The following is a 57,671-nucleotide window of genomic DNA, read 5'->3' on the forward strand; positions in this document are numbered from 1 at the left end:
TTGATGATAGGTTTCTTTTTAGGAGCAGTAGCAGTAGGATTATCAACAGCTAATGCGTTCTTATTAGTATCTGGATCTATTATTTCACAAGATTTCTTAGGAGAATTATTAAAGGTAAACATGTCTGAAAAGGGAAAAATGCTAGTAGCTCGTATAGTTATAGTGTTCATTGGAGTAGCAAGTATGATACTAGCACTTAATCCACCTGAGCTAATATGGACATTAATAATGTTTGCCATAGCCATAGTAATGCCGCTATTTCCAATACTTGTTGCGGCCTTATACTGGAGAGGAGCTACAGCTCACGGTGCTATAGTAGCCGCTCTTGCAGGAACAATTACGGTATTATTGTCATACTTCCAGTGGAATATTGGCTGGAAATGGTACGGAGCTGTCGGTATGTTAGTATCAGCAGTTTTGATGATTGTTATAAGTCTTGTTACCAAGAAAACTGAAGAAAAGGTTCTTGATGAGTTTTACGGGGCTTTGAAGGCTGGCGAAAACAAGTTCTACGTTAACTAGTGAACTTGTAATAAGAGAATATAATCCAGTTGTGGCCAAGGTTTTATTTAAACCTTGGCGCAGCTATTTAAAAACCATAACTAAGCTAGGAAAAGGCATTTCATAAATGAAATGTTATTGCAGAGTTGAAATGAGCAGCTATTTCAACTCTGCAATAACACTTCGCTTCAATAGAATAAGTTTAGAATAGAGGATGCTAGCTTCCTAATAGCCTTTTTGGCATGGAATTTGCAAATATATAATTAAGAAAGTAGATAATAATAGCTAAGAACAATATTAAATAATATTTTAGTCTGATTGGTGGTGTAGATATTGATTAATGTAGGTAGTTATTTTAGGCCACAAACAATTGAGGAAATATATGAGCTTTTATCCAACAGCAAGCAACCTACAAAGGTTTTAGCTGGGGGAACGGATTTAATACTACATTTACACAAAGCACCAGAACCTGTAAATATAGTAGATATTCGGGGCATTGACCAACTAAGAAGTATCGAAGAAGATGAAGATAAGGTTAGCTTTGGCAGTATGGTAACATTTAATCAAATCCAAATGTCTAAAATTATTTTAGATAATTATAAGGCTCTAGCTAAAGCTGCTTCCTTGGTTGGATCACCTCAAATACGTAATCAGGGAACTATTGTTGGAAATATTGCCAATGCATCCCCGGCTGCAGATTCGGTTCCGGCTTTGGTGGCAATGGACGCAGAAGTTTTAATAGCCAGCAAGTATGGACAGAGATGGGAAAGGATAGAAGATGTCTTAAAAGGTATTAATAATATTAGCTTAGCTAGTGATGAACTTATACTTGAAGTTTCATTTAAGAAAATACCAGGCCTAAGATCAGGCTTTGCAAAACTAGGAAGAAGAAATGCATTGGCTATATCAAGAATAAGCGGTGCAGTTGGAATTGTTACAAATAACAATTTTATTACAGAGGCACGAGTAGCTTTGGGAGCCGTTGCACCTAACCCTTTCCGCAGTCATCTAATTGAACAAGCATTAGTGGGAAGAAGCTTGGATGAAGTCATCTCAGATAGTGTTCTGGAAGTAGCATCGTTAGCAGTAGCAGAAAAATTAGGAAATAGAGCTTCCGCGCCTTATAAGCGTCAGGCAATTAAGGGTGTTGTACGTCAAGCTTTAGAGGATATATTGCATGTGTAAAAGTTTGCAAAAGGAGGTTTTAAGATGAGTTCTTTTACTTTTAAAGCAACAGTTAATGGGAAAAGTGTCGAATTAAATATAGCTACAAATCTAAGACTTTTGAATCTATTAAGAGATGTTTTAGAACTCACAGGGACTAAAGAAGGCTGTGGTGAAGGTGAGTGTGGAGCATGTACGGTGATAGTAGATGGTGAGATTGTTAATTCTTGTTTGCTTCTTGCTGCTCAGGTAAATGGTACTGAAATTATAACTATTGAAGGTGTGGCTAACGGTCATGAAATTCATCCAATTCAGCAATCATTTATTGATAAAGGAGCAGTCCAATGTGGCTACTGTATTCCTGGAATGGTCTTGGCAGCAAAAGCTTTGTTAGATAAAAATCCAAAGCCAACTAAAGAAGAGATTGCTTTATCTTTATCAGGAAATGTTTGTCGTTGTACTGGGTATGCGAAAATTGCGGAAGCTGTTGAGGATGCTGCTCACAAAATGTCATCATAGCAAACCACAAATGCGATTAGTGAGGTGAGACACTTATGAAAAAAGGCAATGTAGTTGGACACTCTGTTACCAGAGTGGATGCAGTAGATAAAGTATTAGGTAAAAGTATATTCGCAGCAGATTTAAGAATGCAGGACATGTTATGTGCAAAAGTGTTAAGAAGTGCTTATGCTCATGCAAATATAAAAGGAATTAATACAAAAAAGGCAGAAAAACTACCTGGCGTTGTTGCTGTTTTAACTTCTAAAGATGTCCCAGGTAAGAATGGGTATGGAATTATATTTAAAGATCAACCAGTATTAGCAGACGATAAAGTTAGGCACTTTGGTGATGCAGTAGCTGTGGTGGCAGCTGTAACAGAGGAAATTGCTGAAAAAGCCCTAAAGTTGATAGAAGTAGATTATGAAGAACTACCAGCAGTATTTTCATCCGTCGAAGCAATGGAGGAAAATGCGCCAAAGGTTCATGATAATAATATTTTATTATACAAGAAAATTAGAAAAGGCAATATTGATGAAGCATTAAAAAATAGTGCTATAGTCATAACAAATGAGTACAAAACTCAAAGCATTGAACACTGTTATATTGAACCTGAAGCTGGTATTGCTTACATGGATGGAGACACAATTGTAGTTAAAGTAGCAACACAAAATCCCCATTATGATAGAAAAGACGTTGCACTTAACCTAGGACTCCCCTTAAACAAAATTCGTATTATCCAGACAACCACTGGCGGTGGTTTTGGTGGGAAACTTGATATATCTGTTCAATGCCACTTAGCGCTTCTTACTCTTAAGACCAAGAGACCAGTAAAAATGGTTTATGACAGAGAAGAATCATTTATAGCTTCTGCAAAGAGACATCCATTTGTTATTTCTTATACTACGGGAGCAGACAAAGATGGTTCATTACTAGCTATAAAGGCAAAAATCATTTGTGACACAGGTGCCTACGCTTCATACGGTTCAGCAACAATGGGAAGAGCAATGGTACATGCTACAGGACCATACGAAGTGCCTAATGTAAGTATTGACTCCTATTGTGTATATACTAACAATCCTATTGCAGGAGCAATGAGGGGGTTTGGAGTTCCTCAAGTTGCTTTTGCACATGAATGCCAAATGGATATATTATCAGAAAAACTAGGAATGTCTCCTTTTGAAATCCGTTTAAAAAATGCATTAAGAGAGGGTTCATATACAGCTACTGGTCAGCAACTGTTATCTAGTGTTGGTTTTGTAGAAACCCTTAACCAAGCAAAAGGTAAAGGCCTTGCATTTTTGAATAAGGAGGGACCTCAAAGATGAAAAAAAAGGGAATAGGAGTTGGCTGCATGTGGTATGGGATAGGTAATACAGCAATGCCAAATCCGGCGGGTGCCTATGTTGATATATTAGATGATGGCTCAGTAATACTGCAAGCCGGTTGTGCAGATATAGGGCAGGGTTCTTCCACAATATTGTGTCAGATAGTTGCAGAAGAACTAGGCGTTCCCATGGACTATATTCGAATAGTTTCAGCAGACACAGGTGTAACACCAGATGGAGGAGCTACTTCAGCAAGCCGTCAAACCTACATTTCCGGTAATGCGGCACGTCTAGCAGCAATAGATGCAAAGAAGCATGTTCTTGAAGAAGCAGCTAAACAATTGGATTGCTCTATAGACGAAATGGCGATTAATGATGGTAATTATTTTCTAATAACAGATCCAGATCATACCGTATCCTTTACAAAAGCTGTTTTAGCTTGTCGAGCTAAAGGTCAGTTAACTTTTGGACGTGGATGGTTTAACCCAGAGACTACTTCGCTAGATTTAGAAACTGGGCAAGGAGAACCTTATGCAACATATGCTTTTGCAACACAAGTTGCTGAGGTAGAAGTGGATACTGAAACTGGTAAAGTGGAAGTCTTAAAAATAGCTGCAGCACATGATGTTGGTAGGGCTATTAATCCTATAAACGTCATTGGTCAAATTGAAGGTGGCTGTGCAATGGGAATTGGCTATGCATTATTAGAAGAGGTTGAAATTAATAATGGTAAGATTAAAAACCCAAATATGTCCCAATATTTAATTCCTACTATGTTAGATATGCCTGAGATATACTCTGTGATTGTTGAAGAAACTGAAATTACTGGCCCATTTGGGGCAAAGGGAGTTGGGGAGCCTGCTCTAATTCCTACTGCAGCTGCTATTGCAAATGCCGTTTATGATGCTATAGGAGTTAGGATTACAAGTCTGCCTATAACACCTGAAAAAGTGCTAGAAGCTTTAAACCAAAAAGAGGATTAAGATAACCAGGAGGATATATAAATGAAAATAGCTTTTATCGGTATAGGTGCCATGGGAAAACCTATGGCAAAAAACTTACTAACTGCAGGCTACCATGTTACTGTAAACGATGTGTACAAAGCCACTGTTGAAGAAATGGTTCACCTAGGTGCTAAAAGTGCAGACACGCCGGGAGAAACAGCAAAAGGTGCAGATGTTGTAATTACTATGCTTCCTAACTATGATATCGTTAATTCTTGTATGAATGGTAATGATGGTGTTTTTTCTACTGTTAAACCAGGAACCAAAATAATTGATATGAGTAGTGTTGCTCCGGGTCAAACAAAAAAAATTGCTGAGATAGCTGAGCAAAAAGGTTTAATATATATAGATGCCCCAGTAAGTGGAGGCGTAACAGGTGCTGAAAAAGGTGCACTAACAATAATGGTTGGTGGACCTGAAAAAGAAGTACAGGAGCTTATGCCCCTTTTTGAGAAACTAGGCAAAAAAATATACCATGTTGGTCCAGTAGGTAGTGGTGATGCAGTTAAAATAGTCAATAATCTTTTACTAGGTATTAATATGGCAGCACTTGCTGAAGCCTTAGTTTTAGGAACTAAGGCAGGTATAAAACCTGAAGTTTTATACGAAATTATCAGTTCTAGTTCTGGATCTAGCTATGCCTTAGAGGCAAAGGTTCCAAAATTTATATTAGAGGGTAATTTTGAACCTGGTTTTGCCATTGATTTGCAGTATAAAGATCTAGATTTAGCCATACAAACTGGTAAAGACCTAGGCGTGCCTATGTTTTTAACTAACCTAGCACAACAGATATATGAAAACTCTCGTGCAGGCGGAATGGGTAAAAAGGATATTTCTGCTGTAATTCAATATTTGGAAAAACTAACTGATGTAGAGGTCAGAAAAGGTTAGATAGAAGGAGGACTGGAATTGAAGGAAATAACGAAGTTTGCAGTATCTAATGGGTACTCACTAGGTGCTTTAACAGTTGGTGAAACAATAGAAATTGCAAAAGATTTAGGGCGTTCAGTTAGCGATGTAGTCATTGCTGAGGCAATGTTTGAAAAGGAATTAGAATACGATGAGGTTTTAAACGCGGTTGAAGCAGCCTTTAATCATAACTTACAAGCTATTGATGTTGGTATGAGTCACGGTAAAAGTTTTTTGATGGGTCAAACAGCGAAAGAACTAGCAGAAAATAATTTTGCAAATAAGATTATTGATGATGAATTTATTAATAAAGCACTTGTTTATACTTTAGCAGCTCAAGTTGGCAACCATTCTGTTGGACTAACACCTTGTGCAGGAACAGGGGATTCTTGCCCATATACTGGACTATTTAAAGCAATTAAGGAGTTTTATGGGCGAGAAAAGGCTGTAAAATCTGCCGCAGTTATGCTTAAGGTTGGTACAATTTTTAGAGAAGGCAAAGTAACAACTGGATGCAATATGGAAGGTTTCGGAGCTGGATCAGCAGCTACCGCAGCAGCTTTTGTAGAATTGTTGGGAGGAACACCAGAGGCCATGGATAAGGCTATAGTCTTATCGTTATCTCCAACTATTGCCAATCCTTGTACTACTCGGGTTATGGTGGCTGGTTTATGTGCAGCTCATATTTCTGGAGCTATTTTAAATGGAAATTTAGCGGCAAAACTAACTATGCATACTTCACTTCCAATTAACGTTCCTGTGGATGTTATGGTAGCGATGGCGGCAGCGGTGCATCCTGTATCTGCTAAACATGTAGTTCCTGTGGTAAATCAATATATGAGAGCTTTCTTTAAAACTAATAACGAAGTTGAAAGTTATATTGCTAATGAAATTAAAAAGAGTGAGCAAGAAGCTATTCATAATACCATAAAGGCAGCTAATGCTAGTGTTAAAAAACTTGCTAAAGCTTCTAATTCTATCATAAGTCCATTTGGCCAAGCAGTAGTAGGTGGAAGTAGCCAAGCGGTGGGATCTCCAACCAATACTGGAAGAATTGCCCACTACCTAACCAAAGGAAATATCAAAAAAGTAAAAATTGAATTGTATCCTGAGTTATTTGCTAGAAGGGGTATTAATGTGCCAGGTATTTTGATGGGTGCGGTTTATGGTTCTCATACTGGTGATGGGGATATGTATCATGATGTAATGGGTAAAGTATTATCCCAGGAAATTGAGGTAGAAATTATTGCCGTGGATGAAGCTCAAGTACAAAGGGTTACAATTGAAACGGATGATGTTTCATCTATGGTAGACGCTCTCAATCGTGGTGGTGGAAGGCTTGTTCTAAGGAATGCCTCACCTTCCTTAGAACAAGCAAGAAAAGTGGCACTAGAGCTTGGAATAGTTGTTGTGGAAGATGAAAGAGGTGAGGCTTAAGATGAATGAGATCGAAAAGTATTTGGCTAAGGCTGCTGGAAAGGATCAAGTGGCGGTAGGAGAGGATATTACAGTAAATGTAAATCTTGTTATTACTCACGATGTTACCGGACCAATGGCAGTAGAACAATTTCGAGAAATAGGAATTAAAAATGTTTTTGATCCGGGGAAGGTTGTTTTTGTTCTTGACCATATCATGCCAGCCGCTTCGCCAGAAGCAAGGGCATTTCATAATATTTTAAAAAAATTTCAAAAAGAATTTGGTGTTGTTCTTTATGATAAATCTGAAGGAGTTATCCATCAGGTCGTTGCTGAAAAACATAGACTAGATAGAGGATCTATAATTGTAGGGGCTGACTCTCACACCTGCACGGCAGGTGCCTACGGTGTATTAGCCTTTGGTGTTGGAGCAACAGAGTTAGCTGCAAGTATGGCTACAGGAACCATAGATATTGAAGTTCCCGAAACTTACGAATTACGATTAGATGGAGAAATGAAACCAGGTGTATATGCCAAAGACATTATCCTGCATTTAATAGGCAAATTTGGAACTGCTGGTTTTACGGATAAGGCAGTCATTTATACAGGATCTGCAGTAGAAAAAATGTCCTTAGAGGATAAGATGACTATCTCCAATATGGGAATCGAGATGGGCACTATGATTAGCTATTTCTCAGAAGAAAAAGGGGCAGAAGAGGTTAACGAAACATTTGTATTTAATATAGAAGAAATTTCTCCTTCAATTTCTTGTCCTCATTCACCAGGCAATGTGAAAAGGGTAGAGGAAACTCTAGGAGTAGAGATAAATCAAGTAGTTATAGGTAGTTGTACAAATGGTCGTTTAGTTGATATGAGAATAGCAGCTGGGATACTTGAAGGAAACAAGGTGCATGAGAATGTTACTTTAATAGTTGTTCCTGCGTCAAATACCATAGCTTCAGCTATGAATGAGGAAGGGATAACAAAAATTATGATGGATGCAGGTGCTATCATTACAAATCCTGGCTGTGGACCATGTTTCGGTGCTCATATGGGGTTAGCAGCTAAGGAAGATGTTGTTGTTTCAACAACAAATAGAAACTTTCCAGGTAGAATGGGTCACAAGGAAGCAAACATATATCTTGCTTCACCAAGAACTGCAGCGGAAAGTGCAGTTGCTGGCAAAATAGTGCTTCCTGGAACAGTTAAAGCACTAGGAGGTATAGCGTAGATGTCATCGAAGTTCAATTTTAGCGGAAGAGTTTGGCTATTCGGAGATAATGTAGATACTGATCAAATCTTACCAGGGTATGCAATGGCTGTTCCTAGGGAGAAACTGAAAAACTATGTTATGGCTGGTAGCAAGCAAGGAAATTTTGCGCAGTTGGTTAGGCCGGGGGATATTATAGTGGCTGGGGAGAATTTTGGTAGCGGATCAAGTAGAGAACAAGCACCTGTAGCTCTCAAAGAAGCTGGAGTTGCTTTAGTTATAGCCAAGTCGTTTGCAAGAATTTTTCGAAGAAACTCCATCAATATTGGTTTACCTGTAATGCTTTGCAATCTACTTTTAGATGTTCAAGAGGAAGATATAATAAATGTGGATCTAAAGGAAGCTAAAGTAGAAGTAACTAGAGATGGAGCTGTTGTTTATGGGGAAAAGCTTTCAGAGAGTTCTCTTGAAACATTAGATGCTGGTGGTCTCATAAATAAAGTTAGAAAACAATTTGGTATTGTCTAATAGGAGGCAGGAAAAATGACACAAGAAAAAACCATACGAATTATTAAAGAGGACTACGAGCGCGTACAAGCATATGCAAAAGTATTTGGCGTAGAAATGCCGCAGGTTCAAAGTGATGGATCTGTTACAGGACTACCTGCTCCTTATCCAAGGATTATTAATGGAGTGGAAAGGGGCGGCCATAGAATAGCACAGTTAGGTGAGAAGGCTGCTGAAACAAAAATTCCAGTATTAAATCCAATTTTAGGGCGTAATACTGCAGAAGAAACTATAGAAGAAGCTAATAGTATGTATAAGATGGCAGAGAATTTAGGGATAACAATGTTTCATTTTGTTCATGCAGAAGCTACACGCCATATAGATCCGTTAGATGGTGAAGAATTAATTATACAGTCCAGGGGAAAAGGCGGCATAACCCCCATGGGAGAACGGGAATTTGTGAAACTTGGAGGTGGAGCAGTACACCCTGTTAGAATAAATGCAACAGGTGATACTCCCCATCTTTCAATAATTAATGCACTTATAGCAGGTTTTGACGGTACAGATATCGGTCCTGTTATTCATGTTCACTTTGGAGGAAGAGGCATCCATGACTATAGAACAAAGGTTTTAAATGGCTATAAAGCTTTAGAGATATGTGGTGAAAATAATATATTTGTGCAAATAGATTCCCACAAGCATTTAAATAATATTGAAGGTACTGACGGTATGGCTTTAGCAATGTGTATTCTGTCAGAAGGGTTAGCAGTTCTAGCAGGTTTGCCAAAAGAGCTAGGAAGCATACAGATGAATGTGGGAGGAGTTAATCTTTTAGCGGACTTAGCAGTAATGAGGGCATTTAGGGAATGTATGTGGAGTAAGTACTTGATTGTTGTTCCGGAAACATTCCAGAATCCACCCCAAGATTTAATAGCCGAGCAGGCCCATTTTGCTAGAATGGCAATAAGTGCAAAACTGGGTGGTGCTAATTTTTATAGACCTAAGGCAGCTGAATCTGTTGGAATACCTACGGGTGGTTCCATGGCTAAGGCTATCCTAGGGAGCCAAAATCTCTTTGAAAGTGTAGCAAATATAGAAATCAATGATTCTGCAATTGAGTATAGAAAAAATGAGATTATAACTGAAGCAATGGCCATTCTTACTACAACACTTCAGATTTCTACTGAGCTAACACCTGGGGATATTATAGAGGGTTTTTGGAATAAATATGAAGCTAATCAATTAATTGACCTTATCGTAAATGCAGGAAAAGAGGGAGTTCTTGATTGCCCTAGAGCTGGCGGTTGGGATTTAAAAAGAGAAGTTAGAACACATCGATGTAGCGATGGTGCGCGGAGATATGTTCCAGGGTACGGTCCAAATAAGGTGGACAAAGAAAAAGTTTCATTCACTACAGAAAAGGTTAAGGTAAATGAGGGTCATAAGATTACTCAGAAAGAAAAGGTTTTGCTGGCAACAGTAGGAGCTGATGCCCATGTTGTAGGGATCAATACAATAAAAGAAGCATTTGAAACTTCAGGATATGAAGTGATTTTTCTAAGGGGCATGAACTTACCTGAAACTGTGGCTGAGGTAGCTGCTGAAGCAAAAGTAAAGGTTATTGGTATTAGTAATCTGTTGGGTCTAGGTATAGATTTATTCCCAAGAGTGAGACAGCGCCTATCAGAACTCGGCTTGGCTGATGAAACAATAGTGATTTCCGGAGGAAGAATTGCTGAAAAGGAAGAAGAACATTCAATGTATGAAGAAATGATTCGTAAGGATGGTACTGATTTTCTAGGAGTTGACGCTTTTTTTGGTCCTGAAACAAAACCAGATGATGTGATAAAATGGGTGGCTAGGAAATTGGGGGAGATGGAATAATGGAGCAAATTAGAATAAAATGTGCTGTTTTACGTGCTGGAACTAGTAAAGGAATATTTATACATGAGAATGATTTGCCGGCAGACAAAGAAAAGAGGAATCAACTTATCTTAAGGATTTTTGGAAGTCCTGACATTCGACAAATTGATGGATTAGCTGGAGCAGAACCGTTAGCAAGTAAGCTTGCCATAATTAGTTCAGCTAGTCATCCAGATGCAGATATAGACTATACATTTGGGCAAGTAAGCATAAACAAACCCCTTATAGATTATTCAGGTAACTGCGGAAATATTTCATCTGGGGTTGGACCCTTTGCAATTGATGAAGGATTAGTAAAAGCAGTTGAACCAATTACTAAAGTTAGAATTTATAATACAAATACACAAAAAATTCTCGTTGCTGAAGTTCCAGTAAAGGATGGCAAAGCAATGGTAACTGGTGACTACAAAATAGATGGTGTTCCTGGAACAGGAGCTAAGATAATGCTTGATTTTGCTGGCACAACTGGTTCAGCTACGGGGAAAATGCTCCCAACAGGTAATCCTATAGATACTATGGATGTCGATGGTTTGGGTGAAATAGAAGTATCATTAGTAGACGTTGCTAACCCGATGGTATTTGTTCGAGCAATTGATTTAGGACTTACTGGAATTGAAACTCCTGCTCAAATAGATGGTGACAAGAGAATTTTAGACATTTTGGAGAGTATCCGAGCAAAGTCTGCAGTAATGATGGGAGTAGCTCAGACAGAAAAAGAGGCTAGTGAAGAATCACCTGCATTTCCTATGGTTGCTTTTGTTGCTCCTCCCCAAAAATATCAAGCTTTTGCAACAAGTAATGAAATAAAGGCAGAAGAAGTAGATTTTGTTTCAAGACTTATGTTTATGCAAGTTGTGCATAAAACTTATGCGGGTACAGGAACTACATGTACAGGTGCAGCTGCAAAAATTCCAGGAACCATTGTAAATGAGGTTTCAAAAAGCATTAGTTCAATAGTACGGATAGGTCATCCATCTGGAGTTATTGACATTGAAGTAGAAACGGAAGCGGACATGGATAAGGTGAATTTGAGAAGAGCTGCCTTTGGTCGTACGGCTAGACGCATTATGGATGGCTATGTATATGTGCCTGAAAATATGGTATAGAACTGGAGTTAAAAAATGATAGACAAATGTGAAAAAACTATTTTGGTATATGATGTAGGTAGCACATACACCAAATTAACTGCATTTAAATGGACAGAAAACAAAATAACCTATGTTGGCCGGTCTCAAGCGCCTACTACTATAGATGACATAGTCATAGGACTGCAGAATGCGAAGTATAACTTGTTTGATAGCTTAGATGATATTTGCACCGATATTTTTGAGGAATTTGCTACTAGTAGTGCTGCAGGGGGATTGAGAATGGTAGCCATGGGCTATATGCCCAGGGTTACTGCTAAGGCGGCTAAGGAAGTAGCAATGAATGCAGGAGCAAGAGTTTTGGAGATTATTTCTTTCGAGGATGCACCTGATTATAAGGTGGAGGTTCTTCGTGAAATTAACCCGGACATAATTCTTTTGGCTGGGGGTACTGATGGCGGCGATGAAGAATCTGTTATTCAAAACGCCAACATTATATCTCAAAGCAAAATAAATACTGTAGTAATAATTGCAGGCAATGCAAATATTCAGCCTAGGGTTGAAACATTATTAGATGAATATGGCATAAAAAGTATCCGTGTTGCCAATGTGATGCCAACAATTCATCAACTCAAGGTGAAGCCTGCAAGAGAGGCTATACATGATCAGTTTATTAGGCAAATAACAAAGGCTAAGGGCTTAAGTAGAATGACGGATACACTATCGAATAAAAAAGTAATACCCACTCCCGGTGCAGTATTATTAGGAGCAGAGTTATTAGCAAATGGGACTTACAAGGTAGAAGGAATAGGTGACCTAATAATTGTGGATATTGGAGGAGCAACTACTGATATACATTCAATTTTGCCTTCATTAGATGATATTCCTAATGAGGAACGGGGTCTTATTATAACAAATGAGAAACAAGTATCATATAGAACTGTTGAGGGGAATCTTGGATTAAGAATAAGTGCTACTGGTATTATTGAAGCTGCAAGCGCTGAGGCTATTTTGAAAAAGGTTGGTATAAAGGGTCAGAATTATGAAGAAAAGTTAAGAAATTATGCTTTATATCTTGAAAAGAATCCTGATTATATTAGTAATAGTACAGAGGAAGAAATGTTTGATGAGGCATTGGCTATAACAGCTGTTGAAATAGCCTTAAAACGACATGCGGGTTATTTTTCCCAGAGTTATGATCCAATAATGGGGATTGCACCTGGTACGCCTGTGGGTAGAGATCTAAGAAGGGTAAAAAAAATAATTTGTGTTGGTGGAATTTTTACCCACTCATCTATAGAAAGGGTAGGTAGAATTGTAAGTAAAGCTACAGAAAATAGGGGGTTTTCGTTATTGCCAATAACCCCTGAAATTATAATTGACAAATTATATCTAACCTATGCCATAGGTGCAATCGGAGAGGTTTATCCAGATCAAATTCTAGATTTTGCCAAAGAATACTTTACACAACAGAGAGGAGAACTTAAAAATGAATCCTAGAAAAAAACTTAGACAACTACTTAATAATAATAAAATCTTGGTGGCGCCAGGTGCACATGATGCACTTTCGGCAAAAATAATTGAATATGTTGGATTTGATGCTGTATACATGACTGGTTATGGTCAATCTGCCAGTCATTTGGGGCAGCCAGATGTTGGACTTTTAACTATGACAGAAATGGTGTCAAGGGTTAGTGATTTGTCAAGTGCAGTAGATATACCTGTAATATGCGATGGTGATACTGGATTTGGAAATGTAATCAATGTAATACGTACTGTTCGAGAGTACGAAAAAGCTGGTGCAGCGGCCATACAGTTAGAGGATCAGGTTGCCCCCAAAAAATGTGGTCATATGATAGGTAGGCAGGTTGTTCCTGCAGATGAAATGGCTGAAAAAATAAAAGCAGCTGTAGAAGCTAGAAATGATGATGATTTTGTGATAATAGCGCGTACTGACGCTAGAACCATCCATGGAATTGATGAGGCAATTGAGCGTGGAAAGCTATATGAGAAAGCAGGAGCAGATGTTTTATTTATAGAATCCCCGGAATCTGTTGATGAAATGAAAACCATTGCAGGAAGCTTTAATGTTCCTGTATTAGCTAACATGGTAGAAGGTGGTCGAACACCCCTCTTGAAAAATGATGAGTTGGAGCAAGTAGGCTACGACTTAGTTATTTATCCTACTGCCTCGACCTATATTACGGCTGCTGCTGTACTTAATCTTATGAGAGAATTAAAAGAAAAGGGCACTACTGAACATTTAATAGACAATATGATTTCCTTTGAAGATTTCAATTCTTTAATAGGATTGAATACAATTAGAAAAATTGAAATGGAATATTCTATAAAAAAAGCATAGAGTAGTGGGTTAACTTAGGTAAGAGTTGATTGATGAAATTTGAAATAAAGAAAGCTACCCTTTTTTAGTTTAGAAAACTATGGGGGTGGCTTTTTTTGAGTTCTCTTTTTAATTTACTGGACTAGGGGGCCAGCTTAAGTAGAATATACTGAATATTCTAAATAATGCTACGGAAGCAGGTGCCTAAAAGGGAGAGGTAGAACTTAACCTAAAAAAGATAATGTAAGACAAAGCTAAGAGAGGCATGATAATTGTGAGACTCGAAATCGGGGGATTACTATTGAAAATAGAAAAGAAAATGGGAGGGTACATATGTCTAAAGATGTAAAAAAGGTCAGTTTTCTTAAGAGGAAAAACATTGAGTTCTCATTAAAACGTTATGGTGTTGAAGCATTAGGTGCTATGGCACTGGGATTATTTGCTTCATTGATTGTTGGATTAATCCTTAAAGTTTTAGGTGAAAGAACGGGTCTTGGGTTTTTGGTTGACTATGGTGTAGGTGCCATGGCTATGGCTGGTCCAGCCATAGGTGTTGCGGTTGCCTTTGGTTTAAAAGCTCCCCCACTAGTATTGTTTGCTTCTACCGTTACCGGTATGGCTGGTTATCAATTAGGTGGCCCAGCAGGTAGTTTTGTCGCTGCAGTTATTGGTGCTGAATTTGGAAAGCTTGTTTCCAAAGAAACAAAGGTGGACATTATCGTTACTCCAATAGTGACAATTATAGCCGGTGTTGCAACAGGATCACTTGTTGGACCTGTAATTGGTCAATTTATGACTTCTCTAGGCGTTCTTATTATGAAAGCAACTGAATTACAGCCTATCCCTATGGGTGTCTTTGTATCTGTATTGATGGGTATGGCACTTACGTTGCCTATTTCTAGTGCTGCTTTAGCTATTATGCTAGATTTGGGGGGAATAGCTGCAGGAGCTGCTACAGTCGGATGTGCAGCTCAGATGGTTGGTTTTGCTGTTGCTAGTTTTCGTGAGAATGGATGGGGTGGTATAGTTTCTCAAGGGCTAGGAACCTCAATGCTACAGATCCCTAATATTGTAAAAAATCCATTGATTTGGATACCGCCCACTATAGCTGGTGCGATTATTGGTCCTTTGGCTACCACACTTTTCCGTATGGAAAATGTTGCTGCTGGAGCTGGAATGGGGACTAGTGGACTTGTGGGTCAATTTGGGACTCTGGATGCCATGGGATTTAGTTCGGTGGTACTTTTTAAAATTGGACTATTACATTTTGTTTTACCGATTGTTTTAACCTTAGCGATTTCGGAGCTTATGCGTAAAAAAGGATGGATCAAGTCTGGAGATATGAAATTAGATAATTAGTACTAAAGATTCTTCGTGGAAGGTTTATTTGCTGCTATACTTTTTTTGCTGAAAAGAATCCCATAGAACTTCCGATAACTCCAAAAAACATACTTAAACTTAATATCAGAACACTTAGACCTAAAACTAAGCTTTCAGCAGGCAATAATGGAATAAAAGTTAATGCACCGGAAATGCGACTATAAATGAAATGGATGGTCCATATATTCAAGACTACTGCCATAAGTCCTCCGATAACGGATAAAATGAAACCTTCCAATAAAAATGGAAACGCAATAAAGGTTTCAGGGGCCCCTAATAGTCTCAAAGTATTAATCTCTTCTCGTCTAGCGTAAATACCTAATCGTATAATGTGGGATGTTATTATTAGTGTAGAAAGGCTTACAGCAATTATGCCAAGGTACCCAACCAGACTTAAAACCTGAACAATTCGCTGTAATTGGGACAAAACTTCTTGATTATCTCTAATATGCTCAATACCTGTTATAAGATTTAATTCTTCTAGAACTACTTGAGCTTTATCCAATTGTATATTGACCTCAATAAAAGACGTAAATGGACTATCATCAAATACTTCAAGGACATGTGCTTCATTTCCTAGTATTTTGACCATTCTGTCATGGGCTTCCTGCTCATTAACTATTTGAGCCTCTCTAACACCTACAACCTGGTTGATTCTTTCAGATAATTGCATAACTTCAGGGTCACTTAAGCTTTCCTGAAAATATACACTAATTTCAGCTTCTTTTTGGATAGCTTCTACTACATTACCACTTATCCACCATCCAGAAACGACTATTGATAAAATGAAAAAGATTAATCCAATACAAATAGATGAGAATAAGTTTGCTATTAAGTTGAGCCTTATGGATGTTTTAACTTCTTTTAGAAAATAGCCCCAATTGTAAAAAATATTTTTCAATCTTATTAACACCCCTTTATGTTGTTTTGACAATGCTTCCTTTACTAAGCTCAAGACACTTATAATTTTTATTATCAAGTAAGTGGCTTGCGTGGGTACTAATAATAACAGATGTATAATCATTTTTGAAGGATGATAAAAGATCAAGAATATTTAATGCATTGTCATGATCTAGATTTCCTGTAGGTTCATCGGCAAGTATCAATCTAGGACGTCTAGCAACTGCTCGAGCAATGGCAACCCGTTGACGTTCTCCCCAAGATAGATTATCAACAAGTGAAAAAGTTTTATGTTCAAGACCAACTCTTACTAGCGCATTTTTTGCTTCAATTTCCATTTTGGCTGGAGATAAACCTAAAAATCGCATACCAATCATTACATTTTCCAGAGAGTCTCTACCATTTATCAGTTTAAAATCCTGAAATATGGGGCCCACTAATCTTCGCAATGATCTGATATTATTACCCTCTGCCCTATTCATAGGCTGATGAAGTACTTCGAGAGTTCCCTTTGATGGATATTCAATGCCCATTAGAAGCTTTAGTAAACTGGTTTTACCTGAACCACTAGGACCCAAAATGTAGATAAGCTGACCAGGATCAATTTGTAAGGATATGTCTTTTAATGCCAACGTGCCATCAGGGTATTCAAGATAAACTGCCTGAGCATTAATCATTCTAAGTGCCTCCTCACTTTAATTAGATGAAAAGTTTGGAATAATCATAAGTTCAATTTGCCCATCCTTTATTTCTATAGACTGTAGTACATTTCTACCTAGCAGAGGTTGAAAGTCCATTATAAGCTGAGTATCCTGAAATAGGTCCTTTAGAGAATTATTGTCTAGAGGAAATTCATAAAATGTTCCTCCAAGGACAGTAAAAAGTATACTGGATTTATTAATAATACTAAGGGTACCTTCTAGTACAAGATTTTTATCAGTTAATTCCAGTACGGCTACTTTTGGTAAAAACTTAAAATTAATATTTGACAGTCCTGGCTGTTGGAGTATGATCTCATTAAATGTCTCCTGAGAAAGAGTGCCTTTGATGCCCCTTAAGGTAATGGTTGTTTTAAGCGCATCTATAGGTATCTCCCCTCTGTTAATAGCCATCGAAAGTTCTTTTAAGCTCTCTAAGAAAAATGGTTTAGCTTCAACCCAAGCTATCTGCATTTCATTTAATTGGTTTAGATGCTGTTCTCGTTCATCTTCAAGAGTGATGAGGTAGTTCTCCATTTCTGCTTTAAGATATGAAGTTTTTCGTAGTGAGTCCTCTAGTTGTTCTTCTGCATTTTCTAATTCTAAAAGCATTTCTTGATAAGTGTTTATTTCTAACTCTAATTCACTCTTGCTTTCCTCTAAAGTATTTAAGAGGTCATATGTGTTTCTACCTATGTCTTTTATAGTATTTAGTCTTCTTAGAAAGTCTTTTAGACTATCCGCTTGTAAGATGATCTCTAAATAAGAAGATGCACCCAGTCTTTGATAGCTTCGAAAGACTTGTTTTAATCTATTACTGGTATTTTCATAATTAATCCGTTGCGCCTCAATATTGCTATTTAAATGCTCTATTTTAGAGTTTATAAATGAGATTTCATGTGCTAGAATTTTCTGCTCTTCTTTTACATTTTCCATTTCTATAAGTAGGTTAAATATTTTTTCAATAACTTCCGTTTCTTCGTTAACAAGCAAATCATAATCTTGTTCCATCTCCATTATGGGTCCAGATTGTTGGGCAAAATGTGGTGGTGTAAGAAGCATTATAAAAGATGCAACTAAAATTAGTATCAATAAAGGTTTAGAATAATTAAGTTTGATAAGCATATTTTGGCTCCTTTATCAACTATGACTATCTGATGTAAATTCTATTTTTACTTCAAGATTCCTTTATTGCTTTATTGTATATAAACAGGATTCTTTATTCAGGTGGAGTTTCCCAATTTGGATAAACATATGGTTCTGAAACCATAAAGTATTAATAGTAATGAATTATAGGAAGAAGATAAGAGTAATCACTATCCATTACGAAAGTATTGATTAGATTTATCAACTATAGTAAGATGTTGTGTATAAAGTTAGGGGATGAAAACTATTAAAGAAAATTCAAGAGGATTATTTAACCTAGATATTGATTTTAGTAAATTTTTAATAATTATCGCTGTAGTAATTGGTACTGCAGGGGGATTATTTGCAGTTTTTTTTCAGATGATGATTGGTTGGGCTAATCAGGGGTTTCATGGAGCAAGCAGGAGCTTATTCGGTTTTCTGCCTGGTAACTGGTGGCTAGTGGTTGTCCCAAGTTTAGCTGGAATTATCGTGGGACCATTAGTTTATTTTTTTGCCCGCGAGGCTAAAGGTCATGGAGTACCTGAAGTTATGGAGGCTGTTGCTTTAAAAGGCGGCCGAATGAGGATGAGAGTGATTTTTGTAAAAGCAATTGCCTCTGCATCATCCATTGGTGCAGGTGCTTCCGTGGGACGGGAAGGACCCATTGTTCAAATGGGTTCAGGGATTGGTTCAGTTATGGGCCAGCGTTTTAAGTTAAATGAAGAAAAGATTAAAACCTGTGTGGCATGCGGTGCAGCTGCTGGCATCTCAGCCACCTTTAATGCACCAATTGCCGGTGTTCTTTTTGCCCAGGAAGTAATACTAGGTAGATTTGCCTCGGCTACATTTATCCCTATTGTTATTTCTTCGGTAACTGCCTCGGTTATTGCACAAATGTTCATGGGCGATGTTCCTGCTTTTTTTGTACACGCATATTCTTTGAATCACCCACTTGAATTAATTCTATATTCTTTGTTAGGTGTTTTGGCGGCAATTTCTGCAGTATTATTTGTTAAAGTTTTATATAAAACTGAGGATATCATTGATGAAGTAAAAATACTTCCTGAATGGTCAAAACCTGTTTTCGGGGGAATTGTGATTGGAATGATTGGACTTAAGTTTCCTCAGATCCTTGGGGTTGGATATGAAACAATAGAAGCTGTTTTTCGCGGGGAAATATTGCTGATAACCTTAATTGCCCTGGTGTTTGTTAAAATTATAGCTACATCTTTAACTCTCGGCTCAGGTTTTTCCGGAGGAGTTTTTGCTCCGTCTTTATTTATTGGAGCTACTTTGGGAGGTGCTTTTGGTCTGATAGTACAACAGGTGTTTCCCGGAATATCAATAGACTCTGGTGCTTATGCCATTGTTGGTATGGGAGCTGTTGTAGCCGGAGCAACTCAGGCACCCATTACAGCTATTCTAATCATATTTGAAATGACTCGGGATTACCGAATTATTCTCCCGTTAATGATAGCTGTTGTATTTAGCACCTTGATTTTCTCTTACTTGAGTAAGGATTCTATTTATACCAAAAAATTATCACGTCGAGGCGTTAATCTCCACTTAGGGAAAGATATCAATATTATGAAGAGAATTCGAGTCAAGGAAGTAATGTCCAGTCCTGTTGAAGTTGTTCAGGATACTGATAAGGTTGGCGATGTGATTAAGAAGATGCATAATAGCAAGCATAATGGATTTCCTGTGATGAATTTAGCAGGAGAATTAACCGGAATTATTGCACTGCATGATATTAGAGAAGCACCTGTAAAAGGAATTATGGAAATGCCTGTACTAAGTCTAATGAACCGCAAGCTTATTGTTACTAACCCCGATGAGACACTTGACGATGTCTTTAAAAAACTTGGATTGCATGAAATTGGACATTTGCCTGTAGTTGCTGGTGATAACCCTAAAAAACTGTTAGGTATTATTACCAGAAGTGATATTGTTAAAGCTTATGATAAAAAACTACTTACTACAAAAGAAATAGAGACAGCTTAGAGTTATATATAGTGTTTGTAGCTATTAGCAAAAAGCAGATTACTCTTATCTGTGAGAGGACATACCACAGTTGAAGGTAAAGTAAGTGTTTTGATATATTTGGCCATAAATTTAAGGAGGTTCACTATGGACGACAAAAATACGACAAATTATAAATGAGGAAGTAAAGAGATCTCTACTAGTTTAGTAGATGAGAAAACCTATACCAACAAAGAAGATGCCGGGGGAGAAAGAAATGCATTGGATAGTCAAGAGAACCAATGGGAAGAAGCCTTTAAATGTACTGAAGGCATGTTTGGTAGTAAAGAAAGTTACTGTGCTAGAAAAGCTTTAGAAATCTTTAAAAGAGAAAAGTGTGAGTCTGTACTTGAATTAGGAGCTGGACAGGGAAGGGATACCATCTTTTTTATTAAAAATGGTTTAAGGGTAGATGCACTAGATTATAGTACTAAAGCCCTTGATACTATAGATAATAGAGCAAGACAGTTCAATTTATCAAGTAATGTTAACACTTTGCGTTATGATATCAGAAAGCCTTTGCCGTTTGATGACAACACTTTTGATGCATGTTATTCACATATGTTGTATTGTATGGCCTTGAGTACTGAAGAGCTGAAATTTTTATCAAATGAGATTCAGAGAGTATTAAAACCTAATGCTTTTAACATATATACTGTGAGAAACACTACTGATAAGCATTACAAAGTGGGGGCTCATAGAGGCGAGAGTATGTATCAAGCAGGAGATTTCATAGTTCATTTTTTTGACAAAGCTAAAATTAAAGATTTATCAGAAGGCTATGAAATAGTTGAAATAGAAGACTTTGAAGAAGGTGATCTTCCTAGAAAACTATACTTTGTTGCAATTAGGAAAAAAGCTTAGTAGGTCCGGTTTAAAGTTTGAACTCATAAACCTTCTTGGATAGGTTTATGGCCAACTTAGCATATTCTGGATCCTTCTCGAATAAAATAGGGTAAAATTCTTTAATCATAGCGATATATGGACCCTGATTGTGCCACTACATATTCACTATCTTTAAGGAATTCACGATTGTCTTGGCAACTGCCCGTGCATCATTCCAAAACTATCTAGTCTCTTTTTGTAAAGGTAAAATAATACTCATCTTAGATGGATTAGCAGCAATCTGCTAGAAGAAGCATCTTGACATAAACAGGTTATATACAATAGAATTATGGCAAACAGAATATTAAACAAACGGGTGAATGGGTTGGAAAATGGTACTTGTACCGACCGACGGGGCAAGGGTCTAATAGACTTGAAACTCTCAGGTGTTACCTTGCTAGGTGACGGAGACCATCTCAGGACGTACCTCTGGAGAGACTTGCATTGCAGGCGCCGAAGGATTAATTCTCTCAGGCAGAAGGACAGGGGAAGAGCAAAAAATGTATACAATATACAGATATTGTTGTTTTGCTTTTTTTACATTTGTCTTTAATTCAGAGGTCAAGGTTTTTAACCTTGATTTTTTGTTTTTTAAAAGCTTTCCAGGTATAGTGAATGCAGGGGGGAGAGTTAACTCAACATCTGTGTTTACGTTTGGAAATTTAGAGATTGAAAAGGGGGAGGCAAAATGAACGAAGGATTTATTACCCAGTTGATGAATATTTCGGAAGAAGACCAAGTTGAGAAAGTTCATGGTAATGTGGTATTTTTCCCTTATGATACTGGGGAAGTTAGTGCCGTGTTGAAGCTAGCTTATGAAAATGGAATCCAGATTTTTGTCCAGCAAAAGCCAGGTAATCGTGTAGAGCAACACTCTGGAAAGCTAGTAATTAATCTGGCTAAAATGGATACGTATTTTGAAATAGACAAAGAAAACTTAACAGCATCAGTCCATACTGGAATTACTCTGGACAGGTTTCAATCCAAACTTCTTGAGGAAGGCTTATACTTCCCACCTGTTTCTATTTGGGATTACGATGCTTTTGTGGCAACAGCCATTGCTACTAATGCTGTTGGTATTAACTCAGGAAAGTATGGAAGATGGAGAGAGTATGTAGTTGGTATGGAGGCTGTCTTATCATCAGGAGAACTAATTGAGCTTGGGGGTAAAATTATTAAATATGTTTCAGGACTTGATCTAATGAGCCTTTTTATAGGGTCTCAAAACCAGTTAGGGATTGTTTCAAAAGTGACAGTTCGTTTGCTTCCAAAACCAGAGGCAAAAAGGCTTCTTGTTTGTAGGTTTGCTTCTCTAGCTGATGCGGTAGCTGCTACTGATAGCCTAACACAAAGAGGATTAGCCCCAGCTCGTAATGAAATACTTTCCCCTAAGATAGCAGACAAAATGGAGTTTTCCGGTAAAAGTAGTGGTCAGTTTGTAGTCTTAACTGAGGTAGAGGGGTTTTATGAATCACTAAGTCGTCAAGTGGCAGAAATAGAGGTAGCTTACAAAAAATTTGCTATTGAAACTGCTACAATAATTGAACACGAGGATCAGATTTATAGGATTTGGCAGAAATATTTTGATGCTGCTGATAGCTATAAAAGCAATTCATATTATAATATTACAATTCTTCCTTCTGAGCTTCCAAGCTTAATGGGAACCCTGGAGAAGACTAAGAACGATTTGGATATAGACTTTGAAGCAATAATTCATACGAGCATTGGTAATATTGAGTTGTTTGTTGATATTCATGATATTGATAAACTAGAGGAGTTTAAGGATTCTTTAATGAAGGTTGTGCTTTTACTTGCTGGTAAAGTGGCTAGTAAAAAGATTGGAGTTGGTTCACATATCTCAACAACTGAGAAATTGGAAGAGGGCTTACGTGTTTTGTTTGATCCGAAACAGATATTGGCAGGCAAGGGAGGTGGACAATAATGCTCACATCAGCTGTTGTTGAAGAATTAAGAAGCATTGTAGGGGCTAAAAATACTTTAACTGAAAAAGATGAATGTTTTGACTATGGGTATGATGCTACCCTAAAAGAGTATTCTGCTGATGCAGTTGTCTTCCCACGCAGTACAGAAGAGGTTGTGCAGATTATAAAACTAGCAAACAGGGAACAAATAGCGGTAATCTCAAGGGGAGCGGGAACAAACCTGAGTGGTGGCACAGTACCACATCAGGGGGGAGTAGTATTAAATTTAACAAGAATGAATAGGGTTTTAGAAATAGATACCAAAAACAATTTGGCTGTAGTTGAGCCAGGAATTGTAAATAATGATTTTCAAGAGATCCTTGCACCTTATGGCTATTACTTTTCCCCTGACCCTGCTAGTATGAAGGTTTGTACTATTGGGGGGAATGTTGCCGAATGTGCAGGAGGGCCAAGGTGCTTAAAATACGGGGTGACCAGGGAATATATTCGAGGACTAGAGGTTGTATTGCCTTCGGGTGAGGTAGTGGTAACCGGAAGTAAAAACAGATTTACAAATGATGGCTTCGACTTAACAAAATTAATGATAGCATCTGAGGGTATATTAGGTGTTTTTACGAAAATATTTGTAAGCATTACTCCAATGGGGGAAGCAAAAAAGACGATGCTTTGTTCCTTTGATAAAATTGAGGATGCTAGTAAAACGGTTGCTAATATCATCGGTGAGGGGATTGTTCCTACTACACTAGAAATGATGGATAATCTTCTTATCAATTGTGCTGAGGACCATACGAAAGTGGGTTTGCCTAGGGATGCTGCAGCCATTTTGTTGATAGAAGTGGATGGGTATAATGAGGATTTACCCAGACAGGTAGAAACCATACGTGGGGTATGCAACAAAAATAATGTACGTGAATTCAAGGTTGCAGAATCTGCAGCAGAGGTTGATCAATTATGGGTTGCTAGAAGAACTGTAATAGGTGCAGTAGCACGGAGGAGACCGTCCTATTCAATGCAGGATGTTACTGTTCCAAGAAATCAAATGCCTGCAATCGTAAATAAAATAGTTGAAATCTCAGCTAAGTTTGATTTACCAATTGGTGTTCTAGCTCACGCAGGTGACGGAAACCTTCATCCTCTTGTCCTTTTTGATGAGCGTGATAAGGTAGAAGTGGAAAAGGTCCATCAGGCAGAAGGTGAGATTTGTAAAGCAGCTCTTGAGCTTGGAGGTACTTTAAGTGGAGAGCATGGAATAGGTACTTTAAAACTACAGTATTTAGAGTGGGAGTTTTCCAAGGCTACTATTGATATTATGAAGGGAATTAAGAAGTTGTTTGATCCAAATAACATTTTAAACCCTGGAAAAGTAGTGGGGGTGTAGTTTTGAGCATATTAAATACAAAAGAGATATATGAAAAGTTAAATAGCTGTAATAAGTGTGGTTTTTGCCAGGCAACCTGCCGGGTGTACAAGGAGACACTAAATGAATTTAATTGTGCTAGAGGTAGAATTAAGCTTATAAAGGCTGTTGCAGATGGTGTTTTAGAACGGAATAGGTTTTATGAGGATGCGATTAATAGTTGTACTTTATGCTTAGAATGTACCAAGACATGCCCTAGTGCTGTGCCAACGACACAATTAATATTGGCAGCCAGGCAGGACTTAGCTCAGAAAAAAGGCTTGGGTTTTTCCAAAAGGATTGCGTTAAAAAGTGTTTTACCTAATAATTCTTTACGAAAGGTCTCCTTTAGTTCAGCTAAGATGGTAAAAAACATGAAAAGATTCCATAAGTTTAGGGGTATTGATGTTGCTGGTATGCCAATTTCAGATGAGAGCTTTTTGGATATGGCACATAGAATTCCAAAGCTCCAAAATCCCAGACACAAGGTTGCATTCTTTGTAGGATGTATGCTCAACCATACTATGGCTGATACAGCATATAATCTTGTGAAAGTTCTTCATGCAAATAACGTAGAGGTTGTTGTGCCAAAGGAACAGCGCTGTTGTGGGACCCCACAGCATGTATATGGTGATCTTGGTACAGTTTCTGCCTTGGCAAAGCATAATATTGATTTGTTCAATAAGCTAGAGGTTGATGCTATTATTATAGGTTGTGCATCTTGTGGTGGCATGCTAAAAACCTATGGTGATCATCTTCAGACTAACGTGGACTTAAACGAAGAAGCTAAGAAATTTTCATCAAAAGTTAAAGATATTAATGAATACCTAGTTGATGAATTAAAAATTGATTTATCATTGATGCAGGGTATATATTGTAAAGTCACTTATCATGATCCATGTCATTTAGTACGTGCTCAGAGTGTGAATGCACAACCAAGAAAAATATTAAAAGAGTTACCGGGAGTAGAATATAGTGAAATGCATAATGCTAGTAATTGTTGTGGAGCTGCAGGCATGTTCCAAGGCTATTTTCCTGAGATAGCTGTTCCTATTACTCAAAAAAAGATAGATGATATAATAAAAACTGGTGCAGATACAGTAATTACATCATGTCCAGCTTGTAAAAATAGGATTCAAGGCAGTTTAAATCTTGGTGGCCACAAGCATAAAGTCCTTCACATTGTAGATTTACTTGCTAAAGCCTATGAATTGGAAAAGGGTTAGAACAGATACGGTAATTACTAAATCATACTAATTATAAATAGACTTAGTAGGGCCTCAATTAAGCATAAATAATAGTGAATAATCAGGCTAATTTCTATTTAGGCCTGATTTTTTATTTATAAGCAACTCGCATTAACCAATAATTTATTTCCTTGCTATTCCAGCCAATGTCCCATGGTACCTATACCTATCAGAATTATGGGAATTAACTAGTGCATAGCCTTTAGAATCCGCTCCAGTAACAATAGATATGTGGGCAATTTCTCCTTTTTCTTCGTAAGCTATATAATCTCCTGCTAGCAGTCTATAGGAAGCTTCAAGGACCTTATCATAAGGTCCTTGGGCAATGATAGATGCCTTTTTATTATTCAAACATATAGTCAATAAAAAATTCATAAAAAATTCTAATTTTAAGGTAGGAAGATTGTAGCTTTCCCCGAATGCCTTAATGTAATGGTTGTTTAATGTACATAATGTGCGAGAAAAGTAAACTCGTTCAGCCAAAGCTGAACATCGGGGAATCAGATGGAGACTCTACTCCACCTGATTTAGAGCCCACTTCAATAACGCATATAGAATATTATGGATAAATCAGGAGGTAGATTCAATGAAAAAGAAGGGCGCTTTTTTCATGATTATTTTACTAACGATTCTATTAATAATAAGTGGATGTGGGGGAAATAATGTTGATGTTCTGATACCTGAAGAGCCCGAATTATCCTCATTAGAATTAGCCGAAATGATTAGTGGTGAGTCGAAAACCTCTACACATCAATATGCAAAAGTGGAAACTACAGATAGAGGAATCGGGTGCGCTAAATGCCATGATGGAGTGGAATTTGCTGATAAAGCTGAATATACAGATCTGGAGTTTCAACCACCTCATCAAACAGGAATTAGTTGCCAAGCATGTCATACTGGATTTGGAAAAACAACTATGGAGTCAGGTTTAGCTCAGTGACCTTTTATTAGTGAACCAACTGAAGCAGGTGCTGGTGCTACACTCCAGCTGAATGGTGGATCATTATTGGAGGCATTGCTGCTTCAACACTAATTTATAGCGGGGTGTAAAATATCTTTCTTTACTACAATAATAAAGCTGTCAAATTAGGTAGCTTTATTATTGTTGTACAGGAGTCACTAATATTTGCGGTAGATAAAAACTTTTTAGAATTTGATGTCTATTCTATAGGAGTGCTTGTTTAAAAGCGGAATATTACGGGGAATACCCCAATAAGTACAATTATAGGTAAAGGATTCTATAGTGACTATGTCGAATTTTTAAGAAATTGTTCTAATTTTAGTAAATCCGCAAAGTATTTAATACTTCACTAGTGTCTAAGACCTGGTGATTTCAAAAAAAGTTATAGATTAAAAAATAATTAAGGTAGTTAAGGAGGTTAGACAAAAAGATGGTAGACAAAACAAAAGTAGCAACTAGTAAATCAATTAAATTCAAATTAATTGTTATACCTCTAATACTTGTATTTATTGCAATTGCAGGATTGGCTGGTATTTCGTCCAATCTTATGAGAAATGGCATGCTTGGGCAGATGAGAGATAATGGGTTTGTCCTTGGACACGAAGTTATAAAGCAAGTAGAGGTTGCTGCAGTATCAGAAGACACTATTACTGAAATGATAGAAAACAACATAAGGTCAGCTTCACAAATTGTATTTTCAAATCAAAATAACCTAAGTAATGAATTCTTAACACAGCTAGCAAGAGATTTAGATTTAGATGGATTGTATTGGTTTAATAATGAGGGTGAAATAATCTATTCAACTGATGAAGGATACTTGGGCTGGATTCCAGAACAAGGACACCCACTTTATGATTTTATGTTAAATGATGATCTTGAATTGATGGAAGATATTAGAGCGGATGCAGAATATGGTACCTTAATTAAATATGGAGCCGTTAAGAATCCTGCAGATGGCACTTTTGTACAGGCCGGAGTTACTGCTGATGCAGTTCAAGCTTTAACAGAACAATTTAGCTATCAGAATATTGTAGACGCTTTAGCTAATAGTGAAGATATAGTATATGCATTAATTGTAGATACAGATCTAATAGCTATAGCTGATAGTGATCAAGAAGATATAGGGGCAAATTATGAGGGTGATGAAGTATATCTTAGTGCTTTAGCTGGAGATCAAACTTCTTCAGAATGGGAAGATGAAGACAGAGGGGTTACTATTTATGAAGTAGTATCCCCGTTAGAAATAGGTGGGGAAATAATTGGCATATCTGTCATAGGTTTTTCCATGGAGGAAGTTTATTCTACAGTAAATAACAATCTGCTAATGATCATCGCTCTAGGGGCTCTATTCTTTATCGTTTTAGGTACAATATTATTTAGTGTATCAAATTATGTAGTAAGAACAGTAAATACTGTAAAAGATAATTTAAACTTAATGGCATCAGGAGACTTTACAAAGGAAGTGTCTAATGAGCTATTGAATAAAAAGGATGAATTTGGAGAAATATCTAATGCATTAAAGGATATGCAGTATTCTTTAAGAAGCCTGGTAGGAAATGTAGTTAATAGTTCTGAACAAGTAGCATCTGCTTCAGAAGAGTTGTCTGCTACTACTGAACAATCATCAGCAGCTACAGAAGAAGTTTCTAAAACGATAGACGAAATAGCAAAAGGTGCAGGAGAGCAAGCTACTGATACAGAAATGGGTTCCGGGAAAGCTAATGAGCTTGGGGAAATAGTAGAAAACAATCAAAAATTTATGCAAGAATTAAATCAGTCTTCTGAAAAAGTTGTTCAGTTAAAAAATGAAGGAATCAAGATAGTAGATGTATTGCAACAAAAAACATCAGAAAGTAATAATGCTGCAGGAAAAATATTTGCTTCTATCAAAGAGACTAATGATAGTGCAGCAAAAATAAATGTTGCAAGTCAGGCAATTCAAAGTATAGCTGATCAAACAAACCTTCTTGCCTTAAATGCTGCAATTGAAGCAGCAAGGGCAGGAGAAGCAGGAAAAGGATTTGCTGTAGTAGCAGATGAAATACGTAAACTTGCAGAACAATCAACAGAATCAGCCAAGGAAATTGAAAGCGTTGTTCAGGAGCTACAAGGAAAATCAAACAACGCAATTATAACAATGGAAAGTGTAAGGAGTATAGTAGACGAACAAGAAAAGGCAGCTACAGAAACTGGCGAAAAGTTTAGTGGAATTGCTGAAGCAATTGAAACTACCAAACGAGTAATAGAGAAACTGAACGTTTCGGGAACAGAAATTAAAAACAAGAAGAATGAAATTTTAGGGGTTTTGGATAATTTATCTGCAATAGCTGAGGAAAATGCAGCTTCAACAGAAGAAGTATCAGCTTCAGCAGAGGAGCTCCATGCTGCAATCACGCGGATATCAGGTGCAAGCGAAAGTCTTTCAGGCCTTGCACAGGAACTGCAGCTAGAAGTTACAAAATTTAAAGTATAGGACAAGGTGTTAGCCAAACCCTTAGAAAATAGGGTTTGGCTATTTTTTTATTATTCACTATAAGCTTTTTTTGAAGTTTTTGTTAAGATTAGTGAATATGGACTAATAAGGATGAGGGTTATGTTAGAATGTGTTCAAAGTGTAAGCCTATATATATTCAGCATGTAAAGGAGATAAAAATGTATGAATGAAGATAAACATACGAATGACCATCATCAACATGATAACCATTTTGAGGATAAGGGCGTAGAGACAAAAAATGGTCATGGAGAACACAAGAACCATCATCAACATATGCTTGAAGAGTTTAAAAAACGCTTATTAGTTTGTATGGTTTTAACTATACCTATACTCATTCTTTCTCCGATGATTCAGCAATTTTTAGTGTTTGAAATTAGTTTTCATGGTGATATATACCTACTATTTACATTGGCAAGTGCAGTATTTTTTTATGGAGGTTGGCCATTTCTTCGAGAGAGTGTAAAAGAACTAAAGAAGAAAGAACCAGGAATGATGACATTAATTGCTTTAGCTATTACTGTGTCCTATGTATATAGTAGTGTGACAGTAATGGGTTTGCCTGGAGATGACTTTTTCTGGGAACTGGCTACTTTAATAGATATAATGCTTGTGGGTCATTGGATTGAAATGCGCTCAGTAACGGGGGCTTCTAATGCTTTAGAAGAATTAGTTAAATTATTACCCTCCAAAGCTAATCTAATTAAAAACAATGGGGAAGTAGTTAAAGTACCTATAGAAGAAGTCGAAAAGGGAGATCACATCTTAGTTAAACCTGGAGAAAAAGTCCCGATTGATGGTGAAATAGTAAAAGGTCATTCAACTTTAGATGAGTCACTTATAACTGGGGAATCTATTCCAGTTGAAAAAAAGGCTGAAAGTAAGGTAATAGCTGGGTCCATCAATGGTGATGGCTCACTAACTATTAAAGTAGAGAAGCTGGGTCATGAAAGCTATTTATCACAAGTAATTGAATTAGTAAAGAATGCCCAGAAAAGTAAATCTAAAACCCAAAATTTATCTGATAGAGCTGCAAAATGGTTGTTTTATATGGCACTATTTGCTGGCATTACGACACTTATTGTCTGGTTAACGGTGGGGGCGGAACTTCCTTTTGCCATAGAAAGAATGGTAACTGTCATGATAATAGCTTGCCCCCATGCTTTGGGACTAGCAGTTCCTTTGGTTGTAGCCATGTCTACAACACTATCAGCCAAGAATGGGTTGTTAATTAGAAATAGAACTAATTTTGAAAATGCAAGAAACATAAATGCTATTGTCTTCGATAAAACAGGAACATTAACAGAGGGTAAATTTGGAATAACAGATATAGTATTGTTGGATAATAACAATGAAGCTGAATTACTTAAAATGGCTGCATCTATAGAAAGTCATTCTCAGCATCCAATAGCAAAGGGTATTACTCAAGAAGCTATTAATCGTAAAATAGAACTGGTTGACCCGGATGAATTTAAATCAATTACTGGTAAGGGTCTGTACGGTAAGATTGACGATAAAAAGGTTCATGTAGTTAGCCCTGGGTATTTGCAGGCTGAAAACATTGCATTTTCTAAAGAAAAGTATGAGAAGTTAGCCAAACAGGGAAAGACTGTAGTATTTGTAATAATTGATGATAAGGTTAGTGGAATGATTGCTCTTGCAGATCAGGTTCGTGAAAGTGCTAAAGAAACAATTTCAGAGCTAAAAAAATTGGGCATAAAATCTATAATGCTAACTGGAGACAATAATCAGGTTGCAAAATGGGTAGGAGAAGAACTTGGAATAGATGAAATCTTCGCTGAAGTTTTACCTGATGAGAAAGCAAAGAAAATAGAAGAGATTAAAAATGAGGGGTATATTGTGGCAATGACTGGTGATGGTGTTAACGATGCCCCTGCACTAGCAACAGCAGATTTAGGCATTGCTATTGGGGCAGGTACAGATGTTGCGATGGAAACTGCTGATGTCATACTGGTTAAAAGCAACCCCAAAGATGTGTTATCGTTAATCAAGCTCTCCAAAGCTACGTACAAAAAGATGCTTCAAAACCTCTGGTGGGCAGCAGGTTATAACATTGTAGCTATTCCTCTTGCTGCAGGAATTTTATATCAATACGGGGTGCTATTAAACCCTGCCATAGGAGCAGTATTAATGTCATTGAGTACAGTAATTGTTGCAGTTAATGCGCAGTTATTAAGGAGAACTGAATAGAGCTAAACACATATTTAATATAAATGAAAAGGGATAGTTATTAAACACCAAAAGGATATAAGGAAAAATAGTATGAATGGCCTATTCTTTTACCTAAATGAACCTAGGATAAATTATCTTCATTATTTAAGTAGTATATATAATTTAGCTTAAAGTTAAATTTCAACCTCCATATAGGGGTGACCTTAAAGAGCGAGATAGAGGCTTAAAAGGGCGCCTTTCTTTTTGACAATCATAGAACATATGTTTGAATTACTAGCGATTTATGGTAGAATAATAGTACTATTATTGATGATGTTCTGGAGAAGGGAAAGGCATTAATGGATCTGGAAAAAAAGGTTGAAATTCTATCAGAGAGTGCAAAATATGATGTGTCATGTTCCTCTAGTGGCAGTAAACGGAGAAATACTAAGGGTGGAATAGGCAATGGAGCCTATTCTGGCATCTGCCATAGCTGGTCAGAGGATGGCAGGTGTATATCACTATTAAAAATACTTTACACAAATTACTGCATATATGACTGTATTTATTGTATAAACAGGCACTCTAATGATATTCAAAGAGCGGCTTTTACATCTGAAGAGCTAGCTGAGCTTACAATAAACTTTTATAGAAGGAATTATATTGAAGGACTGTTCTTGAGCTCAGGAATTATTAAAAATCCAGACTACACAATGGAACAGTTAATCAAGGTAATGAGATTACTAAGAGAGACCAAAAAATTTAATGGATATATACATGTAAAAGCTATTCCAGGTGCTGATAGTAGATTGATCTCAATAGCGGGGCAATATGCTGATAGAATGAGTGTAAACATTGAACTGCCAACTGGAGCAGGCCTCAGCTTACTGGCACCCCAGAAAACAAAAACTGCTATTGTGGGATCTATGGGTTTAATTTCTAACAAAATTAAGCAAAACAAGGATGAAAAAAGGACTTTTAAGAAGGTTCTTCCATTTGCTCCTGCTGGACAAAGTACTCAACTAATAATAGGAGCAACTCCTGACGATGATTTAAATATTTTAAGTTTATCACAAGGTTTGTATGGAAGGTTTGGATTAAAAAGAGTATATTATTCAGCGTATGTACCAGTTAATACGCAAAGTTCACTACTCCCATCAATAGCTAGTCCGCCTATGGTTCGTGAAAACCGACTGTACCAAGCAGATTGGCTTTTACGTTTTTATGGTTTTAAAGCGGAAGAGATTTTAAATGAAAAGCATCGCAATTTAGAGTTAGACCTAGATCCAAAGAGTGGTTGGGCATTGAGGAATATGAATATTTTCCCAATTGAAATTAATAAAGCTGATTATGAAATGCTTTTACGAGTACCTGGAATTGGTGTTAAATCAGCTCGGAAAATTTTAGCCTCTAGAAGAGTAAGTACGATTACCTTTGATGGGTTACAAAAAATAGGAGTAATTTTAAAAAGAGCACGCCACTTTATTACCTGCCAGGGGAAATACTATGGAGAAAAAGGTTTTAATGAAGAGCTTATTCGTCTTTCAATTACAAATCGTTCATTATTCCTACCTACACAGCTTACCATCTTTAGTGAAGAGTCTTTGAATTCCTAAGATATTTATGAAATTTTAGCAGACATATTTTTTCCCAGGAAGTGATGATATGATAGTATATGTTTACGACGGTACTTTTCCAGGTTTGTTGACTTCCATCTACGAAGCTTATTATAGGGATGAAAAACCGGAAAGAATATCTAAAACATGGGATTTTCAAAATAATCTATTTTCAAAACCCATTATAATTAATACAGATGATGAAAAAGCAGATAAAGTATATAATGCTATTGGAGAAAAAATATCTTTCAATGCTCTAAAGAACATATATTATGCTTTTCTGGCTGAAATAAAAAATTCTGATACTCTTATTTACAATTATGTTAGACTCGGTTTTAAACTGGGTAAAATCGTAGATGGAAATTATTCAAATGAAACAGTTTTTAAATTTCAAGAGATTTGTAAAAAAGTTGGCAAAGAAAAACATAGAGTACTAGGAATAATGAGATTCCGATTGCTTCAAAAAAAAATCTATTATGGACCTATAGAACCAGATCATAATATTATAGCTTTGTTAGCTCCCCATTTTGCCAAGAGAATGGCAGACCAAGACTGGATTATTCACGATTTGAGGAGAAAAATTGCTATCGTATATAATCAAAGTGAATGGGTAATGACTGATCTTGAAATAAATAATCCTTTATTATTTGATGCAGAAGAAATGATTTATCAAAGTGTATGGAAAAAATATTTTGAAAAAATAGCTATCAAGGAAAGAAAAAATACCAGGTTACAGAAGCAATGTATGCCTTCACGTTATTGGAAGCATCTAGTCGAAATTTATTATTAGTTAGATTATTGTCAATACTAGTTTTTAAGAGGATTATTTCTGAAAGGAGCATCAGAATGAAAAAAAAGACTAATAAATTCACCAAGGAAGCCCTATTCAAATCACGGGACATAAAGCATAGTTATTCCGAAACTTTTGTTAAATCCATGGACCCATGCGCTAAACCAGAAAACCAAACTAAGGACAGATGATAACTTTAAAAACCCTTGCTAAGATGCAGGGGTTTATTAGTTTTTACCTTAAAGAGTTATTATGGTAAAATGAACTAAGAAATAGTGAAGGGTGGTAAATACGATGGTGAAAGTGATGATAGTAGATGATCATGAAGTTGTTCGACTGGGGCTAAAAGGTTTGCTATCAAACCATCCAAACCTTAACGTAATAGGTGAGGCTGCTAGTGTAAAAGAGGCGGTTTCTAAAGCTTTCATTTTAGAGCCAAACATTATTCTATTAGATGTGCGCCTTCCTGATGGGAGTGGTATAGAAGCTTGTAAAGAGGTTAAAAAAATACTTCCGGGTGTAAAAATAATTATTCTTACGTCTTTTCCTGATGATGATGTGGTAATACAATCCATCTTGGCTGGAGCTGAAGGTTTTGTGCTAAAGGAGGTAAAGGGAAACTCCCTTGTAGAAGCCATAGAAAAGGTAGCCAGGGGAGAGACTCTTTTAGACCCAAATGTTACAAACAAAGTATTTAATTATGTAAAAAACAACTTTCCTTTAGATGAAGCTAGTGTGGCTTTAGATAGTTTGACAAAACAGGAATTGAAGGTACTTGAACTCGTATCAGAAGGTAAAACTAATAAAGAAATAGGTAAAGAATTATACCTTAGCGATACGACTGTTCGAAATTACCTTAGTCGAGTTATGAAGAAGTTAGACTTAAGCAATAGAGCTCAAGCTGCAGCTTTTTATGCTAGAGAAGAACAGAAAAAATAAAAAATAGAACTATCATAATTTTAGCCTTCAAATTAAAGACTTGGTCTCTCACCAAGTCTTGTTTAATTTTTTAGGAAGCGCAAAGGGTACATTTGTACCTAATATCCTACCTCAATGACCCAAGGATTTAAGCATAAGGGTATCAAATCTTTATTATTAAGAAAGTTAATTTATTCACTAACAGGGTTATGTAGAAGGGGGAAATTTGATGAACAAGATTAGTCGACGATTTTTTTTGAAAACATCCATCGGAACCGGTGTGGTTTTAACAGTAGGCTCAAAGAATGCTGCAAAATTATTAGCAGCTGATAACCTGAGAGTTGGAATATTATATGATACAGAAAAATGTATAAACTGTCAGCAGTGTGTCAAGGCTTGCAATGAAGAATATAATTTACAGCCGGAAGAAGCTTATCTTGGAGTAAAAGAGTTTAGGGAAGATGGTAAGTATTTCAGAAAAAGAAGTTCATGTATGCATTGCGAGGATGCTGCTTGTGTAACTGCCTGTCCAACAAAAGCTTTATATAAAGGAAATAATGGGCTCACTTATGTGGATAGCAGTAAATGTATTGGTTGCCAGTATTGCAAGAGAGTTTGTCCTTACGAAGCAATTAAGATGAAAAATGGCAGAGTAAGTAAATGTGTTGGTTGTCAATCTTTCGTAGAGGAAGGAAATGTTCCCAGATGTGTAAAGGTCTGTCCTGCTGAAGCTCTCAGCTTTGGCCAATGGGAGGAATTAGGTGAAGTGGGCCTTGAAACTGTAAATAGTTCACAGGGGAAGTTTCCAGAAGCACAGGTATATGGTGGAGATAAGTTTGGGGGACTAGGCCTATTAATCATTATTTATAAAACACCTGAAATCTATGGCTATCCTGCAGATTCAGAGATTAGTGCGATTCTTAGTGGCTGGAAAGAATTACTTCATACAGGAGGACTTGGAGTAACTGCTGCCGTGGCGGGACTGGGAATAATGACCTTTGGAATAGCCAGAAATAACTACAACAAAGAGAAACTTGAGGAGGAAAAAAATGAAAACGAATAAGCAGGAGAAATTATATCTTAGATTTAATAAAACTCAAATATTGATTCATTGGGTCTTTGCTGGTTCCTTTTTTGTCTTAGCTGGATCAGGCTTAATTCTTATTGTACCTGGACTATCAGCATTAGCTGCAAGTGGAGTTAGTGCCATTGCACATAGGGTAGCGGCATCACTTTTTATGTTATCAGTAGTAGCCTATTATATTAAAGAAAGAAATGGCCTTAAACGCCTAGTAAAAGAATCCTTTAGTTATGATAAGGATGATATCATCTGGATTACTAAAATGTTTCAGTATTTCTTAGGTAAAACAAAGACGATGCCACCTTCAGGTAGACTTAATGGTGGGGAAAAGCTTCATCATGCACTTATCGTTATAACTTTCTTTACTATTAGCATATCTGGCTTGACCATCTGGTTTGGAAGCAATATAAGTGCTAGTCTATTTTTAATGATGATTTGGATTCATAATCTGTCTATGTTTTTAATGCTATGTTTAACAGTAGGGCATGTATACTTTACATTTGTCTATGGCGCATTACCACATATGATAACTGGATATACAACTGAATCCTATGCAAAAAAGCATATTAAGTGGTTAAGAGCATTAAAGGAAAATGAAAATAATGCTTAAAATATAACCTAACCATCTCTCTAATCCAAAACCTAACTTGGATAAGCAAAAATCCCCTCAAATGTAGGGGATTTTTGCTGCTTAATCATTAATTATTTCCTTCAATGCATTAATAGTGTACTCAATTTCTTCTAGTGTATTAAACCACCCAAAGCTAAAGCGGACAGTTCCTTCAGGGAATGTTCCCATAGTTTGATGTGCCCACGGTGAACAGTGAAGACCTGAACGAGTCATTATGCCATAGACCTGATCTAAAATGAAGCTAAGCTGACCACCATCAATTTCGTTTATATTTAATGAAACGCAAGGAGTTTGCATTGATAAATCCTTGGCGCCATAAATTTTTATTTCTGGCAGCTGGCTGCATCCATCTAAAAACTTAGAAAGCAAATCTGACTCATGCTTTTTAATTTTATCCAGTCCGATCTTGTTAATAAACTCAATACCTGCTGTTAACCCCATTATACCTGGAGTATTTGGTGTTCCGCTTTCTAATCTATCGGGAAACGCTACTGGTTGTTCTAGAAGGTGAGATTTGCTACCTGTACCACCAAGAATAATGGGCTCTAGTTTATTTGTTTCTTTCATATCTATACATAAGCCACCGATACCTGGAGGGCCAAACAAGCCCTTATGTCCTGTAAAAGCTAAGAAGTTTACTCCTAGTTTTTTCATATCAATAAGTATACTTCCTGCTGTTTGAGCTGTGTCTAATAAGTATAAAAGGCCATGTTGGGTAGCTATTTGCCCAATTTCCTCGGCAGGCTGAAGACCACCAAAGACATTTGACGCATGATTTAAAACTATCAGCTTAGTATTTTTTCTAATAGACTTTCTTATATGATCAGGATTGACGAAACCTTCTTCATTTGCTTGTACTATGGTGTAGTCAATTATTCCAGATTGCTTAAGGGCTTCTAAAGGGCGTGCAACCGAATTGTGTTCCAAGCTAGATGTTATAACGTGATCTCCTTCTTTTAATACACCCCTTATAACTAAATTTATTGCATAGGTTATATTCATAGTAAAAACTACCATTGAAGGATCGTCACAATTAAAAAAATTGCCTATAGTTTCTCTCGCTATTAATAGTTTCCTGCCAGCATCTAACCCTAATCTATAGCCTCCCCTTCCAGGACTTACACCAATTTCACTAAAATATTCATTTATAGCTTTAACTACGGAGGGTGGCTTTGGGTAGCTTGTTGCTGCATTATCAAGATATATCTGTCGCATGATTAGGCCTCCATTAGACTCGTTTAACTAAAGTTAAGAAATTCCATGGTAATAGGAGATAGGGGCTTTTTCTCTAATACTTATGATTTCCATTCCCATTGTATCTATTATTTCAATAGAATTCAATAAAATTCACTAGGGGTCAGGCTTGACAAATTGACATTTCAATAAATGGCAAGTGAATTTACATTTCCTCAGATAAATCATGTTATTGTGGATGTTTCACTTTTAATTATGTTGCCCTTGTGTATTTGTACCTTATTGCTGTATAATATAAATAATTAAATACATTTGAAAATTGGTGCCTATTATAGGTTAAAAGGGAATCAGGAACAAGCCTGAGCGGTCCCGCCACTGTAACCAGCTACAAACCGTGTCATAACCACTGAGAATTCGGGAAGGGATGCGGGGAGGATTATCTGGGAGCCAGGAAACCTGCCTGTTTTTAGATTTTGAATGAAAGACCCCTCGAGGAAGGTGTGGTCAAATGTGGCAATTTTTAAGAATTTTTGCTTCTACCTTTTGGGGTAGAAGTTTTTTTATTATTTGGGGACAAATAATCTGAGGACATTCCTCGGCTATAAGACTAGACCAAAAATAGAGGAGTGTCTCCATGCCTTAGATGGTGTGTCCTTATTGGAGGGAGTAAAACATGAATTTTCCACGTTTAATGATTGCAGGAGTCCAAAGTGGAGTTGGCAAGACAACCGTTACTCTTGGATTATTGTCTGCATTAAAAAGAAGAGGCATCAGGGTTCAACCATTTAAGGTAGGTCCTGATTACATAGATACTGGGTTACATTACCACGCAGCTGGGCTTAAAAGTCATAATTTAGATAGCTGGATGGGTTCTGAAGAAGTAGTAAAGAGTATTTTCATTAAGAATGCGCAGGAAGCTGAGTTGGCTATAATAGAAGGTGTAATGGGTTTGTTTGATGGTGCAAAGGGAGAGAGACTTAAGGGTAGTAGTGCTCATGTAGCATTGACTCTAGGGGTACCTGTAGTTCTTGTGGTTAATGTAAAGGGTATGGCCAGAAGCTGTGTGGCACTAGTGAAAGGATATAAAGAGTATGTTCAGGGTTTAAATCTTAAGGGTGTAATACTGAATAATGCAGGTAGTGCTTACTATAAAACAGTATTAACTGCAGCATTACAAGAGGAATTAGGAGTGAAAGTATTAGGGTGCTTGTCTAGAAATAACAAGATAACAATGCCAGAAAGGCACTTAGGATTGCTACCAGCTGAAGAAAATAGTGAACTAAATTATGCTATTAACTTAATGGCAGATTTAGTTGAACAAGAAGTAGATATAGATGGATTACTTGAAATAGCTAAAAATGCTGGGCCTATGGAATTTAAATGGACAGGCCAAAAGTTGTATAAAAATGTTACCATTGGAGTTGCAAAGGATCAAGCTTTTACCTTCTACTATCAGGATAGTCTGGACTATTTGCAGGAGCTTGGGGCAAAGCTTGTATATTTTAGCCCACTAAAGGATAGTTCTATTCCGGATGTAGATGGTCTTTATATTGGTGGTGGTTTTCCAGAAATCTTTATCAAGGAGCTTTCTGAAAATCAAGCAATGATTAATTCATTGCATAATGCAGACAAGAGATCTCTTCCCATCTTTGCGGAGTGTGGTGGCTTCATGTATCTCACAAAAAAGGTTGTAGACTTTGAGGGTAATAGCTGGCCAGGGGTTGGTCTTATACCAGCGCAAGTGAAAATGACAAATAGATTGGCTGCTCTTGGGTATGTGAAAGCAACAGCTCTGAAAAAGTCTATTTTTGCAGAGGTTGGAGATGAAGTAAAAGGGCATGAATTCCATTACTCAGCCATGTCGGGTATAGGTGAGGGAGATAGTGCTTTTTCATTAGTGGGAGGTAAGGGTGCTGACTTGAGAAGAGATGGTTATGCTAAGGAAAATCTTATGGCATCATATGTTCATCTGCACCTCAGATCTAACCCCAAGATAGCCTTGAACTTTATAAATATCTGTTGGGAATATAAGGAAAGAAGACACATCCCTTGTAAAGCAGGGGAATGTCCCCAAACTTAAGAAAGAGGAGTGTACCTAGTGACCAATAACAATAAAGCTAAAAAACTCCGTTCCGGATACACTACAGGAACTTGTGCTGCAGCTGCAACTAAGGCAGCTCTAGAAATCTTACTAGAATATGAAAAACAAAACTCTCTCATCCAGCTTCCTGAGTCCAGCCCTTTAAAAGAAGTTTCAGTTGATTTGCCAAAGGGTGGCAGTATAACAGTTCCTATAAAGAGTGTAGTTGTTGACGGTAATCTGATAATAGCTGAGGTTATAAAGGACGCTGGGGATGATCCTGATATAACCCATGGAGCAAGTATTTATGCTTCTGTAGAGGTTCTAAATACAAATCATGAGATAGTTATCCTAGGAGGTAAAGGCGTTGGTAGGGTGACAAAGCCAGGACTTTCAGTACCCGTTGGTGAAGCAGCTATTAACCCTGTGCCAATGAAGATGATAGTTTCCGAAATTAAAAAAATCCTTCCCCCGCAAAAAGGGTTGAAGGTTACCATATCTGTTCCAGAGGGAGAAAAACTAGCCAAAAAGACACTAAACCCCAGGCTTGGCATTGTTGGAGGAATATCCATCCTTGGAACTTCTGGAATTGTAAGGCCAATGTCTGAGGAAGCATACGTAGATTCTTTGATACCACAGATTGACCAAGCTGTAGCTCTTGGACATAACTTTATCGTTCTAACACCTGGAGGCATGGGTGAGAAAAAGGCTATGGAGCTAGGAATGCCAAAGGATGCAGTTGTCCAAACAAGTAATTTCATAGGTGCAATGCTTGAGGAAAGTGCTAAAAGAAATATTAAGGGGATACTCCTGTTTGGACATGTTGGAAAGATTATTAAGATAGCTGGAGGTATCTTTCATACCCATAGTAAAATAGCCGATGGTCGCAGAGAAATATTAGCTGCTCATTCTGCTATGGTGGGTGCATCACCAACTATTATTCAAGAAATAATGGAATTAAACACAATGGATGCATCAGTAGAGCTGATGAAGAAATATGGTTTGCGAAATGTTTACAATACCATTGCAAAATGGGCAAGCAAACGCTCCATAGAAATGTTAGGAGAAGAAATAAGAATTGGTACAGTAATGTATTCCCTAGATGGGGAGATAATTGGTTATGATGAAGAAGCTTTGAAACTGGGGAGGGAACTTGGTTGGCAGGTATAGTAAAAGTAGTAGGGACAGGTCCTGGAGATGAGAATTACATTACACCCATTGGTCTTGAGACTATTAAGCTGGCGGAGATTTTGGTTGGAGGGCAACGTCTTCTAGACACCTTTGCTAATGATGGTCAAGAGCAGTTTCCGGTAGACAAAGACCTGAAAAAAGCAATTGAATATATTAATGAAAAAAGATACTCAAAAAATATTGTAGTACTGGTTTCTGGAGACACGGGTATCTATAGCCTTGCTAATTATTTAACAAAACATATAGATCCTGATGACCTAGAGTTTATTCCTGGAATTAGTTCAATTCAACTGATGTTTGCCAGAATAAAAAAACCTTGGAATGAAGCCCAGATACTCAGTATGCATGGTCGCACCTTAGATATAGTTGTGGAAGTAGTAAAGCAATCTAAAATGACTGCCTTACTTACGGGAAGTCCTTGGACACCACAAAAGATTGCTGACTACTTGATTTCGGAAGGGGTGCTAGATATGAAAGTTATTGTTGGAAAGGACTTATCCTATCCATGGGAAATATTAATAGATACAACATTACAGGAGCTTGCTAAAGTTGAAGAAGACTATAGTAATAGTGTGATGGTGATTCTAAATGAATAAGTGGAGCTATGTAACACCTGGCATTCCTGATGAGGAATTTATAAGGGATGACGGTGTTCCAATGACAAAAAATGAAATAAGGGTATTATCACTTGCAAAGTTGCGCCTTTTCCCAGATGCAGTAGTTTATGATGTGGGAGCAGGTAGCGGTTCTGTGGCTGTAGAATGTAAAATACTAGTTCCTGAGGGTAAGGTTTATGCAATAGAAAAAAATCCCCAGGGGATAAGCTTGATTAAGGAAAACAGTAAGAGGTTTGGTGTAGATATTGATATTATTGAAGGCTATGCTCCACAGGCAATGGCAGAATTGCCTGAAGCAGATAGAATCTTTATAGGTGGTAGTGGAGGAAAGCTGGAGGATATTTTAGAAATGTGTGATAAGAAGCTAAAAACTGGAGGATGGGTAGTGGTCAATTCTGTTACATTGAGTACTGGTCCAGATACTTTTAAAATCTTAAAAGAAAAAAATTATTCTTTAGAGGCAGTACAGGTCAATATTGCTGTAACAAGACAGATGGGAAATGCCCAGCTCTGGCAAGCAAGAAATCCTGTGACTATAATTGCTGCACAAAAAAGGGGGTAGTAAATTGGCATTAGGTAAGTTTTATGGAATTGGAGTTGGCCCTGGAGATCCAGAACTATTGACATTAAAGGCTAAAAGGGTCCTAGGAGAAATTGATGTGCTTTTAATTCCAAAATCAAAAAAGGAAAAAAGAAGCCTAGCTTTATCTATAGCTTCTGAACTTGTAAATAAAGAATGTGAGACTGTTGATCTAATATTACCAATGATTACAGATCAGGAGGATTTAAAAAGACATTGGAAACAGGCTGCTGAGCAGGTAGTTGAGGTAATGAAAGAGGGTAAGGATACAGCTTTTATTACCTTAGGTGATCCAACCATTTACAGTACCTTTACTTATTTATTAAAGTATGTGAAGCAACTAAGTTCAGAAGCAGAAATAGAAATCATTCCTGGAATTAGCTCGATAAATTCTATATCTGCCTGGATTGGTCAACCTCTCGCTGAAGGAGAGGAGAGTCTTATTATCATACCAGCTCTAAATGATAAAGAGAAGCTTGAAAAAATAATAGATGAATTTGATAATATTGTACTTCTAAAAGCGGGGAATCAGGCGGATAAAGTAGTTGATATATTAGAGGAGAAGGGCATACTTGACAAAGGCTTTTATGCTAGTCGTTGTGGTTTCCCAGATGGGTTTTATACAAATAATCTAAAGGAAATACGCAATAAAAAGTTTGATTACCTTTCCACCATGATAATTAAAAAGAAGCTAGGAGATGATGAAAAGTGATTTTCTTTGTAGGGGCAGGTTCAGGAGATCCTGAGCTGATTACTCTAAAAGGCTATAAACTGCTTCAAGAAGCAGATCTTGTGGTATGGGCAGGATCTCTAGTAAATGAAAAAATCCTAGATTATACAAAAGAGGATGCAAGGTTAGTCAATAGTGCCCATATAGATTTAGAAGAGATTGTTGAAACAATGGCTGAGGCCTATAATAAAGGACAAAAAGTAGTAAGGCTGCATACTGGCGACCCAAGTCTTTTCGGAGCGATAGGGGAGCAGATGGAATTGTTGGAACAAAGGGGAATTCCTTTTAAAACAATTCCTGGGGTAAGTTCCTTTTTAGCGGCAGCGGCAAGTGTGAAGAAAGAGTATACCATTCCTGATGGAACTCAAACAGTAATTATTACTCGTTTAGAGGGTAGAACGCCAGTACCAGCCAAAGAAAACCTTGCTGGTTTAGCAGCCCATGGTTCATCAATGGCAATTTTCCTTTCAGTAGGAATGATAGATAAGGTTGTTGAGCAGTTGTTAGAAGGTTATTCACCAGACACACCTGCTGCAGTAGTTGAAAAAGCATCCTGGCCAGAGGAGCGGGTTTTAAAGGGCACCCTTGCAAACCTAGCTCAAATCACAAAAGATGCAGGTATTACTAAAACTGCACTTATTCTGGTAGGTAACTTCTTAAAGGATACAGGGAAATCCAAATTATATGATAGGGAATTTACCCATGAATACCGGGAAGGAAAGTAACTGCACCGCAATACTATGCTTAACTGAAAAGGGTGCACAGCTAGCAACTAGATTAGGTGAGATCCTTGATGGAAATTCAGTACTTTACATTCCAAAAAGGCTTAAGGATTTAAATTGCAGAGATTACGAAAAGCAAATCAGTTATTTTGAAAACTGGCAAGAGATGTTTTCAGGGGTGTTTAGCAGTTATTCTAAAATCATATGTATAATGGCAACAGGAATAGTAGTCAGAAGCTTATCTCCTTTGATTAACTCTAAATATAGTGACCCTGCAGTAGTAGTTGTAGATGAAAAGGGTGCCTTTGCGATAAGCCTATTGTCAGGCCATGTTGGGGGAGCTAATAGCCTGGCAAAAGAAGTAGCTAGTAAATTAAGTGGTCAAGTAGTTATAACTACTGCTACTGATGTGAGAGAAAAACCTGCTGTAGATGTACTTGCTGCAGAATTAAATGGTTTGGCTCTTCCTAGAGAAAATGTTAAGCTTTTTAACAGACTGCTGGTGGAGGATAAGACGGTATATTTGTCCAGTCCATTTCCAGTAGTTCCAACTATAAAACAAGGATTTGTCTGGCGACAATGGCCTAATTATATTGAACCTGCAATTTTAATTAGTCCATACGTTCAGGAAGTAAAAAGCAAGAAACAAGAAGCGATGGATGTATTACAGATATTACCTCGTAATCTGGTGGTTGGGATAGGGTGTCGTAAAGGGGTAACTCTTGAAGATGTTACCACAGCGTTAATGGAAACACTTAATAAATACTCCTTTGATGAAAGGTGTATAAAATCCTTGGCTACCATAGATTTTAAGGGTGAGGAGGAGGCGCTAAAGCTCCTTTCTAAAAAAATGCAAGTTCCGTTGAATACTGTAACAAAAGATGAGATTAATAGCCTAGAAGGAACTTTTGATCCTTCGGATTGGGTGACAAAACAGATAGGAGTTGGTGGAGTATGCGAACCTGCTGCAAAGCTAGTGGCAAAGAAGGGTCTCACAATTGTTCCGAAACAAAAAGTGGGGCCAGTAACAATAAGTATGGCTGTGGAAAAATCTTGGTGGTTGGACTTGGACCAGGAGATCGAAACCTTATGGCTCCAGCAGCCTTGGAAGCTATAAGAATATCAGATGTAGTAGTAGGCTATAAAACATATTTAGACCTTGTTGAAGATATTATAGTTGATAAGAATGTTGTCAGCTCTGGAATGCGCAAGGAAATAGATAGGGCTAATGTGGCTATAGAACTTGCAGAACAAGGTAAGATAGTTTCTGTGATTAGTAGTGGAGATCCTGGAGTTTACGGTATGGCTGGAATTGTATTAGAATTAGCTAAAGATAGGGTTCATGTGGAGGTAATTCCTGGCGTAACAGCAGCTACTGCGGCTGCAGCAGCCTTAGGAGCACCCTTAATGCATGATTTTGCTGTAATCAGTTTAAGTGATTTATTAACTCCCTGGGTGAAGATTATGAATAGATTAGAAGCTGCAGGCTTGGGAGACTTTTCAGTTGTATTATACAATCCTAAAAGTAAGGGTAGACAAACACATATTGAGACAGCAAGAGAGATATTATTATGGCATAAGGACCCTGAGACACCTGTAGGTATAGTGCGCTGTGCTAAACGTGGAGAACAAAGTGTTGTTATTACAACATTAAAGAATATGCTTAAGGAAGAAATAGATATGTTGACTACAATAATAGTGGGCAATACTCAAACTAAGGTAGAGAACGGAAAAATGATCACTCCCAGAGGTTATCAGGTATGATTTTTGTTTTGGCAGGAACTTCAGAAGCTAAGGAAACAATCAAATTATTAAGAGATAGGAGTTTCCAAGTATCTGCTTCAGTAGTGAGCAACTATGGTTATGAGTTGTTAGCCAATAACGGTGTAAAACACTTAAAACAAGGATCTTTTAATAAAGAGGAACTGATAAAATGTCTTAAGGAAATGAATACATTATATCTAGTAGATGCTACCCATCCCTTTGCCAAACAGATTAGTGCATTGGCAATGGAAGTAGCTGCTGAGCTTAAAATTAATTATATTAGGCTAGAAAGACAAAGCTGTGAACTTCCTGATAATCCACTAATTAAAAAGGTGACAACCCTTGAAGAGATAGAGAAGTATCTTTTTAAAGGTCAAAAAGTTTTTAGCACCCTTGGTAGTAACAATTTAGCTGAAATAGTTTCATTAGTTAAGCGGGTTGGTGCTAACCTCACAGCAAGGGTTCTGCCAGTAAGCAAATCAATTAAAGCTTGTGAAGACCTTGGATTAAAACCTGAGAACATAATTGCTCTCAAAGGACCTTTTTCAAAGGAATTAAATACGATTCTTTTTAAACAATTTGGAGCTCAATTAATTCTGACCAAGGAAAGTGGGAATATTGGGGGTTTCTCAGAGAAAATTGCAGCGGCAATTGAGTTGAGTATTCCAGTAGTGGTTTTATGTAGACCAGTACTAAATTACCCCCTACTGGTGAATTCACCCCAAGAGGTCTTGGAGTATATAGAGCAAGCATTAGAAAATTAGAAGCTAGAGTATAGAATATTATAATAAAAACAAAGAAGTTAGAAGCTTCCATAATTAACATTCGATATCAAATTTCCGATATCCGACTTCTGACTTCCGAAACGAAGGGTAGGTTTTATGTCATGAAAGAAGGCGTTATTTTATTAGGCCATGGTAGTAGAAGAGAAGAAGCAAACGAAGAAATTCGTAGTATGGCCAAAATGGTACAGGAAGCTGATAAGGAAGGCCTTTATGAGGTAGCTTTTTTGTCCTTTGGTACTCCACATTTAGCAGATGCAGCAGAAGTCTTAATTGAAAAGGGTTGTGAAAAAATAGTTGTTGTGCCAATGTTCCTTGTAACAGGTAATCATATTAACAGAGATATTCCAAGCAGACTTTTGTTACAAAAAACAACATATCCCAATATCAATTTTGTCCTGGCAAAGCATTTTGGGGCACATCCTGGTATTATAAGTATAGTTCAGGAGAGAATTAAAGAAGCTTCCACTTTAATCTAAACAAGAAGAAGGAAAACAGAAAATAGAAAACAGGAAACAGAAAACAGAAGAAAGGTAGTATTGCTTGGTCACCAGAGTTAGCAGCTACTCATTTGTTTGATTCGCTAGCCCTCCAAAACCTTTAGGTAATACAGTAAGTTACCTTGGAGTGCTTTAACGCTTCACAAACTGCATTCGTTGACGCTGCTTTAACTCAAGTGTTCCCAGAGCGATACTGCCATGTTAGCATAATTCATTCTGGCTCCTGAATTCTAACTTCCAGAAAGGGCTGGTGACATTAATTGGAAATAATTTGGAATCCCAAGGAAATTGAAGATAAAAGTATGGGGATAATCGAAGAGTATTTAACAGGTCACAACTTTACTCCTGTTGAGAGAGCTGTTGTGAAAAGGGTTATCCATACCACAGGTGATCCTGCAATAATTAACAATATACAGTTTCATCCTGATTCCACAAGAGTTGGCGTAAAAGCTATCAGAGAAGGTGCAAATATATTTACTGATGTAAATATGCTCAAAGCTGGTATTAACGCCAAGACATTAAATAGCTTTGGTGGTGATACTTTTTGCGGAGTTGCAGACCAGAAAACAATAGAGGGAGCTGGGGAGTGGGGTATTACCAGATCGGCTGCAGCAATGAGGTTGTTTGGAAAAAGACTTAATGGGTCTATCGTCGCCATAGGAAACGCTCCTACAGCTCTTTTTGAGGTGCTCGATTTAATTGAAAAAGGTATTGCGAAACCCGCCTTGATAGTCGGAACCCCTGTTGGTTTTGTGGGAGCAATGGAATCAAAAGAACTAATGATTGAAAAAAATAATGTACCATATATAACTGTACGAGGTACTAGAGGTGGCAGCCCCATAGCAGCATGTATGGTTAATGCACTCATGTATTTTAAGGAGACGGATTAGATGTCAAGGATAGTCATGGTCATTGGCGGCAGTAGTAGTGGTAAAAGTGTTTTTGCAGAGGAGATAGTCCATAGACTGCAAAACACTCAATCCTGTCCTGTTACATATGTTGCGACTGGGACTATTTGGGATGATGAGTTTGCAAAAAGGGTTGAAAAGCACAAGATCAGGAGGCCAAAAAACTGGGGTATTATTGAGGAACCGCGCAATCTACATCAAGCTTTAGTAAATAAGGTAGATGAAGAAGAGTTATTCTTAATAGATGGTATTGGGACATGGGTTACTAATATCATGTATTTTTGTAGCTCAATGGGCAAAGAGGATCCTCAGGAATTCAGCTGGAAGAAAAGCCAAGAAGATGAGTTTAAGGAATTTTTAGGACTCTTTATGGAAGCTTGTAAAAAGTTTAATGGTACGATTATAATGGTTGCAGATGAAGTGGGAATGGATGTTATACCTTACCATAAGGAAGGTAGAGTATTTAGAGATTTAAATGGAATGGCAAACCAGAAACTTGCCAAATGTGCAGATGAAGTATATTTGGTGGTTTGTGGGATACCAATGCAGATCAAGTAGCTAAATAAATTTTTAATCGGATATCTGACTTCTGACCTCTAACATCAGACATCTGCTATAAGGGGGATTTGCTTTGAGAGCTTCAAAGTCGATTATGTTCCAGGGGACATCTTCAAATGTAGGAAAAAGTGTTTTATGTGCGGCCTTCTGTAGAATTTTTTATCAGGACGGATATAGAACTGCTCCATTTAAAGCACAAAATATGGCCTTGAATTCAGCTGTTACTCCTGATGGAGGCGAGATTGGAAGGGCACAGGGAGCTCAAGCTGAAGCTGCTGGAATAAAGCCTACTGTAGATATGAATCCTATTTTAATAAAACCAAAACAAGACATGCATGCACAGATCATTGTTAGGGGAAAGCCTATAGGTGATATGTCAGCTAAGGATTATCGAAATGATTATTTGCCTAAGGCGGAAGGTCTTGTCCTAGAAAGTATAAATAGACTTAAAGATGAGTATGAGGTTTTAGTTATTGAGGGAGCTGGAAGTCCAGCAGAGGTGAATTTAAAGGACAGGGACATTGTGAATATGAAAACAGCAGAACTTGCAGATGCCCCAGTACTTCTTATTGCTGATATTGACAGGGGTGGTGTTTTTGCTTCCTTAATAGGAACCCTAGATCTTTTAGAACCTCATGAAAGGGATAGAGTTAAAGGTTTTGTGATTAATAAATTCCGAGGGGACCTTGATCTTTTAAAGCCTGGCCTTGACTTTTTAGAAGAAAGGACAGGCAAAGAGGTTTTTGGTGTGATACCTTATATGCATGACCATGGAATTGAGGAAGAGGATTCAGTATCTCTATCGGAGTTTAAAACAAAGGGTAGTAAGGATGCACCCATCCAAATTGCAGTTATTCAACTGCCGCGGATCTCAAACTTTACTGATATAAATCCATTTTTAGAATTACCGGATACCAGAATCAGATTTGTTAAAAAAGGTGAAGCAATTGGTGAAGCTGATGTCGTAATAATTCCTGGTACAAAGAACTCTATTTTGGATTTGCTTTACTTAAAAGAACAGGGATATTATGGTGAAATTCTTGAGTTGGCTAATAGAGGAAAATATATAGTTGGGATATGTGGCGGTTATCAGATGCTAGGGCAAGACCTGCTAGATCCAGAAGGTACAGAAGCAGACGTAGGTTCTCTTAAGGGCCTTGGCCTTCTTCAATGTATTACAACTTATGGAACAGAAAAGAATACTCATCAGGTTGAAGCCAAAATCCAAGCATCAGTAGGTGTTTGGGGTGATTTAAAAGGACAAACAATTAAAGGCTATGAAATTCATATGGGTCAGGTTGAAGTGCTTAGTGATGATAGCTGTCTTTTACAAATAGAGGAGCGTTCTGGTAAAAAGGTTCAAATAAGAGATGGCGCTTTTAGTTTAGACGGGAGAGTATTTGGAACTCATATACATGGATTTTTTGACAATCTAAACGTGATGCTAACTTTTACAAATGCTATTCGTAAAGAAAAAGGGTTAAGTTTACTTTATGAAAAAGATTTAGATATTTACCAAAAGGAAAGAAACTATAATAAGGCAGCTGAAATAGTAAGAAAGTCTATTGATATGGAAAAGATCTACAAGATGATGGGACTGGAAACAGGGATCAGAAGTGAGAATTCAGAAGTTCGAGCTCAGAAATAAGGCGTTGCTTTTTGCAGGATGGAGGATGGATGATGGAAATAATAATATTAGTTGCTATTTTACTTGATTTAATAGTAGGTGACCCGAGGTGCTTACCCCATCCTGTTATCTATATAGGAAAAGTAATATCATATGGCGAAAAATTAATACGCAAGATAACCATTACTCCCATAGGATTAAAAATAGCCGGAACTATATTATCTATATCTGTAATATTGGGCACATATTTCCTTTTCCTGGGATTGATATGGTTAGCATTTAAAGTTCACCTTTATTTAGGAATAATACTTAGTATATTTGTTATGAGTCAAACGTTAGCAATTAATAGTTTATATAAGCACTCCCTAGCTGTGGCAAAACCATTAATAGTGGGAGATTTGATAAATGCAAGAAAAGAACTCTCCATGATTGTGGGGAGGGATACGGAAGACATTGGGGAACAGGATATTGTTAGAGGTGTTGTGGAAACAGTATCAGAAAATACAGTAGATGGAATAACAGCACCATTATTCTATGGTTTTATTGGGGGACCTCCCCTGGCAATGGCCTATAAGGCTGTGAACACGCTTGATTCTATGATAGGATATAAGGATGAAAGATACATTAATCTAGGTTGGGCAGGAGCTAGACTGGATGATTTGGCCAATTATGTACCAGCAAGAATTACAGGATTAGTTTATCTGTTGATTTCCTTTTTTACCCCTGGAGGTTTTAAAGGAGTATGGAATACGATAAAGAAGGATGCACCTAAGCACCCCAGTCCTAATAGTGGAATTCCCGAAGCAGCTGTTGCTGGTGCCCTACAAATACAATTAGGAGGGCTTAACTATTATAGGGGAACAGCATCCCATAGAGCCTTAATGGGGCAACCTATCAAGACGTTAGAGATGAAGCATATTCATCATAGTTTATATATTATGCTTGCTGTATCCGGATTGATGTTTATTTTAGGGAGTTTGGGTTCTTTATATGTACGATAAACAGGATTCTTGACTTTAGGTGGAGTTTCCCACAGGATTAGTTCAACTACAGTTCAGGAAAAAGCATCTGAACTAAGTTTCACTGAATTACTCCATCTGAAGGTTATAGAGCGAAACTTCATTTAATCAGCAGATTAAATGTTTAGCTGAGCTAATCCTTTAGGGGAAACCGTTATCCAGGGACATAGCACCGCTTATCTCCCACTTATAGAAGATGGGAGTCTTGGAGTGAAACTTGTCAACTTGTTGACATAACTGAACCCATGCAAGGCTAGCGGTGATAGTCATCGAATAAACGAATACGGGAGACAGAGTTAAGAAGTGTGATTTGAAGATTTCATCTGACTCCTGACTATGTAGTCTGAAAGGAGAACTAATATGATCCAGATATATACTGGAAATGGAAAAGGTAAAACAACTGCATCCTTAGGACTTGCAATGCGGGCAGCAGGTCATGGTTTTAAGGTGAGAATCATTCAATTCATGAAGGGTAGTACCTATAGCGGAGAATTAAACTCTGCTGAAAAGTTAGGTATTGAAGTCTTTCAATTTGGGAGAACCTGCCCCCATGCCGCTGTGATAAAAAGTGGTTTTATGAAATGTCTTAGCTGTGGTGGTTGTTGGATAGGGTTAAAGGAAGTCACAGACATAGATATAAAAAAGATTGATATGGCATGGCAGTTAGCAAAGGATACAGTTACTGAGGGAAAACACGATTTACTGATTCTTGATGAAATATTGAATGGTTTTAAAAAAGATCTTGTTAACTTGGATGACGTAGTCCAGTGGCTCAAACAGGTTCCCGAGGATATTGAAATAGTTTTAACAGGCAGAAATGCACCCCCTGAATTAATTGAATTAGCCCACCTAGTATCTGAGGTAAGGGAGATAAAGCACCCCTACAAGCAAGGCATTGAATCAAGAAGAGGAATTGAGTATTAATGAGTAGTTTTTTACTAGCCTTTAGTTTTTTAACGATTATACCAGCATATGGTAGTAGAGTTGCAGGGGAAAAAGATATGGCAAATTCACTATATTTTTATCCTTTGGTTGGTCTTTTAATAGGGGGATTTTTGGCTTTAATGGCATATGCAAGTGACGTTCTTTCACTCGGACTAGGTGGAGATGCACTTATAGTTGTTATCTGGATAATCTTGACAGGTGGACTCCACATGGATGGTGTGATGGATTCAGCAGATGGATTATTTAGTGGAAGAGACAGGGAAAGAAAACTTGAGATATTGAAAGATAGCAGGGTTGGTGCCATGGGAGTTATTGCCTTAGGCGCAGTATTATTACTTAAATTTTCGTTTTTGGTATCTTTACCTTTTGAGCATAAATTATGGGCCTTGTTTTTAGCACCTGCGGTTGGTAGAACAGCCATGGTTTATTCAGTTTTGTATTTTCCCTATGCACGTTCAAAACCGGGACTTGGAAAATGCTTTGGTGAAAATGTTGGCAGGAAAAAATTCTATGGAGCAGCGGCTATTACTTTGGTAGCGGCATTTATGGTTGCTGGAAGCACAGGTGTGACATTGGTACTGACGTCTCTTTTAATAGCTGCAATTATTGCTAAATGGTTTGCATGGATTTTAGGAGGACAGACTGGGGATACATATGGAGCGCTGTGCGAGGTCTTGGAAACCATATTTTTAATATTAATAGTAATAGTCATAGGAGTGGCGGGATTTTATGGATCATAAAAATAAAAATATAGACAAGGGTAAACCTGTCCATGGAGGCAATGTATGGGCAGCATCACAAAGATGGGGAATTGCTCCCGAGAACTTTTTAGACTTTAGTGCAAATATTAATCTATTAGGACCTTCTCCAAAGGCAATTGAAGTAATTCAAGACAGCTTAGGAGTCTTAAGCCATTATCCTGAGCCTACAGGTGAAAGCTTTAAAATCTGCTTGAGTAAATTTTTTAATATTAATTCAGAAAACATAGTCTTAGGCAATGGTGGAGCAGAGCTAATATATTTAGTTGGAAGAATTTTTTATAAAAAAAGGATATTACTCCTAGCCCCCACTTTTTCTGAATATGGAGAAGGTATTGAAAATCCTAATATTATTTATATTGGGTTGGATTCGAAAGATTCATTTATGTTGCCAACTAATGAAATAATTCATAATATGGAAAAGAATGATTTGATATTCATTGGAAACCCTAATAACCCCACGGGCGGCATTTTTCCAAAAGAGGAAATCAAAAAGATACTAGAAACTGCAGTAGAAAAGAGTGCAGTAGTTATTATTGACGAAGCCTTCATAGATTTTTTAGGTGACGAGTCGTATTCGGTTAGATATTGGGTAAATGATTATCCAAATTTAATAGTTGTAGGTTCATTGACAAAATTCTTTGCAATACCATCGTTACGTCTTGGATATGCAATAGCCGCAAGAGATACCGCTTTAAGGATGGAATACCTCTTACCTACATGGCGAATTAATACATTTGCTCTAAAAGCTGGGGAAGCTTCTATTAATGACAAAGAGTATATTCAAAAGACACTAAACTTTGTCAAAGAAGAAAGAGAATTTCTTACCAAGGGGTTAACTTCCATTAAAGGGCTTAAAGTTTATCCAGGAGCAGCAAACTACATTTTGGTTGATGGAGAAAGCCTTGGGTTAACTAGCGGAGAGCTGCAAGAAAGGCTTGGACCCTATGGTATTTTAATAAGAAAATGTGCTTCCTATTATAATCTTAGCCCATATTATTTTAGGTTAGGCGTGAAAAAAAGGGAAGAGAATATAAAATTATTAGAAACATTGAAGAAAGTAGCTGATATATAGTGAAAATTATTTTAGTTAGGCACGGACAGACTGAGTGGAATCTTTTACAAAAATATCAGGGACAAACGGACATACCATTAACTGACTTAGGAAGAAAACAGGCTCAAGCTGCAGGAGAGTATCTTGCTAATATCGAGAAAATAGAAGCATTATATTGTAGTGATTTGTCCCGTACAAAAGAAACAGCAGAAATAATTGGGAACAGTATAAATTTAAATCCAAAATCTGATTCACGCCTTAGGGAGCTTTGCTTTGGACTTTGGGAAGGACTAACATTTACTGAGGTATATGAAAAATATCCTAAAGAATTTGATAACTGGTACAATGATACCCATAAAACAAAAGTTCCGGAAGGAGAGTCCTTTGAACAATTAATAGAAAGGGCTATGGAAACTCTTACAGAAATATTGGAAAGGCATACTGGGACAGTAGTAGTAGTCACTCATGGTGGAGTTATCAAGGGCGTACTATCACAAAGTGTAGACAAAAATGACATGTGGCAAACAGGAGTTGACCCTGGTTCAATAACTATCCTAGAAGCAACTGGGGATAAGATGCAACCTATTAAAATAGGATTAGTACCATAATCCATATTTCGGACATTGACAATTTCTATCAACTGGCTATAATTAAGTATACAAAGAAGTTAAATAATCAATAAGCGGAAATAGCTCAGCGGTAGAGTATTGGCTTCCCAAGCCGAGGGTCGCGGGTTCGAATCCCGTTTTCCGCTCCAATCTTTAAAAGCTTTAGAGTTCTTATAATAAGGACTCTTTTTTTGATTCATTAAACACACCACGTTAAGCCTTCTTACTATCCTTGTAAAATGACCAATTCGACATTATATGACAATATATGTCAAGGAAATGCACTATTTTTATTGAACTTGCAATTATGACGCTACAATAGAAAAGTTAAGTGTAAATACTAAAGATTTTATTATTGATAATATATTTAGTGATGAAGACAATTGGTATGATATTGGAAATAGAGATATAGACAACTTTTATACTATTTTTATAAAAGAAATTGATAGCTCTAAAGATAATAACTTTAGCATTAACTATCGGAGCGTTATAACAGATATACTTGATAAAAGCAACTTATCAGCACTTTTATTTGAGATTGAGCAGCTTAAAGGTGATAGTACAAATATATTGCAAATAAACTATCCGATGAAAGCTTCAACAAGCGGAGGTCATGTACTAAAAAAGGATATGGGAAAGAATGATGAAGATGGAGCTATCATAAAAGTTTAGATCTTTTACAAAAAACTTCCGTTAGACCGTTATAGTGTACTTTACCACATTTTGCCCCTAACCCGGCAGGCATATTTGTTGATCAATTTGCAAGTTGTTGGGATTGATGCCCAAGTTCAATTCCAATAGACTTTCTACAGAGGTGCCTACCTCCTGAGCAATACTGAAAAGGGTATCTCCTGCACTCACAACCCAGAATATTCCTGAAGGACAGGGCGTTGGACTGGGTATACAGATCGACTGTCCAACCCTTAGGTTTTGCGGATTAATATTTGGGTTGAGTTCCAGAATGGCATCTACTGTACTGTTTATTTGCAGGGCGATTTTAAATATAGTATCACCTTCTCTAACCCTCCAGAAGCGGTCAGTAGGGCAAGGTGTGACCTGCCTGTTTTGCATTGGACTTACCTCCTTTTCAAATATGTTACCTATAATAGAATATGCTGATAACCTTTTGGTTGACAATAATCAAGTAGGCTGGATTAAAGGAATGTAAAACTATGCAATAAAGAAAGAGCCAATGGAAAATATTTTTTAGGAATATTTGGAGATAATTATTCCTATTTTTTCTTCTGGCTATTTCGCCCATAAGCTTACATTAAGATAGATGTTCCCCAGGTTATAGGGTTTACATTATACTCATGTTGTCACAATACCTAAAAATTACCATATAATATAATAAACACCAACCAGGAGGAGATTTTATGAAAGTAAAAAAAAGATTGCCAGAAATGTATTCTCAATCTACTACATGTAACTTCATTGAAGAATCTTTACGTCAGAATCTATTTTGGCTTCGCATCATGGCAGAACATGCTTTTTTTATTAGACTTGGATTACCATGTGAAGAAACAGCTTTACGTATAGAAGCTGAAGAACTACAAGCAGATTTTAACAGTCTATTAGAAGAAGCTAAACGAATAGCAAAAAGTCCGACGAATAATGAAGTTTTCAGATTAAATCGGGAAGCAATAAATCTAACCACAGCCATAATTGACTTTAAGAGCAGTGTCCTACAACTAATAATTTGCTGTAATATTACCACAGGTTTCAATTTTCCACTCCTCATTGACCATATTAGACGTGAAGCTATTTTTTTCAGGGCTGCCTTGGTCAGACTACAAGAAGGAAGATTAATAAATCCTGTGGAAGAACTTTTACAAGAAAACCTATTTTGGTTGCGGATTATGGCGGATCACAGTAAGTTTATAGCACATCTGCTTGATCCATCTGAAAGAAGATTCATAAAAACGGCTAAAGATTTCAGCAAAAAATTTGACGATCTAAGACTTCATAATAGGGATTTTGAAAGCATGCTGGCTCCACAAACCTTTGAGAACTCTCTGCTTGACGATACTGCTCTCACCCAAGCTAGACCGGGAGTATTTGGCATAGGCCTACCAGATCCATTTTCGATTGGTACATTAGAACGTTTTACAAGTGAAACCATAGAGGCTACTGATCAGTTAAGAGATTTCAAGCTTGCTGCAAGGGATTTAATTAATAACTGCAAAATATTAAGCATTATTTCACCACTATTGGCCGATCATATTTTTAGAGAAGCTCAACGAGCTATTGAGGATATCAAATTGGCCTTTAAGCAATTACCTGCTCCATGTGCAACCATATGCTCAGAGGATTTACGGACTCCATCCGGCAATAAGGATGAAGCCTAGTAAATACCGATAGCTAAAATTATCCAAACTTATTACGAATGAAAGCAGGGGGAATGATGAAAAAGAAATTCACAATAGGTATTGTAATCTTGTTAGCACTCTTATACAGTCATATTTTACGTACAAAAAGATGTCTCGTATAAAGAGTTAGCATTATCGGATACTTCTCAAGAAATAAAAAGCCACATATCAGATATTCCTTCTAGCGAAAACACTAGTAAGGGAATGGCACAAGTAGGTTTATGGACATATGCCATCATAGTTGGTCAAACTGAATAACAGATTGAAATAATTTCTGTTGAAAGATCCGAAGACGTTGGCATAGAGGTTCTTTATAGAATCAAAAAATCAACCGATTCTAGCTCTGAACATCCTGTTAAAATAGTGAGTTTCTTAAAGTCTTTTCGGAGGACCTATTGGTTTTAAGGAATTGGATAACTATAGCTACTATAAAAAATTTTACAAAATTCCACTTATTTGAGTGGAATTTTTGTTGCTTAAATGATGTGATTGCCCACCACCTAGTCAATTCTATGTATTTTTTATACCCCGATAATGACGAAAGAAATAATAGATCAGTATCCAAGAAGAGATAGGGATTTAGAAGACCAAATTACGAATTAGAAGAACAACTTGATGAAGCTAAAGAGTATGATGTGGCGCTTAGAAAGTAAATGTGTGATATTATAATAATAATGATAAATTCTTAGGTTTAAATAAAAGATTATTAAAAGGGAGGCATTCAATTTTGACTAAAAAAACTATGATTATTGGATTTATTTTAGTGGCAGTTATTTCCTTAATACTTGTATTTAGCAATACTGCTGACCCTTTTGATCCAATCGAGGATATGAGGAGCACTCTACTTGATAGCCATGAGGTCATTGATATAAAAGAGACAGAGGCAGGTACTATGGTATATTCTGTTGGTAGAATAAATAATAACGTAGATAACATGTATTTTGTTGATATGGTAAAGAAATCATTAATAGGTTATAAGTGGTTAGGTGGTGGTGGCCATATTAATAGGGATGTTGGGCGAAATGAAAATTTTATCTTTTCATCACAGTTACTAAATGAAAGACAAAATATAAATCCTACTATGTTTGGCGTGTTTGCGGATGAAAAAATTAAAGATATTGATGTACTAACACCAGACGGAACGTATGATGCTATCTTTTATGATGGAAGAAGTGGCGAAAAGGTTTACTATATCCCGCTTGATAATCACGTTTCTAATTATATGTCTTTAATATTAATAATTACCTACGAAGATAACGAAAGAGTTGACTATATTATTTCAAATGATGAGATTTCCAGCTTTCAAGAAGGCAAATCAATATATTTCTATTAGAACCATTTGAACTACCAGCAATTGAAGACCTAGCTACAAAGAGTAATAGCCAGCTGGTTAAAGATTTTGATAACTTATATAAGGCTTTTAATAAGCTAATGAAAAGATAGATATTTGCCAAAAAGCATAATTGGTAGATAGTTTTAATTGCAGAAAGTCGGTTAGAACATGGCACAGTAGATAGAAA

54 protein-coding genes, 1 tRNA gene and 1 other annotated feature are annotated in these 57,671 nt (G+C 37.1%); of the genes, 49 read left to right on the forward strand and 6 right to left on the reverse strand.

The features are described from left to right. The 14 genes from APF76_00260 (at window position 1) to APF76_00325 (ending at window position 15,245) form a co-directional block, all read left to right on the forward strand. Window positions 1-522 carry a hypothetical protein gene (locus APF76_00260; GenBank protein KUO49716.1) on the forward strand — a complete coding sequence of 174 codons (522 nt, stop codon included), beginning with the start codon at window positions 1-3 and terminating at the stop codon, window positions 520-522. A 315-nt stretch (window positions 523-837) separates the two neighbouring features. Further along, window positions 838-1,686, forward strand: coding sequence for a hypothetical protein (locus tag APF76_00265; protein ID KUO49878.1), 849 nt, complete (start codon window positions 838-840; stop codon window positions 1,684-1,686). 24 nt (window positions 1,687-1,710) lie between these two features. Beyond that, a complete protein-coding gene (locus APF76_00270; GenBank protein KUO49717.1) occupies window positions 1,711-2,184 on the forward strand; it encodes a (2Fe-2S)-binding protein in 474 nt (157 codons plus the stop codon). 35 nt (window positions 2,185-2,219) lie between these two features. Continuing rightward, complete coding sequence (locus tag APF76_00275; GenBank protein ID KUO49718.1) at window positions 2,220-3,491, forward strand: nicotinate dehydrogenase large molybdopterin subunit; 1,272 nt, start codon at window positions 2,220-2,222, stop codon at window positions 3,489-3,491. After that, the gene (locus tag APF76_00280) at window positions 3,488-4,474 is read left to right on the forward strand and encodes a nicotinate dehydrogenase medium molybdopterin subunit (GenBank protein KUO49719.1); all 987 of its coding nucleotides are present in this window, start codon (window positions 3,488-3,490) and stop codon (window positions 4,472-4,474) included. Before APF76_00275 ends, APF76_00280 begins: the two co-directional genes overlap by 4 nt. Window positions 4,475-4,495: 21 nt before the next feature. Beyond that, window positions 4,496-5,386, forward strand: a complete 891-nt coding sequence (locus APF76_00285) for a tRNA methyltransferase (protein KUO49720.1) — start codon at window positions 4,496-4,498, stop codon at window positions 5,384-5,386. A gap of 27 nt (window positions 5,387-5,413) precedes the next feature. Further along, window positions 5,414-6,841: a serine dehydratase gene (locus APF76_00290; GenBank protein ID KUO49879.1), complete on the forward strand. Its 1,428-nt coding sequence runs from the start codon at window positions 5,414-5,416 to the stop codon at window positions 6,839-6,841. A 1-nt stretch (window position 6,842) separates the two neighbouring features. Then, window positions 6,843-8,051, forward strand: a complete 1,209-nt coding sequence (locus tag APF76_00295) for a 3-isopropylmalate dehydratase (GenBank protein ID KUO49721.1) — start codon at window positions 6,843-6,845, stop codon at window positions 8,049-8,051. Then, window positions 8,052-8,558 carry a 3-isopropylmalate dehydratase gene (locus tag APF76_00300; GenBank protein KUO49722.1) on the forward strand — a complete coding sequence of 169 codons (507 nt, stop codon included), beginning with the start codon at window positions 8,052-8,054 and terminating at the stop codon, window positions 8,556-8,558. 15 nt (window positions 8,559-8,573) lie between these two features. After that, the gene (locus APF76_00305) at window positions 8,574-10,421 is read left to right on the forward strand and encodes a 2-methyleneglutarate mutase (protein ID KUO49723.1); all 1,848 of its coding nucleotides are present in this window, start codon (window positions 8,574-8,576) and stop codon (window positions 10,419-10,421) included. Continuing rightward, complete coding sequence (locus APF76_00310) at window positions 10,421-11,566, forward strand: 3-methylitaconate isomerase (GenBank protein ID KUO49724.1); 1,146 nt, start codon at window positions 10,421-10,423, stop codon at window positions 11,564-11,566. Before APF76_00305 ends, APF76_00310 begins: the two co-directional genes overlap by 1 nt. A 15-nt stretch (window positions 11,567-11,581) precedes the next feature. Beyond that, entirely contained in the window at window positions 11,582-13,045 is a 1,464-nt protein-coding gene (locus APF76_00315) for a glutamate mutase (protein KUO49725.1), read from the forward strand. Further along, the gene (locus APF76_00320; GenBank protein ID KUO49726.1) at window positions 13,035-13,907 is read left to right on the forward strand and encodes a carboxyvinyl-carboxyphosphonate phosphorylmutase; all 873 of its coding nucleotides are present in this window, start codon (window positions 13,035-13,037) and stop codon (window positions 13,905-13,907) included. Before APF76_00315 ends, APF76_00320 begins: the two co-directional genes overlap by 11 nt. A 312-nt stretch (window positions 13,908-14,219) precedes the next feature. Continuing rightward, on the forward strand, window positions 14,220-15,245 hold the full coding sequence (locus APF76_00325; protein ID KUO49727.1) for a PTS sugar transporter subunit IID: 1,026 nt from the start codon (window positions 14,220-14,222) through the stop codon (window positions 15,243-15,245). A gap of 34 nt (window positions 15,246-15,279) precedes the next feature. Here APF76_00325 and APF76_00330 read toward each other — a convergent pair whose 3' ends face one another. The 3 genes from APF76_00330 to APF76_00340 are packed head-to-tail and all read right to left on the reverse strand — an operon-like array spanning window position 15,280 to window position 17,989. Then, window positions 15,280-16,167 carry a hypothetical protein gene (locus APF76_00330; GenBank protein ID KUO49728.1) on the reverse strand — a complete coding sequence of 296 codons (888 nt, stop codon included), beginning with the start codon at window positions 16,165-16,167 and terminating at the stop codon, window positions 15,280-15,282. Between the two features lie 16 nt (window positions 16,168-16,183). Then, window positions 16,184-16,843 carry an ABC transporter gene (locus APF76_00335; GenBank protein KUO49729.1) on the reverse strand — a complete coding sequence of 220 codons (660 nt, stop codon included), beginning with the start codon at window positions 16,841-16,843 and terminating at the stop codon, window positions 16,184-16,186. An 18-nt stretch (window positions 16,844-16,861) separates the two neighbouring features. Continuing rightward, the gene (locus APF76_00340) at window positions 16,862-17,989 is read right to left on the reverse strand and encodes a hypothetical protein (protein ID KUO49730.1); all 1,128 of its coding nucleotides are present in this window, start codon (window positions 17,987-17,989) and stop codon (window positions 16,862-16,864) included. A gap of 258 nt (window positions 17,990-18,247) precedes the next feature. Between APF76_00340 and APF76_00345 the strand changes: the two genes are divergently transcribed. The 6 genes from APF76_00345 to APF76_00370 all read left to right on the forward strand — a co-directional run bounded on the left by APF76_00345 (window position 18,248) and on the right by APF76_00370 (window position 25,464). Then, window positions 18,248-19,996 (forward strand): hypothetical protein, encoded by a 1,749-nt coding sequence (locus APF76_00345; GenBank protein ID KUO49731.1) that lies wholly within the window; start codon window positions 18,248-18,250, stop codon window positions 19,994-19,996. Window positions 19,997-20,167: 171 nt separating this feature from the next. After that, window positions 20,168-20,878, forward strand: coding sequence for a 6-O-methylguanine DNA methyltransferase (locus APF76_00350; GenBank protein KUO49732.1), 711 nt, complete (start codon window positions 20,168-20,170; stop codon window positions 20,876-20,878). Window positions 20,879-21,300: 422 nt separating this feature from the next. Continuing rightward, the gene (locus tag APF76_00355; protein KUO49733.1) at window positions 21,301-21,591 is read left to right on the forward strand and encodes a hypothetical protein; all 291 of its coding nucleotides are present in this window, start codon (window positions 21,301-21,303) and stop codon (window positions 21,589-21,591) included. Further along, the gene (locus APF76_00360) at window positions 21,588-22,841 is read left to right on the forward strand and encodes a hypothetical protein (protein ID KUO49734.1); all 1,254 of its coding nucleotides are present in this window, start codon (window positions 21,588-21,590) and stop codon (window positions 22,839-22,841) included. Before APF76_00355 ends, APF76_00360 begins: the two co-directional genes overlap by 4 nt. Further along, window positions 22,841-24,220 carry a hypothetical protein gene (locus tag APF76_00365; protein KUO49735.1) on the forward strand — a complete coding sequence of 460 codons (1,380 nt, stop codon included), beginning with the start codon at window positions 22,841-22,843 and terminating at the stop codon, window positions 24,218-24,220. The genes APF76_00360 and APF76_00365 overlap by 1 nt, the downstream gene beginning before the upstream one ends. Before the next feature lie 2 nt (window positions 24,221-24,222). Beyond that, window positions 24,223-25,464, forward strand: coding sequence for a hypothetical protein (locus APF76_00370; protein KUO49736.1), 1,242 nt, complete (start codon window positions 24,223-24,225; stop codon window positions 25,462-25,464). Window positions 25,465-25,608: 144 nt separating this feature from the next. Here the strand turns inward: APF76_00370 and APF76_00375 are convergent, their stop codons facing one another. Continuing rightward, window positions 25,609-25,968, reverse strand: coding sequence for a hypothetical protein (locus APF76_00375; protein ID KUO49737.1), 360 nt, complete (start codon window positions 25,966-25,968; stop codon window positions 25,609-25,611). Window positions 25,969-26,071: 103 nt separating this feature from the next. On the opposite strand from APF76_00375, the gene APF76_00380 reads away from it, so the two are divergent. The 8 genes from APF76_00380 (at window position 26,072) to APF76_00415 (ending at window position 36,124) form a co-directional block, all read left to right on the forward strand. Continuing rightward, on the forward strand, window positions 26,072-26,425 hold the full coding sequence (locus APF76_00380) for a hypothetical protein (GenBank protein KUO49738.1): 354 nt from the start codon (window positions 26,072-26,074) through the stop codon (window positions 26,423-26,425). A gap of 451 nt (window positions 26,426-26,876) precedes the next feature. Further along, window positions 26,877-28,919 carry a hypothetical protein gene (locus APF76_00385; GenBank protein KUO49739.1) on the forward strand — a complete coding sequence of 681 codons (2,043 nt, stop codon included), beginning with the start codon at window positions 26,877-26,879 and terminating at the stop codon, window positions 28,917-28,919. A 183-nt stretch (window positions 28,920-29,102) separates the two neighbouring features. Then, window positions 29,103-31,148, forward strand: coding sequence for an ATPase (locus APF76_00390; GenBank protein ID KUO49740.1), 2,046 nt, complete (start codon window positions 29,103-29,105; stop codon window positions 31,146-31,148). 320 nt (window positions 31,149-31,468) lie between these two features. Beyond that, complete coding sequence (locus tag APF76_00395; GenBank protein KUO49741.1) at window positions 31,469-32,725, forward strand: biotin synthase; 1,257 nt, start codon at window positions 31,469-31,471, stop codon at window positions 32,723-32,725. 49 nt (window positions 32,726-32,774) lie between these two features. Continuing rightward, complete coding sequence (locus APF76_00400; GenBank protein KUO49742.1) at window positions 32,775-33,515, forward strand: hypothetical protein; 741 nt, start codon at window positions 32,775-32,777, stop codon at window positions 33,513-33,515. Between the two features lie 294 nt (window positions 33,516-33,809). Then, window positions 33,810-34,454, forward strand: coding sequence for a hypothetical protein (locus APF76_00405; protein KUO49743.1), 645 nt, complete (start codon window positions 33,810-33,812; stop codon window positions 34,452-34,454). Window positions 34,455-34,662: 208 nt separating this feature from the next. After that, window positions 34,663-35,496, forward strand: coding sequence for a hypothetical protein (locus APF76_00410; GenBank protein ID KUO49744.1), 834 nt, complete (start codon window positions 34,663-34,665; stop codon window positions 35,494-35,496). Next, a complete protein-coding gene (locus tag APF76_00415; GenBank protein ID KUO49745.1) occupies window positions 35,483-36,124 on the forward strand; it encodes a hypothetical protein in 642 nt (213 codons plus the stop codon). The genes APF76_00410 and APF76_00415 overlap by 14 nt, the downstream gene beginning before the upstream one ends. An 81-nt stretch (window positions 36,125-36,205) precedes the next feature. On the opposite strand, the gene APF76_00420 is transcribed toward APF76_00415, so the two are convergent. Next, entirely contained in the window at window positions 36,206-37,360 is a 1,155-nt protein-coding gene (locus tag APF76_00420) for a cysteine desulfurase (GenBank protein KUO49746.1), read from the reverse strand. Window positions 37,361-37,642: 282 nt separating this feature from the next. Then, window positions 37,643-37,818 (forward strand) — a binding site (cobalamin riboswitch). 194 nt (window positions 37,819-38,012) lie between these two features. On the opposite strand from APF76_00420, the gene APF76_00425 reads away from it, so the two are divergent. The 19 genes from APF76_00425 to APF76_00515 all read left to right on the forward strand — a co-directional run bounded on the left by APF76_00425 (window position 38,013) and on the right by APF76_00515 (window position 53,931). After that, the gene (locus APF76_00425) at window positions 38,013-39,419 is read left to right on the forward strand and encodes a cobyrinic acid a,c-diamide synthase (GenBank protein KUO49747.1); all 1,407 of its coding nucleotides are present in this window, start codon (window positions 38,013-38,015) and stop codon (window positions 39,417-39,419) included. An 18-nt stretch (window positions 39,420-39,437) separates the two neighbouring features. Then, window positions 39,438-40,589, forward strand: a complete 1,152-nt coding sequence (locus APF76_00430; protein KUO49748.1) for a cobalt-precorrin-6A synthase — start codon at window positions 39,438-39,440, stop codon at window positions 40,587-40,589. Continuing rightward, entirely contained in the window at window positions 40,577-41,206 is a 630-nt protein-coding gene (locus APF76_00435; GenBank protein KUO49749.1) for a hypothetical protein, read from the forward strand. The genes APF76_00430 and APF76_00435 overlap by 13 nt, the downstream gene beginning before the upstream one ends. Further along, window positions 41,199-41,789 carry a hypothetical protein gene (locus tag APF76_00440; protein KUO49750.1) on the forward strand — a complete coding sequence of 197 codons (591 nt, stop codon included), beginning with the start codon at window positions 41,199-41,201 and terminating at the stop codon, window positions 41,787-41,789. The genes APF76_00435 and APF76_00440 overlap by 8 nt, the downstream gene beginning before the upstream one ends. Window positions 41,790-41,793: 4 nt before the next feature. Continuing rightward, on the forward strand, window positions 41,794-42,519 hold the full coding sequence (locus APF76_00445) for a precorrin-2 C20-methyltransferase (protein KUO49751.1): 726 nt from the start codon (window positions 41,794-41,796) through the stop codon (window positions 42,517-42,519). Then, on the forward strand, window positions 42,516-43,262 hold the full coding sequence (gene cbiF, locus APF76_00450; GenBank protein KUO49752.1) for a cobalt-precorrin-4 C(11)-methyltransferase: 747 nt from the start codon (window positions 42,516-42,518) through the stop codon (window positions 43,260-43,262). The genes APF76_00445 and cbiF overlap by 4 nt, the downstream gene beginning before the upstream one ends. Beyond that, a complete protein-coding gene (locus APF76_00455; GenBank protein KUO49753.1) occupies window positions 43,240-44,376 on the forward strand; it encodes a hypothetical protein in 1,137 nt (378 codons plus the stop codon). The genes cbiF and APF76_00455 overlap by 23 nt, the downstream gene beginning before the upstream one ends. After that, complete coding sequence (gene cbiH, locus APF76_00460; protein ID KUO49754.1) at window positions 44,313-45,023, forward strand: cobalt-precorrin-3B C(17)-methyltransferase; 711 nt, start codon at window positions 44,313-44,315, stop codon at window positions 45,021-45,023. The genes APF76_00455 and cbiH overlap by 64 nt, the downstream gene beginning before the upstream one ends. After that, window positions 45,020-45,787 (forward strand): hypothetical protein, encoded by a 768-nt coding sequence (locus tag APF76_00465; protein ID KUO49755.1) that lies wholly within the window; start codon window positions 45,020-45,022, stop codon window positions 45,785-45,787. Before cbiH ends, APF76_00465 begins: the two co-directional genes overlap by 4 nt. Window positions 45,788-45,909: 122 nt before the next feature. Beyond that, on the forward strand, window positions 45,910-46,284 hold the full coding sequence (locus APF76_00470) for a hypothetical protein (GenBank protein KUO49756.1): 375 nt from the start codon (window positions 45,910-45,912) through the stop codon (window positions 46,282-46,284). Window positions 46,285-46,607: 323 nt separating this feature from the next. Next, complete coding sequence (locus APF76_00475) at window positions 46,608-47,195, forward strand: hypothetical protein (protein ID KUO49880.1); 588 nt, start codon at window positions 46,608-46,610, stop codon at window positions 47,193-47,195. Continuing rightward, window positions 47,196-47,771 carry a hypothetical protein gene (locus tag APF76_00480; GenBank protein ID KUO49757.1) on the forward strand — a complete coding sequence of 192 codons (576 nt, stop codon included), beginning with the start codon at window positions 47,196-47,198 and terminating at the stop codon, window positions 47,769-47,771. Window positions 47,772-47,865: 94 nt separating this feature from the next. Further along, window positions 47,866-49,419, forward strand: a complete 1,554-nt coding sequence (locus APF76_00485; GenBank protein ID KUO49881.1) for a cobalamin biosynthesis protein CobQ — start codon at window positions 47,866-47,868, stop codon at window positions 49,417-49,419. A 32-nt stretch (window positions 49,420-49,451) separates the two neighbouring features. Continuing rightward, a complete protein-coding gene (locus APF76_00490; protein ID KUO49758.1) occupies window positions 49,452-50,399 on the forward strand; it encodes a cobalamin biosynthesis protein in 948 nt (315 codons plus the stop codon). Between the two features lie 378 nt (window positions 50,400-50,777). Further along, window positions 50,778-51,341, forward strand: coding sequence for a hypothetical protein (locus tag APF76_00495; protein ID KUO49759.1), 564 nt, complete (start codon window positions 50,778-50,780; stop codon window positions 51,339-51,341). Next, a complete protein-coding gene (locus tag APF76_00500; GenBank protein ID KUO49760.1) occupies window positions 51,341-52,102 on the forward strand; it encodes a hypothetical protein in 762 nt (253 codons plus the stop codon). The genes APF76_00495 and APF76_00500 overlap by 1 nt, the downstream gene beginning before the upstream one ends. Beyond that, window positions 52,092-53,195 (forward strand): hypothetical protein, encoded by a 1,104-nt coding sequence (locus tag APF76_00505; protein ID KUO49761.1) that lies wholly within the window; start codon window positions 52,092-52,094, stop codon window positions 53,193-53,195. The genes APF76_00500 and APF76_00505 overlap by 11 nt, the downstream gene beginning before the upstream one ends. Beyond that, complete coding sequence (locus APF76_00510; GenBank protein ID KUO49762.1) at window positions 53,195-53,782, forward strand: hypothetical protein; 588 nt, start codon at window positions 53,195-53,197, stop codon at window positions 53,780-53,782. The genes APF76_00505 and APF76_00510 overlap by 1 nt, the downstream gene beginning before the upstream one ends. A 74-nt stretch (window positions 53,783-53,856) precedes the next feature. Then, window positions 53,857-53,931 (forward strand) — tRNA-Gly (locus APF76_00515). A gap of 580 nt (window positions 53,932-54,511) precedes the next feature. Here APF76_00515 and APF76_00520 read toward each other — a convergent pair. Beyond that, window positions 54,512-54,853 carry a peptidoglycan-binding protein gene (locus APF76_00520; GenBank protein ID KUO49763.1) on the reverse strand — a complete coding sequence of 114 codons (342 nt, stop codon included), beginning with the start codon at window positions 54,851-54,853 and terminating at the stop codon, window positions 54,512-54,514. A 305-nt stretch (window positions 54,854-55,158) separates the two neighbouring features. Here APF76_00520 and APF76_00525 point away from each other — a divergent pair, with 305 nt between their 5' ends. Both APF76_00525 and APF76_00530 read left to right on the forward strand, forming a co-directional pair. Then, window positions 55,159-56,130 (forward strand): hypothetical protein, encoded by a 972-nt coding sequence (locus APF76_00525; protein ID KUO49764.1) that lies wholly within the window; start codon window positions 55,159-55,161, stop codon window positions 56,128-56,130. Window positions 56,131-56,878: 748 nt separating this feature from the next. After that, complete coding sequence (locus APF76_00530) at window positions 56,879-57,484, forward strand: hypothetical protein (protein KUO49765.1); 606 nt, start codon at window positions 56,879-56,881, stop codon at window positions 57,482-57,484. Window positions 57,485-57,671 lie beyond the last annotated feature (187 nt).

It is taken from the genome of Desulfitibacter sp. BRH_c19 (assembly GCA_001515945.1).
GTDB lineage: Bacteria > Bacillota > DSM-16504 > Desulfitibacterales > Desulfitibacteraceae > Desulfitibacter.

Bases quoted from the DNA above. Each gene is read 5' to 3' on its own strand.
- APF76_00360 (KUO49734.1), top strand. From the start codon at position 21,588: ATGAACGAAGGATTTATTACCCAGTTGATGAATATTTCGGAAGAAGAC.
- APF76_00485 (KUO49881.1), top strand. From the start codon at position 47,866: ATGTTCCAGGGGACATCTTCAAATGTAGGAAAAAGTGTTTTATGTGCG.
- APF76_00470 (KUO49756.1), top strand. From the start codon at position 45,910: ATGAAAGAAGGCGTTATTTTATTAGGCCATGGTAGTAGAAGAGAAGAA.
- APF76_00505 (KUO49761.1), top strand. From the start codon at position 52,092: ATGGATCATAAAAATAAAAATATAGACAAGGGTAAACCTGTCCATGGA.
- APF76_00315 (KUO49725.1), top strand. From the start codon at position 11,582: ATGATAGACAAATGTGAAAAAACTATTTTGGTATATGATGTAGGTAGC.
- APF76_00425 (KUO49747.1), top strand. From the start codon at position 38,013: ATGAATTTTCCACGTTTAATGATTGCAGGAGTCCAAAGTGGAGTTGGC.
- APF76_00410 (KUO49744.1), top strand. From the start codon at position 34,663: ATGAACAAGATTAGTCGACGATTTTTTTTGAAAACATCCATCGGAACC.
- APF76_00365 (KUO49735.1), top strand. From the start codon at position 22,841: ATGCTCACATCAGCTGTTGTTGAAGAATTAAGAAGCATTGTAGGGGCT.
- APF76_00285 (KUO49720.1), top strand. From the start codon at position 4,496: ATGAAAATAGCTTTTATCGGTATAGGTGCCATGGGAAAACCTATGGCA.
- APF76_00520 (KUO49763.1), bottom strand. From the start codon at position 54,853: ATGCAAAACAGGCAGGTCACACCTTGCCCTACTGACCGCTTCTGGAGG.
- APF76_00480 (KUO49757.1), top strand. From the start codon at position 47,196: ATGTCAAGGATAGTCATGGTCATTGGCGGCAGTAGTAGTGGTAAAAGT.
- APF76_00495 (KUO49759.1), top strand. From the start codon at position 50,778: ATGATCCAGATATATACTGGAAATGGAAAAGGTAAAACAACTGCATCC.
- APF76_00270 (KUO49717.1), top strand. From the start codon at position 1,711: ATGAGTTCTTTTACTTTTAAAGCAACAGTTAATGGGAAAAGTGTCGAA.
- APF76_00405 (KUO49743.1), top strand. From the start codon at position 33,810: ATGGTGAAAGTGATGATAGTAGATGATCATGAAGTTGTTCGACTGGGG.
- APF76_00475 (KUO49880.1), top strand. From the start codon at position 46,608: ATGGGGATAATCGAAGAGTATTTAACAGGTCACAACTTTACTCCTGTT.
- APF76_00500 (KUO49760.1), top strand. From the start codon at position 51,341: ATGAGTAGTTTTTTACTAGCCTTTAGTTTTTTAACGATTATACCAGCA.
- APF76_00455 (KUO49753.1), top strand. From the start codon at position 43,240: ATGAATACCGGGAAGGAAAGTAACTGCACCGCAATACTATGCTTAACT.
- APF76_00440 (KUO49750.1), top strand. From the start codon at position 41,199: ATGAATAAGTGGAGCTATGTAACACCTGGCATTCCTGATGAGGAATTT.
- APF76_00300 (KUO49722.1), top strand. From the start codon at position 8,052: ATGTCATCGAAGTTCAATTTTAGCGGAAGAGTTTGGCTATTCGGAGAT.
- APF76_00280 (KUO49719.1), top strand. From the start codon at position 3,488: ATGAAAAAAAAGGGAATAGGAGTTGGCTGCATGTGGTATGGGATAGGT.
- APF76_00325 (KUO49727.1), top strand. From the start codon at position 14,220: ATGTCTAAAGATGTAAAAAAGGTCAGTTTTCTTAAGAGGAAAAACATT.
- APF76_00400 (KUO49742.1), top strand. From the start codon at position 32,775: ATGATAGTATATGTTTACGACGGTACTTTTCCAGGTTTGTTGACTTCC.
- APF76_00340 (KUO49730.1), bottom strand. From the start codon at position 17,989: ATGCTTATCAAACTTAATTATTCTAAACCTTTATTGATACTAATTTTA.
- APF76_00345 (KUO49731.1), top strand. From the start codon at position 18,248: ATGAAAACTATTAAAGAAAATTCAAGAGGATTATTTAACCTAGATATT.
- APF76_00335 (KUO49729.1), bottom strand. From the start codon at position 16,843: ATGATTAATGCTCAGGCAGTTTATCTTGAATACCCTGATGGCACGTTG.
- APF76_00395 (KUO49741.1), top strand. From the start codon at position 31,469: ATGGATCTGGAAAAAAAGGTTGAAATTCTATCAGAGAGTGCAAAATAT.
- APF76_00415 (KUO49745.1), top strand. From the start codon at position 35,483: ATGAAAACGAATAAGCAGGAGAAATTATATCTTAGATTTAATAAAACT.
- APF76_00390 (KUO49740.1), top strand. From the start codon at position 29,103: ATGAATGAAGATAAACATACGAATGACCATCATCAACATGATAACCAT.
- APF76_00305 (KUO49723.1), top strand. From the start codon at position 8,574: ATGACACAAGAAAAAACCATACGAATTATTAAAGAGGACTACGAGCGC.
- APF76_00385 (KUO49739.1), top strand. From the start codon at position 26,877: ATGGTAGACAAAACAAAAGTAGCAACTAGTAAATCAATTAAATTCAAA.
- APF76_00380 (KUO49738.1), top strand. From the start codon at position 26,072: ATGAAAAAGAAGGGCGCTTTTTTCATGATTATTTTACTAACGATTCTA.
- APF76_00490 (KUO49758.1), top strand. From the start codon at position 49,452: ATGGAAATAATAATATTAGTTGCTATTTTACTTGATTTAATAGTAGGT.
- APF76_00420 (KUO49746.1), bottom strand. From the start codon at position 37,360: ATGCGACAGATATATCTTGATAATGCAGCAACAAGCTACCCAAAGCCA.
- APF76_00320 (KUO49726.1), top strand. From the start codon at position 13,035: ATGAATCCTAGAAAAAAACTTAGACAACTACTTAATAATAATAAAATC.
- APF76_00295 (KUO49721.1), top strand. From the start codon at position 6,843: ATGAATGAGATCGAAAAGTATTTGGCTAAGGCTGCTGGAAAGGATCAA.
- APF76_00465 (KUO49755.1), top strand. From the start codon at position 45,020: ATGATTTTTGTTTTGGCAGGAACTTCAGAAGCTAAGGAAACAATCAAA.
- APF76_00310 (KUO49724.1), top strand. From the start codon at position 10,421: ATGGAGCAAATTAGAATAAAATGTGCTGTTTTACGTGCTGGAACTAGT.
- APF76_00525 (KUO49764.1), top strand. From the start codon at position 55,159: ATGAAAGTAAAAAAAAGATTGCCAGAAATGTATTCTCAATCTACTACA.
- APF76_00275 (KUO49718.1), top strand. From the start codon at position 2,220: ATGAAAAAAGGCAATGTAGTTGGACACTCTGTTACCAGAGTGGATGCA.